The organism is Embleya australiensis, assembly GCF_051903075.1.
Taxonomy (GTDB): Bacteria; Actinomycetota; Actinomycetes; order Streptomycetales; family Streptomycetaceae; genus Embleya.
Genome location: NZ_CP182422.1, coordinates 2,007,367 through 2,065,037, shown reverse-complemented (window position 1 = coordinate 2,065,037; position 57,671 = coordinate 2,007,367). Strand labels below are relative to the sequence as shown.

General features: G+C 70.5%; 52 protein-coding genes and 1 tRNA gene (2 of these 53 only partly in view). 45 read left to right on the top strand and 8 right to left on the bottom strand.

From position 1 onward, the window contains the following. The 20 genes from ACMXN5_RS08565 to pyk all read left to right on the top strand — a co-directional run. Window positions 1–620, top strand: partial view of an alpha/beta hydrolase gene (locus ACMXN5_RS08565; protein WP_395788967.1) — the 3' portion only. Its footprint begins 538 nt before the window's first position; the window shows 620 of its 1,158 coding nt (coding positions 539–1,158); its start codon lies beyond the left edge, outside the window; it ends in the stop codon at window positions 618–620. Window positions 621–680: 60 nt separating this feature from the next. Further along, a complete protein-coding gene (locus tag ACMXN5_RS08560) occupies window positions 681–1,331 on the top strand; it encodes a TIGR03085 family metal-binding protein (RefSeq protein WP_395788965.1) in 651 nt (216 codons plus the stop codon). Window positions 1,332–1,374: 43 nt separating this feature from the next. Next, window positions 1,375–1,752 (top strand): phosphoribosyl-AMP cyclohydrolase, encoded by a 378-nt coding sequence (gene hisI / locus ACMXN5_RS08555; protein WP_439674739.1) that lies wholly within the window; start codon window positions 1,375–1,377, stop codon window positions 1,750–1,752. 103 nt (window positions 1,753–1,855) lie between these two features. Continuing rightward, entirely contained in the window at window positions 1,856–3,409 is a 1,554-nt protein-coding gene (locus ACMXN5_RS08550; protein ID WP_439674738.1) for an anthranilate synthase component I, read from the top strand. A 101-nt stretch (window positions 3,410–3,510) separates the two neighbouring features. After that, entirely contained in the window at window positions 3,511–4,242 is a 732-nt protein-coding gene (locus tag ACMXN5_RS08545) for a TIGR02234 family membrane protein (protein ID WP_439674737.1), read from the top strand. Window positions 4,243–4,336: 94 nt separating this feature from the next. Beyond that, window positions 4,337–4,546, top strand: a complete 210-nt coding sequence (locus ACMXN5_RS08540; RefSeq protein WP_078977628.1) for an HGxxPAAW family protein — start codon at window positions 4,337–4,339, stop codon at window positions 4,544–4,546. A gap of 665 nt (window positions 4,547–5,211) precedes the next feature. Further along, window positions 5,212–5,520 carry a CD225/dispanin family protein gene (locus ACMXN5_RS08535; protein ID WP_439674736.1) on the top strand — a complete coding sequence of 103 codons (309 nt, stop codon included), beginning with the start codon at window positions 5,212–5,214 and terminating at the stop codon, window positions 5,518–5,520. 34 nt (window positions 5,521–5,554) lie between these two features. Then, the gene (locus tag ACMXN5_RS08530) at window positions 5,555–5,980 is read left to right on the top strand and encodes a DUF2752 domain-containing protein (protein WP_439677974.1); all 426 of its coding nucleotides are present in this window, start codon (window positions 5,555–5,557) and stop codon (window positions 5,978–5,980) included. Window positions 5,981–6,156: 176 nt separating this feature from the next. Then, a complete protein-coding gene (gene trpC, locus ACMXN5_RS08525; protein WP_380011426.1) occupies window positions 6,157–6,966 on the top strand; it encodes an indole-3-glycerol phosphate synthase TrpC in 810 nt (269 codons plus the stop codon). A 31-nt stretch (window positions 6,967–6,997) separates the two neighbouring features. Further along, window positions 6,998–7,129, top strand: coding sequence for a tryptophan biosynthesis modulator TrpM (gene trpM, locus ACMXN5_RS08520; protein WP_380011470.1), 132 nt, complete (start codon window positions 6,998–7,000; stop codon window positions 7,127–7,129). Window positions 7,130–7,184: 55 nt separating this feature from the next. After that, complete coding sequence (trpB, locus tag ACMXN5_RS08515) at window positions 7,185–8,405, top strand: tryptophan synthase subunit beta (RefSeq protein WP_380011423.1); 1,221 nt, start codon at window positions 7,185–7,187, stop codon at window positions 8,403–8,405. Continuing rightward, window positions 8,402–9,217, top strand: a complete 816-nt coding sequence (gene trpA / locus ACMXN5_RS08510) for a tryptophan synthase subunit alpha (RefSeq protein WP_380030668.1) — start codon at window positions 8,402–8,404, stop codon at window positions 9,215–9,217. The genes trpB and trpA overlap by 4 nt, the downstream gene beginning before the upstream one ends. Before the next feature lie 139 nt (window positions 9,218–9,356). Then, a complete protein-coding gene (locus ACMXN5_RS08505) occupies window positions 9,357–10,169 on the top strand; it encodes a DsbA family protein (RefSeq protein ID WP_439674735.1) in 813 nt (270 codons plus the stop codon). Between the two features lie 207 nt (window positions 10,170–10,376). Next, the gene (locus tag ACMXN5_RS08500) at window positions 10,377–10,967 is read left to right on the top strand and encodes a MauE/DoxX family redox-associated membrane protein (protein WP_395788953.1); all 591 of its coding nucleotides are present in this window, start codon (window positions 10,377–10,379) and stop codon (window positions 10,965–10,967) included. Further along, on the top strand, window positions 10,964–11,776 hold the full coding sequence (locus tag ACMXN5_RS08495; protein WP_395788951.1) for a DsbA family protein: 813 nt from the start codon (window positions 10,964–10,966) through the stop codon (window positions 11,774–11,776). The genes ACMXN5_RS08500 and ACMXN5_RS08495 overlap by 4 nt, the downstream gene beginning before the upstream one ends. 114 nt (window positions 11,777–11,890) lie before the next feature. Continuing rightward, complete coding sequence (lgt, locus tag ACMXN5_RS08490) at window positions 11,891–12,973, top strand: prolipoprotein diacylglyceryl transferase (RefSeq protein WP_439674734.1); 1,083 nt, start codon at window positions 11,891–11,893, stop codon at window positions 12,971–12,973. 129 nt (window positions 12,974–13,102) lie between these two features. After that, a complete protein-coding gene (locus ACMXN5_RS08485) occupies window positions 13,103–13,852 on the top strand; it encodes a VIT1/CCC1 transporter family protein (protein WP_439674733.1) in 750 nt (249 codons plus the stop codon). 337 nt (window positions 13,853–14,189) lie between these two features. Next, window positions 14,190–18,740 carry a glutamate synthase large subunit gene (gene gltB, locus ACMXN5_RS08480; RefSeq protein WP_439674732.1) on the top strand — a complete coding sequence of 1,517 codons (4,551 nt, stop codon included), beginning with the start codon at window positions 14,190–14,192 and terminating at the stop codon, window positions 18,738–18,740. Then, window positions 18,733–20,193, top strand: coding sequence for a glutamate synthase subunit beta (locus ACMXN5_RS08475; RefSeq protein ID WP_439674731.1), 1,461 nt, complete (start codon window positions 18,733–18,735; stop codon window positions 20,191–20,193). The genes gltB and ACMXN5_RS08475 overlap by 8 nt, the downstream gene beginning before the upstream one ends. Before the next feature lie 158 nt (window positions 20,194–20,351). Further along, window positions 20,352–21,776 (top strand): pyruvate kinase, encoded by a 1,425-nt coding sequence (gene pyk, locus ACMXN5_RS08470; RefSeq protein WP_380011397.1) that lies wholly within the window; start codon window positions 20,352–20,354, stop codon window positions 21,774–21,776. Between the two features lie 60 nt (window positions 21,777–21,836). Here pyk and ACMXN5_RS08465 read toward each other — a convergent pair whose 3' ends face one another. The 3 genes from ACMXN5_RS08465 to ACMXN5_RS08455 all read right to left on the bottom strand — a co-directional run bounded on the left by ACMXN5_RS08465 (window position 21,837) and on the right by ACMXN5_RS08455 (window position 23,522). Further along, window positions 21,837–22,592 carry a transcriptional regulator gene (locus ACMXN5_RS08465; RefSeq protein ID WP_439674730.1) on the bottom strand — a complete coding sequence of 252 codons (756 nt, stop codon included), beginning with the start codon at window positions 22,590–22,592 and terminating at the stop codon, window positions 21,837–21,839. Window positions 22,593–22,604: 12 nt separating this feature from the next. After that, complete coding sequence (locus tag ACMXN5_RS08460; protein WP_439674729.1) at window positions 22,605–23,375, bottom strand: helix-turn-helix domain-containing protein; 771 nt, start codon at window positions 23,373–23,375, stop codon at window positions 22,605–22,607. Window positions 23,376–23,444: 69 nt separating this feature from the next. Next, window positions 23,445–23,522, bottom strand: a tRNA-Leu gene (locus ACMXN5_RS08455). Between the two features lie 112 nt (window positions 23,523–23,634). On the opposite strand from ACMXN5_RS08455, the gene ACMXN5_RS08450 reads away from it, so the two are divergent. From ACMXN5_RS08450 to ACMXN5_RS08425, 6 genes are all read left to right on the top strand, one after another. Then, window positions 23,635–24,255, top strand: coding sequence for an ANTAR domain-containing response regulator (locus ACMXN5_RS08450; protein WP_126641271.1), 621 nt, complete (start codon window positions 23,635–23,637; stop codon window positions 24,253–24,255). A 213-nt stretch (window positions 24,256–24,468) separates the two neighbouring features. After that, window positions 24,469–25,758: a branched-chain amino acid ABC transporter substrate-binding protein gene (locus ACMXN5_RS08445; RefSeq protein WP_439674728.1), complete on the top strand. Its 1,290-nt coding sequence runs from the start codon at window positions 24,469–24,471 to the stop codon at window positions 25,756–25,758. Between the two features lie 101 nt (window positions 25,759–25,859). Beyond that, window positions 25,860–26,783: a branched-chain amino acid ABC transporter permease gene (locus ACMXN5_RS08440; protein ID WP_170222317.1), complete on the top strand. Its 924-nt coding sequence runs from the start codon at window positions 25,860–25,862 to the stop codon at window positions 26,781–26,783. Beyond that, window positions 26,780–28,201 carry a branched-chain amino acid ABC transporter permease gene (locus tag ACMXN5_RS08435; protein WP_439674727.1) on the top strand — a complete coding sequence of 474 codons (1,422 nt, stop codon included), beginning with the start codon at window positions 26,780–26,782 and terminating at the stop codon, window positions 28,199–28,201. The genes ACMXN5_RS08440 and ACMXN5_RS08435 overlap by 4 nt, the downstream gene beginning before the upstream one ends. Continuing rightward, a complete protein-coding gene (locus ACMXN5_RS08430; protein WP_439674726.1) occupies window positions 28,198–29,121 on the top strand; it encodes an ABC transporter ATP-binding protein in 924 nt (307 codons plus the stop codon). Before ACMXN5_RS08435 ends, ACMXN5_RS08430 begins: the two co-directional genes overlap by 4 nt. 80 nt (window positions 29,122–29,201) lie before the next feature. Continuing rightward, the gene (locus ACMXN5_RS08425; RefSeq protein ID WP_439677973.1) at window positions 29,202–29,906 is read left to right on the top strand and encodes an ABC transporter ATP-binding protein; all 705 of its coding nucleotides are present in this window, start codon (window positions 29,202–29,204) and stop codon (window positions 29,904–29,906) included. A 68-nt stretch (window positions 29,907–29,974) separates the two neighbouring features. On the opposite strand, the gene ACMXN5_RS08420 is transcribed toward ACMXN5_RS08425, so the two are convergent. Next, the gene (locus ACMXN5_RS08420; RefSeq protein WP_439674725.1) at window positions 29,975–30,403 is read right to left on the bottom strand and encodes a hotdog fold thioesterase; all 429 of its coding nucleotides are present in this window, start codon (window positions 30,401–30,403) and stop codon (window positions 29,975–29,977) included. Between the two features lie 47 nt (window positions 30,404–30,450). Here ACMXN5_RS08420 and polA point away from each other — a divergent pair, with 47 nt between their 5' ends. The 4 genes from polA to ACMXN5_RS08400 all read left to right on the top strand — a co-directional run bounded on the left by polA (window position 30,451) and on the right by ACMXN5_RS08400 (window position 35,869). After that, window positions 30,451–33,198 carry a DNA polymerase I gene (gene polA / locus ACMXN5_RS08415; RefSeq protein WP_439677972.1) on the top strand — a complete coding sequence of 916 codons (2,748 nt, stop codon included), beginning with the start codon at window positions 30,451–30,453 and terminating at the stop codon, window positions 33,196–33,198. 119 nt (window positions 33,199–33,317) lie between these two features. Next, on the top strand, window positions 33,318–34,556 hold the full coding sequence (locus ACMXN5_RS08410) for a lytic transglycosylase domain-containing protein (RefSeq protein WP_439674724.1): 1,239 nt from the start codon (window positions 33,318–33,320) through the stop codon (window positions 34,554–34,556). A gap of 125 nt (window positions 34,557–34,681) precedes the next feature. Continuing rightward, a complete protein-coding gene (locus ACMXN5_RS08405) occupies window positions 34,682–34,819 on the top strand; it encodes a hypothetical protein (RefSeq protein ID WP_160161682.1) in 138 nt (45 codons plus the stop codon). 51 nt (window positions 34,820–34,870) lie between these two features. Continuing rightward, window positions 34,871–35,869, top strand: a complete 999-nt coding sequence (locus ACMXN5_RS08400; RefSeq protein ID WP_439674723.1) for a DUF3068 domain-containing protein — start codon at window positions 34,871–34,873, stop codon at window positions 35,867–35,869. Between the two features lie 154 nt (window positions 35,870–36,023). On the opposite strand, the gene ACMXN5_RS08395 is transcribed toward ACMXN5_RS08400, so the two are convergent. Beyond that, window positions 36,024–36,941 (bottom strand): class I SAM-dependent methyltransferase, encoded by a 918-nt coding sequence (locus ACMXN5_RS08395; RefSeq protein WP_439674722.1) that lies wholly within the window; start codon window positions 36,939–36,941, stop codon window positions 36,024–36,026. Window positions 36,942–37,194: 253 nt separating this feature from the next. Between ACMXN5_RS08395 and rpsA the strand changes: the two genes are divergently transcribed. The 13 genes from rpsA (at window position 37,195) to ACMXN5_RS08330 (ending at window position 54,531) form a co-directional block, all read left to right on the top strand. Continuing rightward, window positions 37,195–38,685, top strand: coding sequence for a 30S ribosomal protein S1 (gene rpsA / locus ACMXN5_RS08390; protein WP_395788920.1), 1,491 nt, complete (start codon window positions 37,195–37,197; stop codon window positions 38,683–38,685). A 179-nt stretch (window positions 38,686–38,864) separates the two neighbouring features. Then, window positions 38,865–40,130, top strand: coding sequence for an MFS transporter (locus ACMXN5_RS08385; RefSeq protein WP_439674721.1), 1,266 nt, complete (start codon window positions 38,865–38,867; stop codon window positions 40,128–40,130). After that, complete coding sequence (locus ACMXN5_RS08380; RefSeq protein WP_439674720.1) at window positions 40,120–41,193, top strand: hypothetical protein; 1,074 nt, start codon at window positions 40,120–40,122, stop codon at window positions 41,191–41,193. Before ACMXN5_RS08385 ends, ACMXN5_RS08380 begins: the two co-directional genes overlap by 11 nt. A 353-nt stretch (window positions 41,194–41,546) precedes the next feature. Beyond that, window positions 41,547–42,110, top strand: a complete 564-nt coding sequence (locus ACMXN5_RS08375) for a phosphatase PAP2 family protein (protein ID WP_395788914.1) — start codon at window positions 41,547–41,549, stop codon at window positions 42,108–42,110. Window positions 42,111–42,114: 4 nt separating this feature from the next. Next, entirely contained in the window at window positions 42,115–43,110 is a 996-nt protein-coding gene (locus ACMXN5_RS08370) for a decaprenyl-phosphate phosphoribosyltransferase (protein WP_395788912.1), read from the top strand. Then, window positions 43,103–44,488, top strand: a complete 1,386-nt coding sequence (locus ACMXN5_RS08365; RefSeq protein ID WP_439674719.1) for an FAD-binding protein — start codon at window positions 43,103–43,105, stop codon at window positions 44,486–44,488. Before ACMXN5_RS08370 ends, ACMXN5_RS08365 begins: the two co-directional genes overlap by 8 nt. A gap of 63 nt (window positions 44,489–44,551) precedes the next feature. After that, the gene (locus tag ACMXN5_RS08360) at window positions 44,552–45,307 is read left to right on the top strand and encodes a decaprenylphospho-beta-D-erythro-pentofuranosid-2-ulose 2-reductase (protein ID WP_395788908.1); all 756 of its coding nucleotides are present in this window, start codon (window positions 44,552–44,554) and stop codon (window positions 45,305–45,307) included. A gap of 143 nt (window positions 45,308–45,450) precedes the next feature. Beyond that, window positions 45,451–46,050: a dephospho-CoA kinase gene (gene coaE / locus ACMXN5_RS08355; protein ID WP_439674718.1), complete on the top strand. Its 600-nt coding sequence runs from the start codon at window positions 45,451–45,453 to the stop codon at window positions 46,048–46,050. A 157-nt stretch (window positions 46,051–46,207) separates the two neighbouring features. Continuing rightward, window positions 46,208–48,289, top strand: coding sequence for an excinuclease ABC subunit UvrB (gene uvrB / locus ACMXN5_RS08350; RefSeq protein ID WP_395788904.1), 2,082 nt, complete (start codon window positions 46,208–46,210; stop codon window positions 48,287–48,289). Window positions 48,290–48,507: 218 nt separating this feature from the next. Further along, a complete protein-coding gene (locus ACMXN5_RS08345; protein ID WP_078977660.1) occupies window positions 48,508–49,080 on the top strand; it encodes a TerD family protein in 573 nt (190 codons plus the stop codon). Window positions 49,081–49,184: 104 nt separating this feature from the next. Next, window positions 49,185–50,933, top strand: a complete 1,749-nt coding sequence (locus tag ACMXN5_RS08340; protein ID WP_439674717.1) for a TerD family protein — start codon at window positions 49,185–49,187, stop codon at window positions 50,931–50,933. Between the two features lie 1,785 nt (window positions 50,934–52,718). Then, the gene (locus ACMXN5_RS08335; protein WP_439674716.1) at window positions 52,719–53,375 is read left to right on the top strand and encodes a 3'-5' exonuclease; all 657 of its coding nucleotides are present in this window, start codon (window positions 52,719–52,721) and stop codon (window positions 53,373–53,375) included. 166 nt (window positions 53,376–53,541) lie between these two features. Then, on the top strand, window positions 53,542–54,531 hold the full coding sequence (locus tag ACMXN5_RS08330; protein WP_439674715.1) for a TerC family protein: 990 nt from the start codon (window positions 53,542–53,544) through the stop codon (window positions 54,529–54,531). Here ACMXN5_RS08330 and ACMXN5_RS08325 read toward each other — a convergent pair. After that, window positions 54,528–54,692, bottom strand: a complete 165-nt coding sequence (locus ACMXN5_RS08325) for a hypothetical protein (protein ID WP_380011333.1) — start codon at window positions 54,690–54,692, stop codon at window positions 54,528–54,530. The two genes, ACMXN5_RS08330 and ACMXN5_RS08325, sit on opposite strands and share 4 nt — an antisense overlap. Window positions 54,693–54,817: 125 nt before the next feature. Here ACMXN5_RS08325 and ACMXN5_RS08320 point away from each other — a divergent pair, with 125 nt between their 5' ends. Then, a complete protein-coding gene (locus ACMXN5_RS08320; protein ID WP_439674714.1) occupies window positions 54,818–55,372 on the top strand; it encodes a CGNR zinc finger domain-containing protein in 555 nt (184 codons plus the stop codon). A 25-nt stretch (window positions 55,373–55,397) separates the two neighbouring features. Here ACMXN5_RS08320 and ACMXN5_RS08315 read toward each other — a convergent pair whose 3' ends face one another. Together ACMXN5_RS08315 and ACMXN5_RS08310 are read right to left on the bottom strand one after the other, a co-directional pair. Further along, the gene (locus ACMXN5_RS08315; protein ID WP_439674713.1) at window positions 55,398–56,054 is read right to left on the bottom strand and encodes an MBL fold metallo-hydrolase; all 657 of its coding nucleotides are present in this window, start codon (window positions 56,052–56,054) and stop codon (window positions 55,398–55,400) included. A 45-nt stretch (window positions 56,055–56,099) separates the two neighbouring features. Continuing rightward, entirely contained in the window at window positions 56,100–56,834 is a 735-nt protein-coding gene (locus ACMXN5_RS08310; RefSeq protein ID WP_439674712.1) for a maleylpyruvate isomerase family mycothiol-dependent enzyme, read from the bottom strand. Window positions 56,835–57,250: 416 nt separating this feature from the next. Here ACMXN5_RS08310 and uvrA point away from each other — a divergent pair, with 416 nt between their 5' ends. Next, window positions 57,251–57,671 carry the 5' portion of an excinuclease ABC subunit UvrA gene (uvrA, locus tag ACMXN5_RS08305; protein WP_439674711.1) on the top strand. The gene runs 2,426 nt beyond the window's last position, so 421 of the gene's 2,847 nt are visible here — the first part of the coding sequence; it begins with the start codon at window positions 57,251–57,253; its stop codon lies beyond the right edge, outside the window.

Below are 57,671 nucleotides of genomic sequence, written 5' to 3'. Positions count from 1 at the left end.
ACGAGATCGCCGCCGGCCGGGTCCAGCCCACCATCTACGTGATGATGAAGCCCAGCGTCGGCCTCGACCGCGACACCGAGTGCACCGACGTGCCCGGCGGCCCGCAGGTCGGCATGTTCTTCAGCCAGGACCTGCCCGAGGCGATCAGCCAGGCCTACCGCGTCGCCCCGGGACCGCGCGGCTGGGCCATGCTCGGCGACTCCACCGGCGGCTACTGCGCGGCCAAGCTGCCGATGCTCAACTCGGACCGGATCGGCGCGGGCGTCGCGCTCTCCGCCGACTACGGCGCTCCCTCCGACGGCGATACCGGTGACCTGTACGGCGGCAGCAAGGCCTACCGCAACCAGAACGACCTGCTGTGGCGGCTGAAGAACCTGCCCATGCCGCCCGTCAGCCTCCTGCTCACCAGCAGCGAGAGCGGCGAACCCAACCTCGCCGACACCCGGGAGTTCCAGAAGCTGGCCAAGGCGCCGCTCAAGGTGGACACCCTGCTCCTGCCCACCGGCGGGCACAACTTCAAGACCTGGCAGACGGTGCTGCCCGACGCGCTGCGTTGGCTGAGCGCGCAGCAAAAGAGCGACCACCCCAAGGAGCCGGGGCCGGTGGCCGCCTCGCCGTGACCGGCCGTGTCGCGGATCGCGCCCCTTGATTTCATCCGGCGCGGGCCGAAGGATCGGCACATGCCGACTTCCCACGCCCGCGCCGAACGCGCCGCGCTCGCCGAACTGCTGCGCGTCCTCGGACCCGACGCGCCGACCCTGTGCGAGGGCTGGACCACCCGGGACCTCGCGGCCCACCTCGTGGTCCGCGAACACCGCCCGGACTCGGGACCCGGCCTGGTCTTCAAGCCGCTCGCCGGATACACCGAACGGGTACGCCTGCGGCAGGCGGCCAAACCGTACGAGCAGAGCGTGCGCCTGGTCGCCGACGGGCCGCCGACACTGTCCGCGTTCGGCATCCCCGGCGTGGACGCGGCGGCCAACACGATGGAGTACTTCATCCACCTGGAGGACGTCCGGCGCGCCCAACCCGGCGGCGCCGAACCGCGCGAGCTGGACCCCGCGCTCACCGAGATCCTCTGGAAGCGGGCCAAGGGCTCCTCGCGGATCGCGCTGCGCGGGGTACCGGTGGGGGTGGCGCTGCGCCGCACCGACACCGGCGCCGACGAGCCGGCCCAGCCGATCCACAAGGGCACCCCCGTGGTCACGCTGGCCGGACACCCGGCCGAACTGCTGCTGTACCTGTTCGGCCGCAAGGAGCACGCCCGGGTCGAGGTCACCGGCGACCCGGACGCGGTACGGGCGCTGCGCGCGGCCGATACCGGCCTGTGAACGCTCGCGCGGCCGGCCCGCGCGGGTCTGCGACAATGCGCGCATGACCGGTGCCTCCCACCCGCCCGCGCGGCCGTCCGACCTCGATCCGAGCATCGCCGCCCGCCTCAAGCGCGACCCCGACGGCCTGATCGCCGCCGTCGCCCAGGCGAGCGACACGGGCGAGGTGCTGATGGTCGGCTGGATGGACGACGAGGCGCTGCACCGCACGCTGACCACCGGCCGGTGCACCTACTGGAGCCGCAGCCGGCAGGAATACTGGGTCAAGGGCGACACCTCGGGCCACGTGCAGAAGGTGGTCTCGGCCGCCCTCGACTGCGACGGCGACGCGGTGCTCGTGCGGGTCGAGCAGACCGGCGCCGCGTGCCACACCGGCGCGCGCACCTGCTTCGACGCCGACGTCCTGCCGGTTGCCTCCTGACCGTCCGCCTCCCGACCGTCCGCCCCGCCCGTCGCCCTCGCGACCGTCCGGTCGCCGGACCGGTCCCCTCCGCCGACCTGCCGCCCGGGAGATTGCGCTCGCCATGACCACCGGAACCGTCACCCCCGACCCGGACACCTTCCGGGAACTCGCCCGCGACCGGCGCGTCATCCCCGTCACCCGGCGCTTTCTGGCCGACGGCGACACGCCCGTGGGGCTGTACCGCAAGCTCGCCGCCGAGCGGCCCGGCACCTTCCTGCTCGAATCCGCGGAGAACGGCCGCTCCTGGTCCCGCTATTCGTTCGTGGGCGTGCGCAGCGCGGCGATGCTCACCGAAGTGGCCGGGCGGGCCCGCTGGTTGGGCACCCCGCCGGTGGGCGTGCCGGTGGACGGCGACCCGCTGGAGGTGCTGCGGGCCACGATGGAGGCGCTGCACACCCCGCACGGCATCCCGGGCCTGGACCTGCCGCCGCTGACCGGCGGGATGGTCGGCTACCTCGGCTACGACATCGTGCGCCGGTTGGAACGGCTGCCCGAGTCGAGCGTGGACGACCTGCGCATCCCCGAGCTGATGATGTTCCTGGCCACCGACCTCGCGGTGCTCGACCACGTGGACGGCAGCGTGCTGCTGATCGCCAACGCGATCAACCACGACAACCGCGAGTCGGGCGTGGACGAGGCGTATCGGGCGGCGGTGGCCCGGCTGGACGCGATGACCGCGGACCTGGCCCGCCCGACCGGACTGGCCGCCGCGGCGTTCGAGCGGGCGGCGCCGGCCGAGGCGGCCGGCCCCTGGGGCTCGGCCGAGTACCGCAAGGCGGTGTCCGCGGCCAAGGAGGAGATCCGGGCCGGCGAGGCGTTCCAGATCGTGCTCTCCCAGCGCTTCGAGATGCCCACCGAGGCCGGCGCGCTGGACGTGTACCGGATCCTGCGGGCGACCAACCCCAGCCCGTACATGTACCTGTTCCGGATGCCCGGCCCCGACGGCGGCGCCGAGGGCGGATTCGACGTGGTCGGCTCCAGCCCCGAGGCGCTGGTCAAGGTCGAGGAGGGGCGGGCGATGGTGCACCCGATCGCGGGCACCCGCCATCGCGGCGCCACACCCGCCGAGGACGCCGCGCTCGCCGAGGAGTTGCTGGCCGACCCGAAGGAACGCGCCGAACACCTGATGCTCGTCGACCTGGGCCGCAACGACCTGGGCCGGGTCTGCGCGCCCGGCACGGTCGAGGTGGTCGACTTCATGTCGGTCGAGCGCTACAGCCACGTGATGCACATCGTGTCCACGGTGGTGGGCGAGTTGGCGCCGGGGCGCACCGCGCTCGACGTGTTCGCCGCGTGTTTCCCGGCGGGCACCCTGTCCGGCGCGCCCAAGCCGCGGGCGATGGAGATCATCGAGAACTTCGAGCCGACCCGGCGCGGGCTGTACGGCGGCTGTGTGGGCTATGTGGACTTCGCGGGGGACCTGGACACCGCGATCGCGATCCGCACCGCGCTGATCCGCGACGGCGTGGCCTACGTCCAGGCCGGCGCGGGTGTGGTCGCCGACTCGTCGCCGGAGGCCGAGGACGTGGAGTGCCGCAACAAGGCGGCGGCGGTGCTGCGCGCGGTGGCGATCGCGGCCACGCTGGCCCCGGCGCACGAGAGCCCGGCGTCCTGACGGACGCGGGTGCTCCGGTGGGGGCGCTTCGGGAGGCGCTTCGGCGGGGCGTGGACCCGACCCGGGGCAAGGCGCGGTGAGGCGTGGTTCATGCTGGATGCATGACCGACGCGAGGACCGAGGCCGGCGCGGCGCGCCGCGGCACCGAGACGGACGACCGATCGCCGGGCGGGGCGCCGACCGCCGAGGCGGCGGAACCCGAGGCCGGGGCGCAGACCGGGGCGGCCGGGGCGGTGGATGTCGCCGTGCGGGAACGCAAGGCCGCTCGGCGCGAGTTGACCGCCGCGGTGTTGCTGGTTCTGGTCGGCGCGGGTGTGGTGCTCTCGGTGGCGGGACGTACCTGGGCCGAGGGCACGGCGCTGGTGCACGGCTCGCACATCGCGGTGCACGCGAGCGGCAATACGATCAACAAGGCCACCTCGGCGCTCGCGCTGCTCGGCCTGGCGGGCGGCCTCGCGATCCTCGCGACCCGGACCGTCGGCCGCACCCTGATCGGCGCGCTGATCACGCTGGCGGGGGCCGGGGTCACCGTGCTGGCCGTACAGGGCGCGCGCGACACCTCGGCGGTGGACGGCGAGGCGGCGAAGAAGGCGGCCGTCGAGGGGGTACGGGCCGTGGACGTGAGCCACGCGGTCTGGCCGTGGTTCGCGGCCGTGGGCGGTGTGCTGATCGTGCTGGCCGGGCTGTTCGTGGTGATCCGCGGGCGGCGCTGGCCCGGAATGTCCAACCGCTACGAGGCGCCGGCGGGGCGGGGGGCCGCGGCCCGGCGGCGTACCGCGACCAACGCGGACCTGTGGAACGCGTTGGACCGGGGCGAGGACCCCACGCGCTGAGCACTGCTCCCGGCGGGTGACAATAAGAATCGCGCGGGTGCGACCCGCGCGCTTACGCGTGTGCAGTTTGATGTGAAGCCGAAGGAGTCGATCGATGTCGTCGCAAGCCGGAAACCACGGCAGCACCCCCGCGGCCTGGACCGTGACCATACTCGCGCTGATCGGTTGCACCGTCTCGGGTGTCGCGATGATCGCGGCCAACGTGATGCTTTTCTGGGTCGGGGCCGCGGTGGTGTTGGTCGGTTGTATCGCCGGTGCGGGGATGCGGATGGGTGGGCTTGGGGCTGCGCCCGCGCGGCGCTGACGCCTCGGTCTTGGCCTGGAGCGCACCAGGGCCGTGCGGCGGCGGCCTTTGGCCTCAAGCGCACTCGGGCCGTGCGGCGAGCCTTTGGCCTCAAGCGCCGGCCGGGCTTTTTGGGCTCCAGCGCCCGGTGGGTTGCTTGGGCTTGGGTGCCGGCTGGGCTGGGTGGCCTCAGGCGCCGGCCGGGCTAGTTGGGCTCCAGTGCCCGGTGGGTTGCTTGGGCTTGGGTGCCGGCTGGGCTGGGTGGCCTCAGGCGCCGGCCGGGCTAGTTGGGCTCCAGTGCCCGGTGGGTTGCTTGGGCTTGGGTGCCGGCTGGGCTGGGTGGCCTCAAGCGCCGGCCGGGCTTTTTGGGCTCCCGCGCCCGGTGGGTTGCTTGGGCTTGGGTGCCGGGTGGGCTGGGTGGCCTCAGGCGCCGGCCGGGCTGGGTGGGCTCTGGCGCTGCTTGGGCTCACGTGTCGGCGGGGTTGCCTTGGGGTTGGGTGCCGGTCTGACTGGGTGGGCTTGGGCCTGCGTGTTGGTGGGTGGGTTTTCGGGTGGTGGTGGGTGGCTTGTTCTAGGGTTGGCTTGTCGGCCTAGGGGGGAAAGTGGCGTACGGCTACCCGGGGGCTCCCGGTGATGGGGATCGGACGCGGGAGTGGAACGCGCCGCCTCGGCCGTTCGGGCATTCCGTGTCGCCTTATGGGCCGCCCACCACGCCGCCGCCTGCCGGGCCGCCGCCGGGGGCGCCGGACAACTACCTCGCCTGGGCGGTCGTGGCGACCGTGTTCTGTTGTTTTCTGGCCGGGGTTTCGGCGCTGCTCGCGGCGACCAGCGTCAACGAGCGGTGGCAGCGCGGCGACGTGGCGGGGGCCCGGCTCGCCTCGCTGCGGGCGCGCAACTGGACGATCGGGACCGTTCTGCTCGGGGTGATCTTCTGGACCACCTGGATGGTCGGCGTCTTCCTGCTGGGTTGGAAAGACACGCTGGGTGACCTGTGACGGCGCCCGCCGACGGCACAATGAGTCCGTGAGCATGCCCGCCCGCCCCGCGCCGGCCACCGGATTCCGGCTGCGCAACCTGGGGCTTCCGGCCACGAGTCTGGCGGTGCTCACGGCCGCCACCACCTATGTCGGCCTGGTGGATCCGCGCGAGAGCGGCCACTACCCGTCCTGCCCCTACCTGGTGATCACCGGCCTGGCCTGTCCCGGCTGCGGCGGGCTGCGCTGTGTGCACGCGCTCACCCACCTCGACCTGCCGGCGGCGCTGGGCTACAACGCGCTGGCGGTCGCGCTCTTCCCGCTGATCGGGTGGTTGTGGCTGCGCTGGGCGGTGCGTACCGCGCGCGGCGAGCCGCGGCGCACGTTGGCCGATCCTCGGTGGTTGCGGGCGCTGCTGGCCGTCGTACTGGTCTTCTGGATCGTTCGCGACCTGCCGTTCGGCGCCGGGCTCGCCCCCTGACGCACAGTGATCGGCGGCGGTTTCGCGAGCCGGACCGTGCGCACGGGGCGACCGTGCGACGCCGTATGCTGCCCCCACCTCTTCGGCGGTGCGATGTGTCGGGTCTGTTCGAATCGGCCTATACCATCGAAGGGCCGGGGGAGCAGGTTCTCCGGACGAACGAGGGGATGTAGGGCGTGACTGTGCTCGACGAGATCATCGACGGCGTCAACGCCGACCTCGCCGAACGACAGGCCCGCGTATCCCTTGACGAGATCAAGGAACTCGCGGCCCAGGCGCCGGCGCCCCGCGACGCGGAGAGCATCCTGCGCGGCGACGGCATCGCCGTCATCGCCGAGGTCAAGCGCTCCAGCCCCTCCAAGGGCGCGCTCGCCGCGATCGCCGACCCGGCGGGCCTCGCCGCCGACTACGAGTCCGGCGGCGCCTCCGTGATCAGCGTGCTCACCGAGCAGCGCCGCTTCGGCGGCTCGCTCGACGACCTCGACGCGGTTCGCGCCGCGGTCGACATCCCGGTCCTGCGCAAGGACTTCATGGTGACGAGCTATCAGCTGTGGGAGGCCCGCGCGCACGGCGCCGACGTCGCCCTGCTGATCGTCGCGGCCCTGGAGCAGAACGCGCTGATCTCGTTGATCGAGCGCTCCCGCTCGATCGGTCTCACCACCATCGTGGAGGTCCACGACGAGGAGGAGACCGCCCGCGCGCTCGACGCCGGCGCCACCGTGATCGGGGTCAACGCGCGCAACCTCAAGACCCTCGAGGTGGACCGCAACAACTTCGCCCGGATCGCCCCGCTGATCCCGGACACCTGCGTGCGCATCGCCGAGTCCGGCGTGCGCGGCCCGCACGACCTGATCGCCTACGCCAACAACGGCGCCGACGCCGTCCTGGTCGGCGAGTCGCTGGTCACCGGGCGCGACCCGCGCAGCTCGGTCGCCGACCTGGTCGCCGCCGGCGCCCACCCGGCGATCCGGCACGGGCGCGGCTGAGGGCGCGGGCACGATGAGCATGGACCCGCGACTGGCCCGGGGCTGCAAGCCCCGCGGCTGTCGCGCGCCCGCCCGCCGGGTGCGTGGCCGCCGCGTGCGGTACGTGATCGGCTGCGAGCCCGGCCAGGTGCCGGGCAGCCGATGGCGCCGACACGTTTCCTGACCCACCCGTCAGCAACGTGCCGTCCCACGGCATGCCACACCGACAAGGACCCCGCATGTCCAGCACTGCCCAACTGCCGGATCCCTCCGGCCACTTCGGCGTCTTCGGCGGGCGGTTCCTGCCCGAGGCGCTGATCGCCGCCCTCGACGAGCTGACCGCCGCCTACGACAAGGCCAAGGACGACCCGCAGTTCCAGGCCGAGTTCACCGGCCTGCTGCGCGACTACGCCGGTCGCCCGAGCATCATCACCGAGGCGCCCCGCTTCGCCGAGCACGCCGGCGGCGCGCGGATCATCCTCAAGCGCGAGGACCTCAACCACACCGGCTCGCACAAGATCAACAACGTGCTCGGCCAGGCCATCCTGACCAAGCGCATGGGCAAGACCCGGGTGATCGCCGAGACCGGAGCCGGCCAGCACGGCGTGGCCACCGCCACCGCGTGCGCGCTGCTCGGCCTCGAGTGCGTCGTCTACATGGGTGAACTCGACACCCAGCGCCAGGCGCTCAACGTGGCCCGGATGCGGGTGCTCGGCGCCGAGGTGATCCCGGTCGCGATCGGCTCGCGCACCCTCAAGGACGCGATCAACGAGGCGCTGCGCGACTGGGTCGCCAACGTCGACACCACCCACTACCTGCTCGGCACCGCGGCCGGCGCGCACCCCTTCCCGGCCATGGTCCGCGACTTCGTCCGGGTGATCTCGGTCGAGGCCCGGCAGCAGGTGCTCGACCTGACCGGGAAGCTGCCCGACGCGGTCTGCGCGTGTGTGGGCGGCGGCTCCAACGCGATCGGCGCCTTCCACGCCTTCATCCCCGACGAGGGCGTGCGGCTGTACGGCTTCGAGGCGGGCGGCGACGGCGTGGAGACCGGACGGCACGCCGCCTCGATCACCGGCGGCTCGATCGGCGTACTGCACGGCGCGCGCACCTACCTGCTCCAGGACGAGTACGGGCAGACGCAGGAGTCGCACTCGATCTCGGCCGGCCTGGACTACCCGGCCGTCGGGCCCGAGCACGCCTGGCTGCACCAGACCGGCCGGGCGATCTACCGGCCGATCGACGACGCCCCCGCGATGGAGGCGTTCCGGCTGCTGTGCCGCACCGAGGGCATCATCCCGGCGATCGAATCGGCGCACGCCCTCGCCGGCGCGATCGAGGTCGGGCGCGAACTCGGCCCCGACGCGACCATCCTGGTCAACCTCTCCGGGCGCGGTGACAAGGACATGCACACCGCCGCCAAGTACTTCGATCTCCTCGACGCGGAAGCGGAGCAGTCGTGACCGGCACCGGCACCACCACCAGGCTCACCGAGGTGCTGGCCGCGGCCCGCGCGGACAACCGCGCCGCGCTGGTCGGATACCTCCCGGCGGGCTACCCCTCCGTCGAGGGCTCCGCCGCCGCGATGCGCGCGATGGTCGAGGGCGGCTGCGACATCATCGAGGTCGGCCTGCCGTACAGCGACCCGCAGATGGACGGGCCCGTCATCCAGCGCGCCGTCGAACACGCGCTGGCGCACGGCACCAACACCCACCACGTGATCGACAACGTGCGCGCGGTCGCCGAGACCGGCGCCGCCACGCTGGTGATGTCCTACTGGAACCCGATCGAGCGCTACGGCGTCGAGCGGTTCGCGAGCGAGTTGGCCGCGGCCGGCGGCAGCGGGGTGATCACCCCCGACCTGATCCCGGACGAGGCCCACGAGTGGATCGCCGCCACCGACCGCCACCGGCTGGACCGGATCTTCCTGGTCGCGCTGTCCTCATCGGACGAGCGCATCGCCTACACCACCCGACACTGCGGCGGCTTCGTCTACGCCGCCTCCGTGATGGGCGTCACCGGCGCCCGCGCCTCGGTGAGCACACTCGCGGGCGACCTGGTCGCGCGCACCCGCGCCACCACCGATCTGCCGGTGTGCGTGGGCCTGGGCGTCTCCACCGCCGCCCAGGCGGCCGAGGTGGCCGGCTACGCCGACGGCGTCATCGTCGGCTCCGCGTTCGTCCGCGCCCTCCTGGACGCGCCGAACGAACAGGCCGGCCTGGACGCCGTCCGCGCCCTGGCCGGCGAACTCGCCGAGGGCGTCCGCAAGCGCTGACCCGCCCCCGAAGCTCTCATCCCGTGTAAAAACCCAACAAAATGAGCACCGGCTGACCGACGGCCGCCGCAGCACTCCAGCGGCGGCCGTCGGCATGCCGCGTGCCATCCCACCCCAACCCCCATCGGAGGAACCCGCGTTGAGCGCCAAGACCAGGACCAACCGAACGCCCGTCATCCTCGCCGTCGTCGGCGTGTTCGTGGTCGCGGTGCTGGCCGCCGTCCTGGGCGTCGTGCTCACCACGGGCAACGAGAGCAAGAGCGACGACTCCGGCCCCGCGGCACAGCCGACCGGCGCCAAGGCGGCCATCCGCGACGTCGACCTCGCGAGCCTGCCCGCCGCCGTGCGGGCCGACGGCACCATCCGCGTCGGCGGCGACGCGGCCCCGGTCACCGTCACCGTGTACGAGGACTTCCGCTGCCCGTTCTGCAAGCGCTTCGAGGCCAACTTCGGCCCGCTGCTCGCCGACTACGTCCAGGCCGGGAAGATCAAGGTCGACTACCACATCGCGTCCTTCCTGGACGGCAAGCTCGGCGGCACCGGATCGGTCAAGGCCGCCAACGCCGCGCGCTGCTCGGTCGACACCGGCAAGTTCGCCGCGTACCACGCCGTGCTGTTCAAGAACCAGCCCGACGAATCCGAGGACGGCTACACCGCCGGCCGCCTCCTGGACCTGGCCGGCCAGGTCCAGGGCCTGCGCGGCGAGACCTTCGACGCATGCGTGAACACCGACGCCAACGCCGCCTGGGTGAGCGCCTCCGAGAGCACGTTCGAAAGCTCCGGCGTCTCCGCCACGCCCGCGATCGCCGTCGACGGAAAAATTCTGGACTCCGGGAACTCGGCCATGCGTTCGCCCGACAACCTTCGTGAACTGCTCGACCAACGCCTGGGGAACCCCGGGAGTGGTAAGGCGGCGCTCGGACAGGAACCTCAGGCGCCTTCGGCCGGTTAGACAGGACATGTGCCGGTCCGGGTGCGGGGGACCAGTGGACCGGCCGTCCCTGAACCTCACCCGTCGTGACGGAGGTCAGACCGTGGGAAGCAAGACGATCGAGCCGGCGGCCGAGCGATGAGCGCGACGGCCGGCCCGACCGGGGCGAGAGCGGCAGGCCCGACCGGAGCGAGAGGGGCGGGCCCGCTCGCGGGTCTGCGGCCATACGTGCCGTGGATCGGCCTCGCCGCCCGGCTCGGCCTGGCCTTCGTCTGGGCATACGCCGGCTGGGAGAAGGCACTCGACCCCGACCAGGCCGCCTACGCGGTCCGCGGCTACGACGTGCTGCCCGACGGCCTGGTCGACCCCGTCGGCTACGCCCTGCCCTACCTGGAACTGGGCCTGGCCCTGCTCCTGGTGTTCGGCCTGGGCACCCGGCTCGTCGCGTCACTGTCCGCGCTGCTCCTGCTCGTGTTCATCGCGGGCATCGCCCAGGCGTGGGCGCGCGGCCTGGCGATCGACTGCGGCTGCTTCGGCGGCGGCGGTCCGGTCGAGCCGGACAAGACCGCGTATCTCGAGGAGATCCTGCGGGACTGCGGCTTCCTGCTGCTCGCGATCTGGCTGATCGTCTTCCCCCGCACTCGGCTGTCCGCCGACGCCTGGCTGTTCCCGGAGGAACCGCCCTACGACGAGGACTTCGAGGACGAGGACGACGAGGACGCCGACGAGGACGAGGCGCACACGGTGGCGGACGAGCACCGCGGGGACGCGAACCGGAACCCCGGAACCCGGGAACTGAAAGGCCCTGAGATCACGTGAGCTCGAAGAATTCGGCAGGCAAGCGCACCGCGCGCGAGCGGATGGCCCAGGAGCGCGCCCGCCAGGAGGCGGCCGACAAGCGCAAGCGGATGCTGATCATCGCCGGCGCCGTCGTGGCCGTCCTCGCGGTCGTCGCCATCATCGGCGTGGTCGTCGGCACGTCCAAGACCAACAAGAAGAAGGGGCCCTGGAAGGACGCGCTCGCCAAGCCCGCGAGCGCCCCGCCCAACCTGTCCGCGGACGGCCTGGGCATCCCGGTCGGCAGCAACCCCAACGCCCCCTCGCTGATCATGTACGAGGACTTCCGCTGTCCGATCTGCCACGAGGTGGAGAAGGCGCTCGGCCCCACCCTGCGGCAGATGGCCGACGCCGGCACGATCAAGATCGACTACCACATCGCCTCGTTCCTGGACGGCAAGCTCGGCGGCAACGGCTCCAAGTACGCGGCCAACGCGGCCGGGTGCGCGCAGACCGCGGGCAAGTTCGCGCCGTACCACGACACCCTCTACGCGAACCAGCCGGACGAGTTGAACGACAAGTTCGGCAACCGCTCCTATCTGCTCGACCTCGCGAGCAAGGTCGACGGCCTGCGCTCGCCGGCCTTCGACCAGTGCGTGAACGACCTGAGCCACGCCGGGTGGGTGAACCAGGTCGAGGACGCGTTCCAGCACGCCAAGATCGGTGACACCCCCGTCACCGGCACCCCGACCGCTGGCATCAACGGCAAGACCATCGACCTGATCGTCAAGGGCCGCGGCCTGGCCACGCCCGACGAGGTGCGCGCGCAGATCCTGGCGGCGATCAAGTAGTCACCGTCCGTCGCCGCAGCAGCGGGCGCGACCCCGAAATCCCCGGGATCGCGCCCGTTCGCGCGTGCCCGCCAGCACACGTTCGCCCCCGCACCCGGTAGCGTCGTACCCGCCATGGACCTCGCATTCATTCCCAGCCCCTCGCGCGGACAGATCGACCTCGGTCCGATCCCGCTGCGCGGCTACGCGCTGTGCATCATCCTCGGTGTCGTCCTCGCGATCTGGCTCGGCGAGCGCCGCTGGGTCGCCCGCGGCGGTCGCGCCGGCACGGTCGGCGACATCGCCGTGTGGATGGTGCCCTTCGGCCTCGTCGGAGGCCGCCTCTACCACGTCGTCACCACGCCGGAGCCGTACTTCGGCGACGGCGGCGACCCCATGCAGGCGTTCGCCGTCTGGAAGGGCGGCCTCGGCATCTGGGGGGCGATCGCGCTCGGCGCGGTGGGCGCCTGGATCGGCTGCCGGCGCCGGGGCATCCCGCTGCCCGCGCTGGCCGACGCGCTCGCCCCGGGCATCGTGCTCGCCCAGGCGGTGGGCCGCTGGGGCAACTGGTTCAACCAGGAGCTCTACGGCCGCGAGAGCGACGTGCCGTGGGCGGTGAAGATCGACGGCGACCACAACGTGATCGACCCCGGCCAGAACGGCACCTTCCACCCGACGTTCCTGTACGAGTCGTTGTGGTGCATCGGCGTCGCCGCGCTGGTGATCTGGGCCGACCGCCGCTTCAAGCTGGGCCACGGCCGGGCGTTTGCGCTCTACGTCGCGGGCTACACGGTGGGCCGGTTCTGGATCGAATACATGCGCGTCGACGACGCCGAACACGTGCTCGGCATGCGGCTGAACAACTGGACGGCGATCCTCGTCTTCGCCGGCGCCCTCGTCTACATCTGGGTCTCCGCCCGCAAGCACCCCGGCCGCGAGGCCCCGGAGACGCTGCGCGGACACGACCCCGAGCGCGGGGACGACGCGGACACGGTCGGGACGGACGCGGACGCGGACACGGACACGAAGGCGGTCGACGCGGACGCGGAGCAGAGCGACCCGGACGCGACGAAGGCCGCCGTCGACCTCGGGAAGTCCGACCGACCCGTCGACGCCGACGCGGAGCCGGACGCGGCGGCGAGCGACGCCGAGCCCGGCCCGGACGACGCCGGGGAGCACGCCGGCTCCGGCCCGCGCAAGGCCGCCGACAAGGGCTGACCGACCCACGCCGAAGGCCGTCCGAACCCGCGCCCACCTGCGGGTTCGGACAGCCTTTCCTGGCCGGCGGCACCCGGCGGCGAAACGGTAGCGTCGTGGCCCCAGCGTGACGAGAGGGCCGAACGAACCGTGAAGACCAGCGACATAGCCGCCGAGGCGCCCGACCCCGCCCCGGAGCTCGGACACCAGGACGGCATCGACCACACCCACCGCGACATCGGCGGCGGCTGGCTGCGCCCGGCCGTGTTCGGCGCGATGGACGGACTGGTCTCCAACTTCGCGCTCATCTCCGGCATCGTCGGCAGCGACGCGACCCCCAGGACCGTCGTGGTCACCGGCCTTGCCGGCCTGGCCGGCGGCGCCTTCTCGATGGCGGCGGGGGAGTACACCTCGGTCGCCTCGCAGGCCGAACTGGCCCGCGCCGAGGTCGAGGTCGAACGCCGCGAACTGTGCCGCAGCCCCGAGGCCGAACAGCGCGAGCTGGCCGAGCTGTACATCGCCCGCGGCCTGGACGAGGACCTGGCCGTCGAGGTGGCCCGGCAGCTGTCCCGCGACCCCGAGCTGGCCCTGGAGATCCACGCCCGCGAGGAACTGGGCGTCGACCCGCACGACCTGCCGTCGCCATGGCTGGCGGCCGGCTCCTCGTTCGCCTTCTTCGCCATCGGCGCGCTGCTTCCGCTGCTGCCGTACCTACTCGGGGCGACCACCCTCGCGCCCGCGCTGATCCTGACCGCCCTCGGCCTGTTCGGCGCCGGCGCCGTGGTCTCCCGGGTCACCGCCCGGCCGTGGTGGTTCGGCGGAACCCGCCAGTTGGTGCTGGGCGCGGCGGCGGGCGGACTGACCTATCTGCTCGGCCTGCTGATCGGCCGCCAGGTATGAGAGGTGCCCACGACGTGAACGCGGCGTGAGGCGTCCGTAACCTGCGCGTAGCTCGGCGACCCCACCCGGAAACCAACCGCCATACCGGTCCGAGACGTGCGGTTTCGTCGCCCGGATGGTCGGGAATGAGCCACCCGATATACCAAGGCGACCGGCGCGGCGCAGCGCTCGAGGGCCGGGCCGAATCACCCTGGTGACCGCATGGTGAGACGGGTTTGTCCCGGGTTCCGGATAGACGTACTGATCGTGTAACCTGCACGAAATCGCAGAGGGCCAACGTCGTCCCTGTTGCGCACCACACGCCACGACGACGACGGGAGCGCCCATGCCTCCTGCCATGCCCACATCCTCGGGCCCCCTCTTCTCCGCGATTCCCGCGGCCCAGGGGTTGTACGACCCCCGCAACGAGCACGACGCCTGCGGTGTCGGATTCGTGGCCACGCTCACCGGCGAGCCCAGCCACGACATCGTCGACCAGGCGCTGACCGTCCTGCGCAACATGGAACACCGCGGCGCCACCGGCGCCGAGCCCGACACCGGCGACGGCGCGGGCATCCTGATCCAGGTCCCCGACGCCTTCCTGCGCGAGACGGCCGGCTTCGAGCTGCCCGCCGCCGGCGGCTACGCGGTCGGCATCGCCTTCCTGCCCGACGACGACGTGCACGCGGGCCGCGCCAAGTCCTCCATCGAGCGCATCGCCGCCGAGGAGAACCTGCGCGTGCTCGGCTGGCGCGAGGTGCCCACCACGCCCGGCCTCGTCGGCAACGGCGCCCGCGCCACGATGCCGCGCTTCGCCCAACTGTTCGTCGCCGGCGTCGACGACACCGTCACCGGGATCGCCCTCGACCGGCTCGCCTTCGCGCTGCGCAAGCGCGCCGAGCGGGAGGTCGAGGTCTACTTCGCCTCGCTGTCCGCGCGCACCCTGGTCTACAAGGGCATGCTCACCACGGGACAGCTGGAGCCGTTCTTCCCCGACCTGTCGGACCGGCGCCTGGCGTCCGCGATCGGCCTCGTGCACTCGCGGTTCTCCACCAACACCTTCCCGGCCTGGCCGCTCGCCCACCCGTACCGCTTCATCGCGCACAACGGCGAGATCAACACGGTCAAGGGCAACCGCAACTGGATGGCCGCGCGCGAGTCCATGCTCGCCACCGACCTCATCCCCGGCGACCTCAGCCGGCTGTACCCGATCTGCACGCCCGAGGCATCCGACTCGGCGTCCTTCGACGAGGTCCTGGAACTGCTCCACCTCGGCGGCCGGCCGCTGCCGCACGCCGTGCTGATGATGATCCCCGAGGCGTGGGAGAACCACGCCACGATGGACGACGCCCGGCGCGCCTTCTACAAGTTCCACGCCACCGTGATGGAGCCGTGGGACGGCCCCGCCTGCGTCACCTTCACCGACGGCAGCCTCATCGGCGCCGTCCTGGACCGCAACGGCCTGCGGCCCTCGCGCTACTGGGTCACCGACGACGGCCTGGTCGTGCTCTCCTCCGAGGTCGGCGTCCTGGACATCGACCCCGCCCGGATCGTGCGCAAGGGCCGCCTCCAGCCCGGCCGGATGTTCCTGGTCGACACCGAGGCCCGGCGGATCGTCGAGGACGACGAGATCAAGACCGCGCTCGCCGCCGAACACCCCTACCAGGAATGGCTGCACGGCGGCCTGATCAACCTGGAGGACCTGCCCGAGCGCGAACACGTCGTGCACACGCACGCCTCCGTCTCGCGCCGCCAGCAGACCTTCGGCTACACCGAGGAAGAACTCCGCGTCATCCTCGCGCCGATGGCCCGCGCCGGCGGCGAACCCCTCGGCTCGATGGGCACCGACAGCCCCATCGCCGCGCTCTCCGCCAAGCCCCGGCTGCTGTTCGACTACTTCGTGCAGCTCTTCGCCCAGGTCACCAACCCGCCGCTGGACGCGATCCGGGAAGAACTGGTCACCGCGCTCGGCAGCTTCGTCGGCCCCGAGGGCAACCTCCTCGACGCCCAGCCCGCCGACTGCCGCAACGTCGTCCTGCCCTTCCCGGTGCTGGACAACGACGAACTCGCCAAGCTCATCCACATCAACCTCGACGGCGACCAGCCCGGCCTCAAGGCCGTCACCATCTCCGGGCTCTACCCCGTCGACGGCGGCGGCGCCGCGCTGGCCAAGCGGCTCGAGGAGATCCGCGCCGAGGCCACCCGCGCGATCGCCGACGGCGCCCGCATCGTGGTGCTGTCCGACCGCCACTCCGACGCCGAACACGCGCCGATCCCCTCGCTGCTGCTCACCTCCGCCGTCCACCACCACCTGATCCGGACCAAGACCCGGACCCGGGTCGGACTGATCGTCGAAGCCGGCGACGTCCGCGAGGTGCACCACGTCGCGCTGCTCATCGGCTACGGCGCGGCCGCCGTCAACCCCTACCTGGCCATGGAATCCGTCGAGGACCTGGTCCGCGAGGGCGTCTTCCTCAGCGACATCGCCCCCGAACAGGCGATCCGCAACCTGATCAAGGCGCTCGGCAAGGGCGTGCTCAAGGTGATGTCCAAGATGGGCATCTCCACCGTCGCCTCCTACCGCGGCGCCCAGGTGTTCGAAGCCATCGGCCTCGCCGAGGACTTCGTCGCCGAATACTTCACCGGCACCACCAGCAAGCTCGGCGGCATCGGCCTCGACATCGTCGCCGAGGAAGTCGCCCGCCGGCACGCCAAGGCCTACCCGCCCACCGGCATCGCGCCCTCGCACCGCCGGCTGGAGATAGGCGGCGAGTACCAGTGGCGCCGCGAGGGTGAACCGCACCTGTTCGACCCGGAGACCGTCTTCCGGCTCCAACACTCCACCCGCACCCGCCGCTACGACATCTTCAAGAAGTACACCGCGCGCGTGGACGAGCAGTCCAAGCGCCTGATGACGCTGCGCGGCCTGTTCGGCTTCCGCGACGGCGTGCGCGAGCCCGTCCCGATCGACGAGGTCGAACCCGTCTCCGAGATCGTCAAGAGGTTCTCCACCGGCGCGATGTCCTACGGCTCCATCTCGATGGAGGCGCACCAGACACTCGCCATCGCGATGAACCGGCTCGGCGGCAAGTCCAACACCGGCGAAGGCGGCGAGGACCCCGAGCGGCTCCACGACCCCGAGCGGCGCTCGGCGATCAAGCAGGTCGCCTCCGGACGCTTCGGCGTCACCAGCGAATACCTGGTCAACGCCGACGACATCCAGATCAAGATGGCCCAGGGCGCCAAGCCCGGCGAAGGCGGCCAACTCCCCGGGCACAAGGTGTACCCGTGGGTCGCCCGCACCCGGCACTCCACCCCCGGCGTCGGCCTCATCTCCCCGCCGCCGCACCACGACATCTACTCCATCGAAGACCTCGCCCAACTCATCCACGACCTCAAGAACGCCAACCCCGCGGCCCGAGTGCACGTCAAGCTCGTCGCCGAGGTCGGCGTCGGCACGGTCGCGGCGGGCGTGTCCAAGGCGCACGCCGACGTCGTGCTCATCTCCGGGCACGACGGCGGCACCGGCGCCTCGCCGCTCACCTCGCTCAAGCACGCGGGCGGCCCGTGGGAACTCGGCCTCGCCGAGACCCAGCAGACGCTGCTGCTCAACGGCCTGCGCGACCGCATCGTCGTGCAGACCGACGGCCAGCTCAAGACCGGGCGCGACGTGCTCGTCGCGGCACTGCTCGGCGCCGAGGAATACGGCTTCGCCACCGCGCCGCTCGTGGTCTCCGGCTGCGTGATGATGCGCGTGTGCCACCTCGACACCTGCCCCGTCGGCGTCGCCACGCAAAACCCCGTGCTGCGCGAGCGGTACAACGGCCAGGCCGACCACGTGGTCAACTTCTTCGAGTTCATCGCCGAGGAAGTCCGCGAACTGCTCGCCCAACTCGGCTTCCGCACCCTGGAAGAGGCCGTCGGCCACGCCGAACTCCTCGACACCGCCGCGGCGATCGAACACTGGAAGGCCGAAGGGCTCGACCTCACGCCCCTGTTCCACGTGCCCGCCCTCCCCGAAGGCGCCGCACTGCACCGCACCGGCTCCCAGGACCACGGGCTGGCCAAGGCGCTGGACAACCAGCTCATCCAGCTCAGCGCCGACGCGCTGGAACGCGGCGAGAAGGTCGTCATCAACCTGCCGGTGCAAAACACCAACCGCACCGTCGGCACGATGCTCGGCCACCAGGTCACCAAGCGCTACCGCGGCGCCGGACTGCCCGACGACACCATCGACATCACGCTCACCGGCTCCGCCGGCCAGTCGTTCGGCGCGTTCGTGCCCAAGGGCATCACCCTGCGGCTCGAAGGCGACGGCAACGACTACGTCGGCAAGGGCCTGTCCGGAGGCCGGATCATCGTCCGCCCCCACCGCGCCGCGACCTTCGCCGCCGAGGACAACATCATCGCCGGCAACGTGATCGGCTACGGCGCCACCGGCGGCGAGATCTACCTGCGCGGCGTCGTCGGCGAACGCTTCTGCGTACGCAACTCCGGCGCCACCGCAGTCGTCGAGGGCGTCGGCGACCACGGCTGCGAATACATGACCGGCGGCCGCGCCGTCGTCCTCGGCCGCACCGGCCGCAACTTCGCGGCCGGCATGTCGGGCGGCATCGCCTATCTCCTCGACGCCGACCCGAACAACATCAACACCGAACTCGTGGGCGTCGAAGACCTCGACGCCGCCGACCGCGCCGAACTGCACGACGTTGTGCGCCGGCACCACGAGGAGACCGGCTCGGCCGTCGCCGAAGCCCTGCTCTCCGACTGGGACGCCGCCTCCCGGCGCTTCACCAAGATCCTGCCCAGGGACTACAAGGCAGTGCTCGCCGCCAAGGACGCCGCCGAGCGAGCCGGTCTCCCCGAGACCGAGATCGTCCAGAAGATGATGGAGGCGGTTCATGGCTGACCCGAAGGGCTTTTTGACCACGCCCCAACAGCTCGGCACGCGGCGCCCCGTCGACGTGCGCATCCGGGACTGGAAGGAGGTGTACGAGGAGCGCACACTGCTCCCGATCATCACCGAACAGGCCGGCCGCTGCATGGACTGCGGCATCCCGTTCTGCCACAACGGCTGCCCGCTGGGGAACATCATCCCCGAGTGGAACGACCTGGTCTGGCGCGACGACTGGCAGACCGCGAGCGAACGCCTGCACGCCACCAACAACTTCCCGGAGTTCACCGGGCGGTTGTGCCCCGCGCCGTGCGAGGCCGCGTGCGTGCTCGGCATCAACCAGCCGCCGGTCACCATCAAGAACGTCGAGGTCTCGATCATCGACCGGGCATGGGACGACAACAACGTCGCCCCGCAGCCGCCCGACCGGCTCTCCGGCAAGACCGTCGCGGTGATCGGCTCCGGCCCCGCCGGCCTCGCCGTCGCCCAGCAGCTCACCCGGGCCGGGCACACCGTGGCCGTCTACGAGCGGGCCGACCGGATCGGCGGACTGCTGCGCTACGGCATCCCCGAATTCAAGATGGAGAAGCGGCACATCAACCGGCGCATCGAACAGATGCGCGCGGAAGGCACCAAGTTCTACACCGGCATGCAGATCGGCACCGACCTGGACGCGGCCAAGCTGCGCCGGCGCTACGACGCGGTGGTGATCGCGGCCGGCGCCACCGCCGCGCGCGACCTGCCGATCCCCGGACGCGAGTTCGGCGGCGTGCACCAGGCGATGGAATACCTGCCGTTCGCCAACAAGGTGCAGGAGGGCGACCTCGTCGCCTCGCCGATCGACGTCGCCGGGAAGCACGTGGTGATCATCGGCGGCGGGGACACCGGCGCCGACTGCCTGGGCACCGCGCACCGCCAGGGCGCGGCCTCGGTCACCCAGCTGGAGATCATGCCCCGGCCCTCGGAGGAGCGGCCCGCCGCGCAGCCGTGGCCGACCTACCCGATGACCTATCGGGTGGCCAGCGCGCACGAGGAGGGCGGCGAGCGCGTCTACGCCGTCAACACGCAGGAGTTCGTGGGCGGTGCGGACGGGCGGGTCAGGGCGCTCAAGCTGGTCGAGGTGGTGTTCGAGGACGGCCGCTTCGTACCGGTGCCCGGCACCGAACGGGAGATCCCGGCCGACTTCGTCTTCCTGGCGATGGGCTTCACCGGGACGGACCGCTCCAATGGACTGGTCGAGCAGCTGGGCCTGGCCCTGGACGAGCGCGGCAACGTGGCGCGCGACGAGGCGTTCGCGACCAACGTGGACGGCGTGTTCGTGGCCGGCGACGCCGGGCGCGGGCAGTCGCTGATCGTCTGGGCGATCGCCGAGGGCCGCTCGTGCGCGGCAGCGGTGGACGGCTGGCTGACCGGCGGGACCAACCTGCCGGCGCCGATCCGGCCGACCGATCGACCGCTCACGGTGTGACGGAGTGCGACCGCACGGGTCGGGATTGAATATGTGACGAAAGTCGCGTGAACGCGAAAGGGCGCCGCCGTTGCGGCGCCCTTTCCGCATGCCGGAAAAGCGCCATATACCGGACGCGGGTACGGCTTACCCAGCGGTAGGAACTAGGCTTTGGGACCATGCGTCGAGCCAAAATTGTCTGCACCCTGGGTCCTGCCACAAATTCGTATGAACAGATCCGCACGCTGGTCGACGCAGGCATGGATGTAGCCCGCTTCAACCTCAGCCACGGCGCGTACGCCGAGCACGAGGAGCGTTATCACCGCGTCCGTCGGGCATCCGACGAAACCGGTCGCAGCGTCGGCATCCTCGTCGACCTCCAGGGCCCGAAGATCCGCCTGGAGACCTTCGCCGAAGGCCCCGTGCTCCTGGAGCGCGGCGACGAGTTCACGATCACGACCGAGGACGTCCCCGGCGACAAGCACGAGGTCGGCACCACCTACAAGGGGCTGACCGCCGACGTCACCAAGGGCGAGCGGATCCTGATCGACGACGGCCGGGTCACCCTGGAGGTCGTCGACGTCGAGGGCCCGCGCGTGCACACGATCGTCATCGAGGGTGGGATGGTCTCCGACCACAAGGGGCTCAACCTGCCCGGCGTGGCGGTGAGCGTCCCCGCGCTGTCCGAGAAGGACATCGAGGACCTCAAGTGGGGCCTCGCGCTCGGTGCGGACATGATCGCGCTGTCGTTCGTGCGTGCCGCGAGGGACATCGAGGACGTCCACAAGATCATGGACGAGGTCGGTGTCCGGCTGCCGGTGATCGCCAAGATCGAGAAGCCGCAGGCGGTGGACAACCTCGAGGAGATCGTCCACGCCTTCGACGCCATCATGGTCGCCCGCGGCGACCTGGGCGTCGAGATGCCGCTGGAGGCCGTGCCGATCGTGCAAAAGCGCGCGATCACGCTGGCCCGGGCCAACGCCAAGCCCGTCATCGTCGCCACCCAGATGCTCGACTCGATGATCAGCGCCTCGCGCCCCACCCGGGCCGAGGCATCCGACGTCGCCAACGCCGTTCTGGACGGCACCGACGCGGTGATGCTCTCGGGCGAGACCTCGGTGGGCAAGTATCCGATCGAGACCGTCAAGACCATGGCACGGATCGTGGTCGCGGCGGAGGACTCCACCGCGATGCAGGAGGAGATCCGCACCATCGCCGGTCCGCGCACACAGGGCGGGGTGATCGCGAAGGCCGCGATCGAGATCGCCGAGCGGCTCGACGCCAAATACCTGGTCGCGTTCACCCAGAGCGGCGACACGGGTCGGCGGCTGTCGCGCTACCGCTCGATGATCCCGATGCTGGCCTTCACCCCGGAGCCGGCGGTACGCAGCCGGCTGGCTCTCACCTGGGGCCTGGAGACCTTCCTCGGCCCGCTGTGCAGCCACACCGACGAGATGGTCCGCCAGGTGGACGCGGCCCTGCTGGCCATCGGCCGCTGCAAGAAGGGCGACCTGGTCGTCATCACGGCCGGCTCCCCGCCCGGCGTCCCCGGCTCCACCAACCTGATCCGCCTGCACCACATAGGGGATCTCCCGGCCGAGTAGCACTCGTCCGCGATCGCCGGCACCGATGGCTCGTCACCCGCCCCGGCGGATGACGAGCCATCAGTATTTCGGCCCCACGTGCTCATCCATGAGCGCGACGGACGCCCGGCGGGCGACGGAGAGAAGGTTCCGGCGAGCGAATTTCCACTCGACACCGAGTTCGTCCAACGTCGTCGTGAGGATCCGCATGATGTCCGCGGACTCGTTGGTGAAGAGGTAGCGGGGATACTCATAGCGCTTGCGCCCACCCGCGACCACGCGGGTGGTCCAGTTCGTGACCCGACACCCATCGGAGTGAATCAACCCACGCACGAGCGGCCACGGCTCGCCCCGAACGATGTCCCGCTGCCAGGACTCCAACACGATCTCCCGCTCATGCTTCCGCCCGGACCCGTGCTGGGGAAACAGACACGGCCAATGCTTCCAGAGCGACGTGACCATGTGACAGCCCTGACGAGGCGCACGAAAGACGTTGCTCCCGGGGCGAATCGCACGCATCGCCGCCTCGCACTCGTCCATCAGACCGGGCCAGGCGTCTGCACAGGCGATCCGCAGCCCGTACACACCTTTCGCGTAGCGGCTGAGGCAGCCGTCGCCCAGATAGAGGCCGAGCAGATAGGCGTAGTCCCGACCGGGTTCGGGCGCGGTGGGGACTCCGGTGCAGCGAACACAGCCCGTGGGCCGCGCCGGGTCGACGCGGACTCGCCATGACCGCATGGCGGCGCGCGAGATCCCGGTTTCCTTGCTCACCGAGTTCAGACTGCGCCCACCGTCGAGGAGCCGAAGCGCCGCCAGACGCGTCGTCGTGTCGTACATGTGCGTGGCCCGTCAGTATTTGGGGCCGACATGTCGGTCCATGAGCGCGACGGAGGCCCGGCGGGCGACGGAGAGAAGGTTTCGCCTGGGGAATTTCCACTCGACACCGAGTTGGTCCAGTGTCGTGCCGAGGATCCGCATGATGTCGGTGGACTCGTTGGCGAAGAGGTAGCGCGGGTATTCGTAGCGTTTACTCTCGCCGGCCACGACCTTCGTCGTCCAGTTCACGATCCGGCAACCGTCGGAGTGAATCAGGCCACGCACGAGCGACCAGGGTTCGGCGCCGACGATGTCCTGCTGCCAGGCTTCGAGGACGATCGGTCGCTCGTGCTTGCGGCCGGCGCCATGCTGGGGGAACAGACATGGCAAGTGCTGCGAGTAGCGCTTGACGTCCGTACAGCCCGGCCGAGGCACGAAGTTCGGCGCAGGGCCTGGAAGAACCCTGGACATGGCGTTCGCGCACTCTCGGATCAGGCCCGGCCAACTATCGGCGCAGTAGATGGAGATGCTGTAGGTGCGCGGGTGGGCCGCGATATGGCCGTCGCCGAGGTAGAGGCCGAGGAGGTACGCGTACGAGCCGCGATCGATCTCGAGGTCGTCACCGTGACAGCGAAAGCAGGGAGCGAGGCGTCGGCCGGGAAGCTCGCCGTGCCGAAAGCGTTCCATGTGCAGCCAGTAGCCCACGGTCCCATAGGGGACGCATAGCCTACGGGCCACCTCGGCGTTGGTGACACCGGCGTGCAGCAGATTGAGTGCCTGACGGCGAAGATCCGGGTTGCTCATGGGCCCACCGTGGACCGCAGACACCTACTGGATCAGACGTTCGAGTCCGATTCACTCGATCGGACCAGCTGGTGCCCCGGGTCGGACTCGAACCGACACTGTATGGGTTTTGAATCCATTGCCTCATGCCAATTGGGCTACCGGGGCGGCTGAGCTGGGCTTTTCACCGTTCGGCGGGAAACCCAACACCTGCACGCGGAACACCATACCGCGTCTCGGTACCCTCGTGTCCGCACCATTTCTCTGATCGAGGAGCCACGTGACCGCCGCCACGCAGCCGCCCGCCGCAGAGCAGGACAGTCGGCGCGCCCGTGTCGTCATTGCCGAGGACGAGGCGCTGATCCGGCTCGATCTGAAAGAGATGCTGGAGGAAGAGGGGTATCACGTCGTCGGGGAGGCGGGGGACGGGCAGCGGGCCGTGGAGTTGGTGGAGGAGTGTCGGCCCGATCTGGTCATCCTCGATGTGAAGATGCCGATATTGGACGGCATTTCGGCGGCCGAGCGGATCGCCCAGGCGCGGCTCGCGCCGGTGCTCATGCTGACCGCCTTCTCGCAGCGGGAGCTGGTGGAGCGGGCCCGGGACGCGGGGGCGATGGCCTACCTGGTCAAGCCGTTCACCAAGGGCGATCTCGTTCCGGCGATCGAGATGGCCGTCTCGCGTTACACCGAACTGGCCGCCCTGGAGCGTGAGGTGGGCGATCTCACCGCGCGGCTGGAGACCCGCAAGCTCGTGGACCGGGCGAAGAGCGTGTTGCAGGAGAAGTACGGGATGTCGGAGCCGGAGGCGTTCCGGTGGATCCAGAAGGCCTCGATGGACCGTCGGATGTCGATGCGCACCGTGGCCGAGGTGGTCGTGTCCGGGGGCGACGTCGCCGACTGATCCGAGATTGTCGATTCAGCTACGAACCCGTCCGGTTCCCGACAAACCGGACGGGTTCGTCGTTTTTCCGGCAGCTGATGATCATATTTGATCACTTTGGATCGTAAGAATTCGTTTCCAGTTTCTTTTGGATTACATCTGGTTACGGGCGCATCACATCTCCGTCGGCGGACTGCCGCTGCCGTTCCGGCCGGACTACATTCCGGGCACCGCATGTTCATCGCGGTTTGTGAAGGCGCCCCGATGCGGGCTCCGAACTTTTTCTACAAGGGGTTGGGGTTTGCTGTGCTCAAGCGACGCGTGATCAAAATCGCGCTGCCCATCGCGGCAGCGGCACTCGTGCTTTCCGCGTGCGGCAGTGACGATGACGGCGACAAGAAGAAGGACGGGGGCAGCTCCGCTCCCGGCAACTCCGGCGGCGGTAACAAGCCGACCTGGACCATCGGTTTCCAAGCGGGCCTCTCGGGGGAGAATGCTCAGCTTGGCATCAACGAAGAGAACGGCGCTCGGCTCGCCGTCGAGCAGGCCAACGCGAAGGGCGATCTTCCCTTCACGCTCAAGTTCAAGACCTCGGACGACGAGGCATCGGAGACCAAGTCGGTCTCCGCCGCGCAGAAGCTGATCGACGACAGCAATGTTGTTGCCGTTATCGGCCCCGCCTTCTCCGGCCCGACCAAGGCCGCGTCGCCGAACTACGCCAAGGCGAAGCTCGCCACGGTTTCCCCGTCCGCCACGAACCCGTCCCTGACGAACCCGGAGAACAATTTCACCGCGTTCCTGCGGGGTGCGCCGAACGACAACGCCCAGGGCGGCGGGATGGCGAAGTACCTCTCGAAGAAGCTCCAGGCCAAGAAGGTCTTCGTCGTCGACGACAAGACCGAGTACGGCGTGGGCCTGTCGAAGGTCGCCAAGGACGAGCTGACCAAGGCCGGCGTCCAGGTCGTCTCGGACAGCGTGCCGAAGGCCACCCCGGACTACGGTCCGATCTCCACGAAGATCAAGAACTCCGGCGCGGACGCCATGATCTACGCGGGCTACTACCAGGACGGCGCGCCGTTCGCCAAGAAGCTGAAGGAAGCGGGCTTCAACGGCCCGAAGTTCTCCGGTGACGGCACCAACGACGCGCAGTTCGTCTCGCTGGCCGGCGACGCCGCCAACGACTGGTTCCTCACCTGCCCGTGCGCCGACGCCAACGTCGAGGCGGCCACGAAGCAGTTCACCGAGGACTACAAGAAGCGCTTCAACACCAACCCGAGCACCTACTCGGCGGAGTCGTTCGACATCGCCAACCTGGTGATCGACCAGATGAAGTCCTTCGGTGCGGAGAAGATCACCCGCGAGGCGATGCTCAACAAGCTCAAGGGCGCCTCGTACAAGGGTCTGACCAAGACCTTCAAGTTCAAGCAGAACGGTGAATTCGACGGCGCCACGACCTTCATCTACCAGGTCAAGGGCGGCAAGATCGGCTACATGGGCGACATCGACCAGCTCGTGGGCGGCTGACCTCCTCGTCGAGGACGTCGCCACCTGACGATCGGGCCCGGGCCTTCCCGGAGTTTCGGGAGGGTCCGGGCCCGTCCGGTTTTCTTGAGGAAGCTTTCCTTATGCAACCTGATGAAATCCTGGATTACCTTATTCCAGGGATCATGCTCGGTGCGCTGTACGCGGTCATCGCCATCGGCTATACCCTCGTCTATGGTGTGCTACAGCTCATCAACTTCGCACACAGCGAAGTCTTCATGGTGGGCGCCTATTCGGCCCTGCTCGCCTTGACCTGGATCGACCCGAGCACCAACCCGACGGCACTGGTGTCGGTCTTGTTGGTCGCGGCGGGGTTGGCCGTTTCCGGTACCGCCGGAGCGGCCACGGCCTTCGCTCTGGAAAAAGTCGCGTACAGACCGCTCAGACGCAGGAACGCGCCACGTTTGGCGTTTCTGATCAGCGCGATCGGGGCCTCCTACTTCCTGCAGAACCTGGCGGGGAAGTTGTTCGGCCGCGACTCGCGCGCACTGCCGACGCTGTTCGAGAACAAGAAGGTCTTCTCGGTCTTCGGCACCCAGGTGACCATCCTGCAGCTGCTCATCGTGTGCGCGGCCGTGCTGATGATGGTCGGCCTGGACTACCTGGTGAACCGCACCAAGCTGGGCTCGGGCATCCGGGCGGTGGCGCAGGACGCCGAGACGGCGGGCCTGATGGGCGTGGACATCGACAAGGTGATCTCGCGTACGTTCATCATCGGCGGCTTCATGGGCGGCATCGCCGGTTTCCTGTTCGGCCTGCACCTGCAGCTCTCGTTCACGATGGGCTTCCTGCCGGGCATCACCGCGTTCGCCGCGGCGGTCGTCGGCGGGGTCGGCAACATCCGCGGCGCGATGATGGGCGGCATGCTGCTCGGCATCGTGGAGAGCTTCTCCTCGCCGATCTTCGGTGAGTCGTGGCGGTACGTCAGCGCCTTCGCGGTGCTGGTCCTGGTGCTGATGTTCCGGCCGACCGGCATCCTGGGCGAGCGCTTGGGGAGGTCGGCGTGACCACGACCACGACACAGACGGATTTCGCGCCGACGGCGGCGACGCTGGCCAAGTTGCGGCGCAAGCGCTGGTACCAGCACCCGATGTACGGCCGACTCGTCGGCACCGTCGCGGCGGCCGTGCTGCTGGACGTGATGAGCGGCCCGCAGGGCAGCCGCGAGGACGTGTTCTTCTCGCTGGACAAGACCCTCGGCTCGATGCGCGTGGTCTGGTGGATCATCGGCGCGGTCGCGCTGTGGGCGGTGATGGAGTTCGGCAAGCCGCTCTATCAGCGTTTCCTGGGGCCGAAGATGGGCCCGCTGGACCGTTTCACCACTCCCGTGACCGAGCCGGTCAAGGCGGTGGCGGCGCAGGCCAGGGCGAAGACGGCGGATTGGCGCCGGATCATCTGGGTCCGGCTCGGCTTCTCGGCGGTGGTGATCGGCCTGCTGATCCTGCTGCCGAACCTGCTGTCCACCTTCTGGAACCAGGTCCTGGTCAACGAGGTGGCGATCTACGTCCTGCTCGCGATCGGGCTGAACGTGGTGATCGGCTGGGCGGGTCTGCTGGACCTGGGCTTCATCGCGTTCTTCGCGATCGGCGCGTACAGCACGGCGTACTGGACCGGCGCGATGCCGGTGGATCCGCCGTTCAAGCTGAACGCGTTCCTGGTGATCCCGGTGGCGGTGGCCACGTGTCTGCTGGCCGGGCTGCTGCTCGGCGCGCCGACGCTGCGGTTGCGCGGTGACTATCTGGCGATCGTCACGCTCGGCTTCCACGAGATCATCTACCTGATCGCCAAGAACGCGGACGGGTTCACCAACGGCCCGCGCGGGGTCCAGGGCATCTCGAACTTCGGGATCCACATCGGTCCGATCGACTACGACTGGGAACTGGATCCGGTGCCCTACTGGTACCTGCTGATCGGTATCGCCACGATCTTGATCATCGCGTTCCTGCGGCTGGAGCACTCTCGGGTGGGTCGGGCCTGGACGGCGATTCGCGAGGACGAGGTGGCCGCGTCGGCGACGGGCGTGCCGACGGTGAAGTTCAAGCTGATGGCGTTCGCGATCGGCGCGTCGACGTCCGGTATCGCCGGGGTGGCGTACGCGAGCAAGGCGCGCTTCATCAGCCCGGAGAGCTTCCTGCTGCTGTTCTCGGTCCTGGTGGTGGCGTACGTGATCTTCGGCGGCATGGGTTCGCTGTGGGGCGTGATCATCGGTACCGCGTTCCTGGCCTGGCTGCCGCAGTACATGAAGGACTGGGTCGATCCGAACGACCGCTTCATGTATCTGGGCGCGCTGCTGATCATCATGATGATCTACCGGCCGCAGGGTCTGATCCCCTCGGTGCGGCGCAAGCGGGAGTTGAGCATGGCCAAGGCGGGTCTCGGCGACGCGGACGCGATGTCGGAGCCGGCCGGCGGGAGGATGACGTGAGCATCACCACGACGAAGGCGGACGAGCGGCCTCGGGTGGATCCGGGCGACCAGGTGATGCGGGTGCGCGGTCTGACGCTGCGCTTCGGCGGCCTGGTGGGCCTGTCCGATGTGGCGTTGGATCTGCACCGGGGCGAGATCCTGGCGGTGATCGGGCCGAACGGCGCGGGCAAGACGTCGCTGTTCAACTCGCTCACCGGGATGTACGTCCCGCAGGAGGGCACGATCGTGCTGCGCGACCGGTCGGGCGGCGAGCATTCGCTGCTCGGTCGCAAGCCGCATCTGGTCAACCGGCTGGGGGTCGCCCGCACCTTCCAGAACATTCGCCTGTTCGGCGCGTTGACCGCGCTGGAGAACGTCAAGATCGCGGCGGAGACCCGGCAGAAGTCGGGCCCGGTGTCGATCATGCTGGGGTTGCCGAACGCGCGCCGCGAGGATCGGGAGAGCGACCGGCGGGCGCTGGAGTTGTTGCACTTCGTGGGTCTGGACGGGCTGCTCAACGAGTTGGCCGCGTCGTTGTCCTACGGTCAGCAGCGCAGCCTGGAGATCGCCCGGGCGCTGGCCACCGATCCGCAGGTGTTGCTCCTGGACGAGCCGGCGGCGGGCACCAACCCGACGGAGAAGCTCGACCTGGAGGTGTTGATCCGGCGGATCAACCGCGAACTGGGCATCAGCGTGCTGCTGATCGAGCACGACATGCGGCTGGTGATGTCGGTGGCGGACCGGGTCACGGTGCTCAACTTCGGCAAGGTGATCGCCTCCGGTTCGCCCGCCGAGGTGCAGCGCGACCCGGAGGTCGTGGCCGCGTATCTGGGCGCGGAGATGGCCGCCGAGATGACCGGTGCGACGCGGACCGAGGTCGGCGGGGTGCCCGAGGACGGTTCGGTCCCCGCGCAGCGGGACGGGGAGGAGCAGCGATGAGCGCCGCCGACGCCGCGAGCGCGGACGCGGTCGGGTTGGCCGAGTCGGCCGCCGGCACCGCCGTACCGCCCCGGAAGAAGATGCTGGAGCTGGACGATCTGCACGTGTTCTACGGCGCCATCCAGGCGCTGAAGGGTGTGCACATCGAGGTGAACGAGGGCGAGATCGTGGCCCTGTTGGGTGCGAACGGGGCGGGCAAGACGACCACGTTGCGCACCATCTCGGGGTTGTTGACGCCGCGTGAGGGCGAGGTGCGCTGGCGCGGCGAGCGCATCGACGGGGTGCCGGCGCATCACGTGGTGGGGCTCGGCATCGGGCACTCTCCGGAGGGTCGTCGGGTTTTCCCGGCGATGACCGTCACGGAGAACCTGAACATGGGCGCCTACCGGTTCAAGTCGGTGCCCAAGGCCGAGTTGGACCGGGTGTTCGAGCTGTTCCCGCGCCTGGCGGAGCGCCGCGAGCAGTTGGCGGGCACGTTGTCGGGTGGCGAGCAGCAGATGCTGGCGATCGGGCGCGCGTTGATGGGGCAGCCCAAGCTGCTGCTCCTGGACGAGCCGTCGATGGGTCTGGCGCCGCTGATCGTGGCGCAGATCTTCGAGATCATCCGGGAGATCAACGAGCAGGGCACCACGGTGTTGCTGGTCGAGCAGAACGCGGCGCAGGCGTTGCGGCTGGCGCACCGGGGTTATGCCCTGGAGACCGGGTCGGTGGTGTTGTCCGGGCCGGCCGATCAGCTGTTGTCGGATCCGAAGGTGCGCGAGGCGTATCTGGGCGAGGGCGCGTAGCGCGAAGGTGTCCGCGCGGCGGAGGGGGTCGGCCCCTTCGCCGCGCGGTCTCGGCGCCGGTCGGCGGGTCAGGGGCGCTTGATCATGCAGCTGAGCCGTGCGGTGCAGATGCGCCGGTCGTTCTCGTCGGTGATCACGATCTCGTAGGTGGCCAGGGTGCGGCCCAGGTGTACGGGGGTGGCCACGCCGGTGACGACGCCGGCGTCGGCGGAGCGGTGGTGGGTGGCGTTGATCTCGATGCCCAGGGCCATGGCGTCGCGGCCGGCGTGCAGCGCGGAGCCCACCGAGCCGAGGGTTTCGGCGAGGACGCACGACGCGCCGCCGTGCAGCAGCCCGTAGGGCTGGGTGTTGCCCTTGACCGGCATGGTGGCGACCACACGCTGGGCGGATGCCTCGACGAATTCGATCCCCATGCGCTCGGAGAGGGTGTCCCGGCTGCCGAGGTTCATCAGGGCCAGGATCTCTTCGAGGCCGGGCGCGGTGGTCTCGTCGGGCATGGTGCGCTCCTGTCGGATACATGGTTGTGTCGGCCTGACAGCCTAGGATCGCGGTCGTGGCAGCTACTCGGACCCCCCAGACCTCCGTTCCCGCCGGTTCCCGGCCGCGACTCCTGCTCCTCGACGGGCACTCGTTGGCGTACCGGGCCTTCTACGCGCTCAAGGAAGCGTCGATGAGTACCGCGACGGGTCAGCCGACCCAGGCGGTCTACGGGTTCACGTCGATGTTGGTGAACGTGTTGCGCGACGAGGCGCCGACCCATCTGGGTGTGGCGTTCGACGTGTCCCGGCAGTCGTTTCGCACCGAGGAGTTCCCCGACTACAAGGCGAATCGTTCGGAGACTCCGGAGGAGTTCAAGGGCCAGGTCGAGCTGATCGTCGAGGAGCTGACGGCGATGGGCGTGCCGACGATGCGCGTCGCCGGTTTCGAGGCCGACGACGTGATCGCCACGCTGGCGACCCGGGCCGCGGCCGAGGGTTTCGAGGTGCTGATCCTCACCGGCGACCGTGACGCGTTGCAGCTGGTCACGCCGGATGTGACGGTGCTGTATCCGATGATGGGCGTGAGCAAGCTGCACCGGTTCACGCCGGACGCGGTGGAGGAGAAGTACGGGCTGACGCCGGCGCAGTATCCGGACTTCGCGGCGCTGCGCGGCGACCCGAGCGACAATCTGCCGGGCATTCCGAAGGTGGGCGAGAAGACCGCGGCGAAGTGGATCCGCGAGTTCGGCTCGTTCGCCGAGCTGGTGGCGCGTGCCGACGAGGTCAAGGGTCAGGCCGGGCAGAATCTGCGCGACAACCTGGACAACGTGAAGTTGAACCGGCGGCTGACCGAGCTGGTGCGCGATGTCGAGCTGGATGTGACGCCGACGGATCTGGAGCGCAAGCCGTTCGACCGGGAGGCGGTCGAGGTGGTGCTCGACGCGCTGGAGTTTCGCAACGCGAGCTTCCGGGAGCGGCTGTGGGCGGTGGACCCCGGGGCGGTGGTCGCGGTGGCGGAGCCCGAGCCGGGCTTCGAGATGGACACCACGGTGGTCGCGCCGGGCGCGCTGGCCGAGTGGTTGGCCGAGCACGCGGCGGGCGCGGAGCGCACCGGGCTGGCGGTGGACGGTTCGTGGGGGCGCGGCACCGGTGAGGTGAAGGGGTTGGCGTTCGCCGCGGCCGACGGGTCGGCGGCGTTCGTGGATCCGCTGACGATGGACGCGGGCGACGACGCGGCGCTGGCGGCGTGGTTGGCGGATCCGCGGCGGACCAAGGCGGTGCACGACGCGAAGGGGCCGATTCTGGCGCTGGCCGCGCGCGGCTGGGCGTTGTGGGGGATCACCAGCGATACCGCGCTGGGCGCCTACCTGGTGCTGCCCGGGCAGCGCTCGTTCGCGCTCGAGGGCCTGGTGGAGCGGTTCCTGGGGCGCGAGTTGCGGGTGGACGCGGGTGGTTCGGGCGACGGGCAGTTGGCGCTGGACATGTCCGACGAGGCCGACGCGGAGCCGGGCGCGGCGTTGATGCTGGCCGCGCGGGCGGTGGTGGATCTGGCGGCGGCGTTGGATACCGAGCTTGCCGCCAAGGGCGGGTTGGAGCTGCTGCGCGACATGGAGTTGCCGCTGTTGCCGGTGCTCGCGCACATGGAGCAGATGGGTATCGCGGCCGACCTGCCCTATCTGGAGCGGCTGCAGGAGCAGTTCGCGGCGGCGGTCAAGCAGGCCACCGAGGAGGCGCACGCCGCGGTGGGGCACGAGTTCAACCTGGGCTCGCCCAAGCAGTTGCAGGAGATCCTGTTCACCGAACTGGGCCTGCCCAAGACGAAGAAGATCAAGACCGGGTTCACCACCGACGCCGACGCGCTGACCTGGCTGGCCACGCAGACCGACAACGAGTTGCCGGTGATCCTGCTGCGCCACCGCGACCAGACCCGGCTGCGCACCACGGTCGAGGGTCTGATCAAGACGGTCGCCGACGACGCGCGCATCCACACCACGTTCAACCAGACGGTGGCGGCCACGGGCCGGTTGTCCTCGCAGGACCCGAACCTGCAGAACATCCCGATCCGGACCGAGGAGGGCCGGCTGATCCGGCGCGCGTTCGTGGTCGGCGAGGGCTTCGAGGGGCTGCTCACCGCCGACTACAGCCAGATCGAACTGCGGATCATGGCCCACCTGTCGCAGGACACCGCGCTGATCGAGGCGTTCACCTCGGGTGAGGATCTGCACTCGACGATGGCCGCGCAGGTCTTCTCGGTGGCGCCGGAGGCGGTGGACCACGGGCTGCGCAGCAAGATCAAGGCGATGTCCTACGGATTGGCGTACGGGCTCTCCGCGTTCGGCCTGTCCCAGCAGTTGGACATCGAGCCGGCCGAGGCGCGCGGGCTGATGGAGACCTATTTCGAGCGGTTCGGCGGGGTGCGCGACTACCTGCACAAGGTGGTCGAGGAGGCCCGGCAGACCGGCTACACCGAGACCGTGTTCGGCCGCCGGCGCTATCTGCCGGATCTGACCAGCGACAACCGGCAGCGGCGCGAGATGGCCGAGCGCATGGCGCTGAACGCGCCGATCCAGGGGTCGGCGGCGGACATCGTCAAGGTCGCGATGCTCGCGGTGGATCGGGCCATGCGGGAGGAGAAGTTGGCCTCGCGGATACTGCTCCAGGTCCACGACGAACTGGTCCTGGAGGTGGCGCCCGGCGAGCGGGAGCGGTTGGAGGCGCTGGTGCGTCGGGAGATGGCCGGCGCGTATCCGCTGCGCGCGCCGCTGGACGTCTCGGTCGGTTTCGGGGCGAACTGGGAGGACGCCGGTCACTGATCCGGAACGAGTGCGCCGTGGGGGTGGAGAGCCGGCCGAAGCCGGCATAGGTTCGCACGGGCACCGGTGGTCGCCGACGACCGGTGCACCGTCGAACTCGCGCACAGAGGGGGGGCTTCGTGGAAGAGGCCGAATCGGGGCCCGATCCGCGGAAGCCGGGCGAATCGGAGGCGGACACCGGCGAGGTGTCGGCGGAGCGGATATCCGCCGCCGCGCCCGCGGCCGAATCCGAGAGCACGCCCGGACCCGAGAAGCCGCCGACGTCCGGCGCGCCCGAGGAGCCGGCCAAGCGCAGACGGATCCTGAATCCGTGGCTGGGCAGCGCGGCGGCGATCCTCGTGGTGTTGGCGTGCGGCGCGGCGGTGCAGTCCCCGTTCACCATGGTCACCGCGCACCGGGTGCCCACCTCTGACCTGCCGCGCCTGTCGGACGCGGCGCCGGTCGGCGGCGTCTCGGTCAACGGCGGCGGCCCGGCGCACTTCGAGTTGCCGCCGCCGGTGGTGCCGGCCGCGCTGCCGGGGGCCGCCACCACCGCTGCCACCACGCCGCCGGCGACCACGGCGGCCCCGGGCGCGACGTCCTCGGCCGGGCCGCGGGGCACCACCGCGACCGGGACCGGCGGGATACCCCAGACGGTGCTGCTCGCGTATCAGCAGGCAGCGTCGAACCTGGCCCGGATGGATCCCGGCTGCAAACTGCCGTGGACGCTGCTCGCGGGCATCGGCCGGGTGGAGTCGGAGCACGCGTACGGCGGGAACGTGACCGTGGACGGCACGTCGGTGACCCCGATCCTGGGTCCGCGCCTGGACGGCGGGCAGTTCGCCCGGATCCCCGACACCGACGGCGGACGCTACGACTTCGACACCGAGTTCGACCGCGCCGTGGGGCCGATGCAGTTCATCCCGTCCACCTGGAAGGGCTGGGCGATGGACGGCAACCGGGACGGCGTGGCCAACCCGCAGAACATCTTCGACGCGACGCTCACCGCGGGGCGCTACCTGTGCGCGGGCAACCGGGACCTGTCCACCGGGGCCGGGCTGAACGCGGCCATCCTCAGCTACAACCACTCCAACGAATACCTGCGCACGGTCACTTCGTGGATGACCTACTACGCGACGGGCGCGCGTTCGGTGCCCGACGCGCGGCAGCCGGTCAAGCCGACCACCAAGGCGCCGACCACGAAGCCCGCCGACACCAGATCGGCGAACCCGCCGGCAACGGGCGATCCGTCGAAGGGCGCGACGGCGAGCGCGTCGGGGTCGGTGACGCCGCCGATCTCGTCGAGCGCGTCGGGAGCGCCGGAGCAGTCCGCCTCGACGGCGGCGTCGGCCGACACCCCGACGACGGGCAATCGGTAGCCGGCCCGAACCCGAACGGAATCCGATCCGCAAATAACGGGAACCTGTTCTCGTTTCTTGCTACCGTGCCCCATCGCCGACCGTCGCGGCGTCGGCCGGGGCAGCAGGAAAGGTGGGACCGCCGAATGCGTTCCTTCGCAGCGGTCGTGGCCGGGGCGCTCCTCGCGGTCGGGGCCGCGTTCGTGCTGAACGCGTGCGCCGCCGCGGATCCCGGGCCCGTGCACAAGCCGCTCCAGGTCACGAGCCCGCCCGCGCGTCCCTGACCGCGCCGGCGCGAATCCGTACCCGGTTCCATCGTCAAGGGGTCCACCTCGATGCGTCGTAAGTCCGGTCTGATCCTCCTGGTCGCGGCCGTGTTCTGTGTGGCCCTGGCGCCGCTGTTGCGCGAGTTCGTCCTCCCGAGACTGGTGGCCAAGGCGCTCGCGGGCGAGGACGCCTACCGGGTGCTGGTTCTGGACGCGACGAACGCCACGCTCCTGGGCGCGCCCGAGGGCCCGGGCAGGGCCAAGGTCACCGCGATCCAGGCGATCCGGCCCAACGCCAAGGACAGCCACGGCTCGACCGTGGTGTGGGACCTGAACCTGGCCGTGGTGGACGGCACCGGCAAGGTGGTCACCCAACTACCCGAGCGCTACGCGTTCGACGCGGCCGGCCAGATTCCGAAGAACTGCTGCGGCGAATCCGTCGACGGCGCCCCGGCCGCGCACACCGGCCTCGCCTACAAGTGGCCGTTCTTCACCGGCAAACGCGACTACAACTACTACGACTCGCAGGCGCACAGCGCGAACGTGATCTCGTACAAGGGCACCGCCGAGCGCGACGGTCTGCGGACGTACCGCTTCGAGCAGGTCGTGCCGTGGATGAAGATCCCGATGCCCAGGCAACTCCCGGGCGGCCTGGACCCGGTCGCGGTGGAGAAGGAGGGCATGCAGCTCTGGTACACCGCGACCCGGAAGATGTGGGTCGAGCCGGTCACGGGCATCCCGGTGTACATCGAGGAGACCCGCACCGAGGAGCTGCGCACGTCGCCGCCGGCGGACGACCCCAACGCCAAGCCGGTGGTCACCAAGGTCTTCGACGGCACCTTCAAGCTGCGCCCGGAGTGGTCGGCCGCGCTTGTCGCGGACGCGAAGGACTGGAGCGGGACGCTGCGGCTGCTGCACGATACGGCGCCGTTGGGGTTGATCGTGGTGGGCGTGTTGTTCTTTGTGACGGCCGTCGTGTTGCAGTTCGTGGCGGACCGTAAGGCGCCTCGGTCGCGACCTTCGGTCGAGGGGGAGCGGCAGGCGCGCACGTTGGCCGAGGTGCCGTAGCGCGCTTTGCGCGCGAGGTTGGTGTGCGAGAGCGCGCTTCGCGCGAGGTTGGTGTTCCCGCCCGCACCGCCCGTTGCGTGTGGTGTGGATGCCGCGGATTCAGGGCTTCCGGGGCGCCTGGCTCGGCCTGTCGGCCGCCTTCGGGTCTGGTTGCTCAGTCCTTGGTGCAGACGAAGATCGCCGTGCCCGGGAGCAGGCGGCCGCGTAGGGGGCTCCAGCCGCCCCAGGTGGATTCCAGGTCTTCGGGCCATTCCGGTTCGACGATGTCCAGGAGGTGGAAGCCGGCGCCGACGACCTCGCGTACCCGCTCGCCGAGCGTGCGGTGTTGTTCGACGTAGGTGGCCCGGCCGGTGTGGTCCTGCTCGACGTAGGGGGTCGTGTCGAAGTACGAGGCGACCGCGGTCAGCCCCTCCGGCCCCGGCTCGTCCGGGAACGCCCAGCGGATCGGGTGGGTGATCGAGAAGACCCACCGCCCGCCCGGTCGCAGCACCCGGAACACCTCGCGCATGATCCCCGCCCCGTCAGGGCTGAACGGCAGCGCGCCGTACGCGGAGAACGCCAGGTCGAAGCTCGCGTCGGCGAACGGCAGCCGGCCCGCGTCCGCCTGCACCACCGGCACCCGGGTGCCGTGCTCGGCGTCCAGCCGGCGCGAGTGCTGGAGCTGGCGCAGCGACAGGTCGAGCGCGATCGGGAACGCGCCGCGCGCCAGCAGCCGCCGCGAACACTGCGCCGCGCCCGCGCCGACTTCGAGCACGGTGCGCCCCTCGACCGGGCCGAGCAGCTTCACCCGGTCCTCGTCCAGCCCTTCCGGGCACCACGTGAAGCGCGCGTCGCCGAGGAAGTCGCCGTGCTCGACCTGGTACTCGTCGGCGTTCGCGTCCCACCACCGGCGGCCCGCGCGCACGCTCTCGACGAGGCCGACCCGGCGGCGTACCGCGTCGTCGTCGACGCCGTCCGCGTCCTCGGGGTCGACGTAGCGCGCGGCCAGTGACGCGTGGGGGTCGTGGGACGTGGGCCGGTTCACTTGGCTCCCAGGTTGCGGTGAAGCCGCGGTATCGCTGCGGGCGGGCATGGACGCGCGTAGGGTACTCCCTTCGGGACGTCCGGGTTGATCGCATGCATCCGGTGCGCGTTGACCGCACCCGGTCGGCCCCGTATGCTGCAAGTTGCGCCGCGGGCCTGCGTGAACTCAGACGGAGCAGGTCGCGCTCACCTTTGTCGATCCCACGCCATCCTCTTGCATGGACTGCGGTCGTCGGGGGCGAAACCGGGTCCACAAGCGTGTTTGAAAACGACTTCTGTCCGTACCCGGAGCCCTTACCCACATGACGAGCAGCACCGAGGCCACGCCCAGCACCACCCCGCAGGTGGCGGTCAACGACATCGGCTCCGAGGAAGACTTCCTCGCAGCGATCGATGAGACGATCAAGTACTTCAACGACGGCGACATCGTGGATGGCGTGATCGTCAAGGTCGACCGGGACGAGGTCCTGCTCGACATCGGTTACAAGACCGAAGGCGTCATCCCGTCCCGCGAGCTTTCCATCAAGCACGACGTGGACCCCCACGAGGTCGTCACTGTCGGTGACCACATCGAGGCCTTGGTTCTCCAGAAGGAGGACAAGGAAGGCCGCCTGATCCTCTCGAAGAAGCGGGCGCAGTACGAGCGCGCCTGGGGCACGATCGAGAAGATCAAGGAAGAGGACGGCATCGTCACCGGTACCGTCATCGAGGTCGTCAAGGGTGGTCTCATCCTGGACATCGGCCTCCGCGGCTTCCTCCCGGCCTCGCTGGTCGAGATGCGTCGTGTGCGGGACCTCCAGCCGTACGTGGGCAAGGAGCTCGAAGCCAAGATCATCGAGCTGGACAAGAACCGCAACAACGTGGTCCTGTCCCGCCGTGCCTGGCTCGAGCAGACCCAGTCCGAGGTGCGCCAGACGTTCCTCACGACCCTGCAGAAGGGTCAGGTCCGCACGGGCGTCGTCTCCTCGATCGTCAACTTCGGTGCGTTCGTGGACCTCGGCGGCGTCGACGGCCTGGTGCACGTCTCCGAGCTGTCCTGGAAGCACATCGACCACCCGTCCGAGGTTGTCGAGGTCGGCCAGGAAGTCACCGTCGAGGTCCTCGACGTCGACATGGACCGCGAGCGTGTCTCCCTGTCGCTGAAGGCGACCCAGGAAGACCCGTGGCAGCAGTTCGCCCGGACCCACCAGATCGGCCAGGTCGTTCCCGGCAAGGTCACCAAGCTCGTTCCGTTCGGTGCGTTCGTCCGCGTGGACGAGGGCATCGAGGGTCTGGTGCACATCTCCGAGCTGGCCGAGCGCCACGTGGAGATCCCGGAGCAGGTCGTCCAGGTCGGCGACGAGATCTTCGTCAAGGTCATCGACATCGACCTCGAGCGTCGCCGCATCAGCCTCTCGCTGAAGCAGGCCAACGAGGCGTTCGGCGCGGACCCGGCCACGGCCGAGTTCGACCCGACCCTGTACGGCATGGCCGCGACCTACGACGACGCGGGCAACTACATCTACCCGGACGGCTTCGACCCCGAGACCAACGACTGGCTCGAGGGCTTCGACAAGCAGCGCGAGGAGTGGGAGAAGCAGTACGCCGACGCCCAGGCGCGCTTCGAGTCGCACCAGCAGCAGGTCGTCAAGGCCCGCGAGGCCGAGGCGGAGGCCGTGGCCGGCGAGGCCGCGGGCGCGTACTCCTCGGGCGGTGACGACGAGGTCGAGGCCGACAACACCACCGGTGGCGCCCTCGCGTCCGACGAGGCGCTGGCCGCGCTGCGCGAGAAGCTGGCCGGCGGCCAGAGCTGAGCTCGGGCACACGACGCCTGAGGTGAACCTCGGGTAGCCGGATGTATCGCGGGGCCCCATCTCCCTTCGGGGAGGTGGGGCCTTTCGATGTCCCGGGGGCGACGGCGTTTTCCGCGTGCGGGGGCGCGAACGGCACTAGGGTCGGGATCGGTCACACGGCAGCCGGGGGAGGGTGCGGCGTGTACGTCTCGTCCACACGTGCGGATGCGCCGCTCGCGCGGCCCGGGTCGGGGCGCGGTGTGGTGGTCACCGGCAATGTGATCGCCCTGGGCATGGTCAGTCTGGTCACCGACGTCTCCTCCGAGATGGTCACCGCGGTGATGCCGGTGTACCTGGTCACGGGCCTGGGCCTGACGATGCTTCAGTTCGGCTTCCTGGACGGCCTGTACTCCGGTGTCACGGTCTTCCTGCGGTTGATCGGCGGCCACCTCGCGGATCGGTTCGCCGCCCGCAAGCCGGTCGCGGTGGTCGGCTACGGGATGTCCGCCGTGGCCAAGCTCGGCCTGCCGCTGGTGGGCGCCTCGGTGCCGGGGATCGGCGCGGTGCTCGCCGCCGACCGGGCGGGCAAGGGGCTGCGGACGGCCCCGCGCGACGCGCTGATCTCGCTGTCCAGCACGCCCGAGGCGCAGGGGCGCGCGTTCGGCGTGCATCGTGCGCTCGATACGGTCGGGGCGTTCACCGGGCCGCTGGTGGCGTTCACCATCCTGGCGGCGGTGGGCACCGCCTACGACGCGGTGTTCGTGGTGAGCTTCTGCGTCGGCCTGGTGGCGGTGGCGATGCTCGTGTTGTTCGTGCGCGACCACCGCGATCCCCCGGAGCGCCGGCCCGGATGGCGTGACGGGGCGCGGCTGTTGCGGGATCGGCCCTATCGCCGGTTGTGCGTGGTGGCGGCGGTGCTGGGCCTGGTCACGGTCAGCGACGCGTTCGTGTATCTGCTGCTCCAGCACCGGCTGGAGATCCGCCCGCACTGGTTCCCGCTGTTGCCGCTGGGCACCGCCGGGGTCTACCTGGTGCTGGCGCTGCCGCTGGGGCGGCTGGCCGACCGGGTCGGGCGGCGTCGGGTGTTCCTGGCCGGGCACGGCGCGCTGCTCGCGGCGTATGTGTTCTTGGGCGGTCCGCTCGGCGGGGTGCCGCTGCTGCTGACCGTGCTCGCCCTGCACGGGGTGTTCTACGCGGCCACCGACGGCGTGTTGTCGGCCGCGGTGGGCGCGCGGTTGCCGGCGGCGGGTCGGGCGGGCGGGATGGCGGTGGTGCAGACCGGGCAGGCGGTGGGCCGGTTCGCCTCCTCGATGATCTTCGGCGCGTTGTGGACCGTGTGGGGGCCGGCGACGGCGATCCGGGTGCTCGCGGTCGCCCTCGCGGTGGCCCTGTTCGGCTCCACCCTCGCCCTGGCGGGTCGCCGGGTGCGGGCGACGCGACCCACGGAGGTCCACGATGTCCGTTGACATCGACGGCGACGCCGACGCCGACGCGCCGGTGAAGCCGGTGGTCACCCGGCGGCGCGTACTGGTGTTCGCGCTGGTCCTGGTGCTGCTCGCGGGCATCGCGGTCGGCTACACGGTGTACGCGGTGCGGCGCGAGGACGACCGGCTCTACGGCGGCGACGGCACCGCGCCGGGCGGGCCGCCGCTGAGCCTGGTCGGCGCGCCGCGGCTGCTGTTCCGCAGCACCGAGTCGGGCCCGGGGTACGGTCGGTTGGCCACCGTCGCGGCGGCCGATCCGGGCGGGCCGCGCACGGTGGGCGAGCGCTCCTGCGACCGGGTCTACGCGGCCGGCGGCACCGCGGTGTGCCTGGCCACCGAGGGCGGCCTGACCCGGACCCCAGTCGCGCTGGTCCTGGACGCGGACCTGCGTCAGGTGCGCCGGGTCGAGTTGGCCGGCACGCCCAACCGGGCCCGGGTCTCGGCGTCGGGGCGGATGGCCTCGTGGACCGTGTTCGTCTACGGCGACTCGTACGCGTCCATGACCTTCTCCACCCGGACCTCGATCCTGGACACCCGCACGGGCGAGCTGACCGCGAACCTGGAGGACTTCACCACCACCCGCGACGGCAAGGAACTCAAGTCGCCGGACCGCAACTTCTGGGGCGTCACCTTCACCGCCGACGACAACACGTTCTACGCCACCCTGTCGACCAACAGCACCGGCCGCACCTACCTGGTCCGCGGGGACCTCGCGGCGCGCACCATGACGGTGCTGCGGGAGAACGTCGAGTGCCCGTCGTTGTCCCCCGACGGGACCCGGCTGGTGTTCAAGAAGAAGATCTCGCAGAGCACCCGCAACCCGTGGCGGCTGCATGTGCTCGACCTCGCCACGATGCGCGAGACGCCGCTCGCGGAGACCCACAGCGTGGACGACCAGGCGATCTGGATCGACGACCACACGGTGGGGTACGCACTGCCCACCGGCTCCGGCGCGGCCGGCGACGTGTGGTCGGTGCCGGCCGACGGCGGCGGCGCGCCGACCCGGCTCGTGATCGGCGGATTCTCCCCGGCGCCGCTGCGCTGACCCGCGCAAGGACGCGCTTGTGCATCGGCCCGGCCTCGCGCAGGCTGCGGGTCTGCCACAGTTCCGTCACGAAATGCCGGTCGCGGCGCGGCGGTGTCACCCGTTCGGCAGCGTGTGACCTGGAACGAAGCCGCAGGACGGGTGCCCGATCGGTGGCGGTCCCTTCGGGGTGATACCGGGCCGACTCGGCGAAGAGCGCCCGCGAGGTTCGCGTACCCTGACTCATTGGTGCCATGCGCCGGGCTCATCTGGAAGTGGCCCGTGTGGCGGTCGGGACGACCGCCGGAGCACGTAGGCCCCCGGACTTCGGGGCAGGGCGCTCACTCGACGTGCAGTAGGAATTGGGGATTTCGATGGCCTTTGGTGGAGCGTTCGCCACCGGGCAGGTAGTCAAGACCGTCGGCGCGTCCGACGTCGCCCTGTACCGCGGGGTGCGTGGCCGCACCGGGCACCCGGTCGTCCAGCGCACGAGCAAGGCGCTGTCCTTCGCCGGGGAGCACGCGGGTGTCTGGCTCGCCGCGGGCCTGGTCGGCGCCGCGGTGGACCGCGACCGCCGGCCCGAGTGGCTGCGCGCCACCGCGACCGTCGCCGGGGCGCACGTGGCCAGCATGGTGATCAAGCGGGTCGTGCGCCGGCCCCGACCGGCGATAGCGGGTCTGGAGCCGACCGTGCGTACCGCCGGCCGACACAGCTTCCCCTCCTCGCACTCCGTCTCCTCCGCTGCCGCGGCCGTGGCGTTCCACGGTCTGCTGCCCACGGCCGTCACCGGCACGGCAGCCGCCGCGACGTGTTTCTCGCGGCTCGTCGTGGGCGTCCACTATCCGTCCGACGTGGCCGCCGGCGCGACCATGGGTCTCGCCGCGGGTGGCTTGGGTCGTGCCTGGGCTCGCCGCGCAGAGCGTCCGAAGGGGTTCTGAAGTCTTGAGTACATCCGAAGTCGAACCGTCGCTCGAGGCGGAAGAGGACCTGGTCGCCACCGCCGCGGCGGCCACCGCCACCGTCACCGCCCCGACCCCGGTCGAGGCGCCCGCGCCGCCGCGCGGCGGGCTGGCCGGCGGCCTGCTGAAGCTGGCCCGGCCCAAGCAGTGGGTCAAGAACGTGCTCGTGTTCGCCGCGCCGCTGGCGGCCGGGCGACTGGACGAGGGCTACGTCCTGGGCCACAGCGCGATCATGTTCGCGCTGTTCTGCCTCGCCGCCTCGGCGATCTACTACATCAACGACGCGTTCGACGTCGAGGCCGACCGCGAGCACCCCACCAAGCGCAACCGCCCGATCGCCTCCGGCGTGGTGCCGGTCAAGCTCGCCTGGACGCTCGGCCCGATCCTGGGCATCGCCGCGGTGGTGCTCGGGGTGCTGCTGTGCAACCCGGGGACCGCGCTGGTCCTGGGCCTGTACGTGGTGCTCAACGTCGCGTACTGCTTCTCCTTCAAGCACGTGGTCGTGCTCGACCTGGCCATGGTCGCCTCCGGCTTCCTGTTCCGGGCGATGGCCGGCGGCACCGCGTCCGAACTGCCGCTGTCGCGCTGGTTCCTGCTCACCGCGGGCTTCGGGTCGTTGTTCATGGTCGCGGGCAAGCGCTACTCGGAGATGGTGTTGATGGGCGAGGAGGCGGCCAAGACGCGCGCCTCGCTGGCCAACTACTCGATCACCTACCTGCGCTTCGTGTGGCAGATGGCGGTCTCGGTGACGCTACTCACCTACTCGCTGTGGGCGTTCCAGATCCCCGAGGGCGATTCCACCCTGGCCTGGCACCAGTTGTCGCTGATCCCGTTCGGCTTCGCCTTCCTGCGCTACGCCGTGTACGTGGATGCCGGAACCGCGGGGTCCCCGGAGGACGTTCTCCTCAAGGACAAGGTCCTCGTCGGCCTTGGCTTCGCCTGGCTTCTCACCTTTGTTCTGGGAGTGTTCCATGTCTGACGGCCCGTCGGCCGACGTACGACCAACCGCTCAACGGGTCCGGCTGAACGGATGGGGACGCACCGCCCCCACCTTCGCCGACGTCGTGCGGCCCACCACCCGCGAGCAGGTCGCGACCGCCCTGGGGCAGCGCACCTCGCGCGGGGTGATCGCCCGCGGCCTGGGCCGTTCGTACGGCGACCCCGCGCAGAACGGCGGCGGCACCGTCCTGGACATGACCGGCCTGGACCGGATCCTCGCGGTGGACCTGGAACGCGGTCTGGTCACCTGCGAGGCCGGGGTCAGCCTGGACCGGTTGATCGAACTGTTCGTCCCGTTCGGCTTCTTCGTCCCCGTCACCCCCGGCACCCGGCAGGTGACCGTGGGCGGCGCGATCGGCGCCGACGTGCACGGCAAGAACCACCACGCCGACGGCAGCTTCTGCAATCACGTGTTGTCCATGGACCTGCTCCTGGCCGACGGCACCGAGCGCACCGTCACCCCGGAGAACGACCCCGAGCTGTTCTGGGCCACCGCCGGCGGCATGGGCCTGACCGGCCTGGTGTTGTCCGCGACCATCCGCATGACGCCCATCGAGACCTCGCTCGCGTCGGTGGACACCGACCGCACGCGCAACCTCGACGAGGCCATGGCGCTGATGGCCGAGACGGACGAGAAGTACACGTACACCGTCGCCTGGCTCGACTGCCTGGCCAAGGGCGCCAACCTGGGCCGCTGCGTGCTCACCTGCGGCGAGTTCGCGGCGCTGGAGGACCTGCCCGCCAAGCAGCGCCGGGACCCGCTGCGCTTTCGTACCGGCTCGCTGCTGACCGTGCCGGACCTGGTGCCGGGTCGGCTGCCGAACAAGCTCACCATGGGGCTGTTCAACGAGCTGTGGTACCGCAAGGCGCCCAAGCACAAGGTTGGTCAACTCCAGTCGATCACCGCGTTCTTCCACCCGCTCGACCTGGTCCAGGAGTGGAACCGGGTCTACGGGCGGACCGGCTTCCTCCAGTACCAGTTCGTGGTGCCGTTCGGCCGCGAGGACGGGCTGGTCAAGGCGGTCGAGACGATCAGCCGGCACGGCGCGCCCTCCTCGCTCACCGTGCTCAAGCGCTTCGGTCCGGGCAACGCGGGCTTCCTGTCCTTCCCCAAGCCGGGCTGGACGCTGACCCTCGACTTCCCGACCAACACCCCCGGCCTGGCCCGGCTGCTGCGCGAGCTCGACGAGATCGTGCTGACCAACGAGGGCCGCTTCTACCTCGCCAAGGACTCGCGGATGGACCCGGCCCACCTGGCCCGGATGTACCCGCGGCTGGAGCAGTTCCGCGAGGTGCGCGCCAAGGTCGACCCGGACGGGGTGTTCGTCTCCGACCAGGCGCGCCGGCTCGGGATCTGACCGGCCGGCCCCGCAGCACCCCCTCCTCCGTCTCGTGAACCACGCTTTTGTGAAGGACGCACCGTGAAAGACGCCTTGGGCGCACCGCAGTCCCTGCTCGTTCTCGGCGGTACCTCCGAGATCGCGCTGACCACGGCCCGCGCGATGGTCGCCGAGCGCGTGCGGCGGGTCGTGCTCGCCGGACGCCCCTCCGCCGGGCTTGACGCGGCCGCCGACGACCTGCGCGGTCGCGGCGCCACGGTCGAGGTGGTCGCGTTCGACGCGGCCGAGCCCGACGACCACGAGAAGACCATCGACGAGGTCTTCGCGGCGGGCGACATCGACGTCGTGCTGCTCGCCTTCGGGGTGCTCGGCGACCAGGACGCGGACGCGAAGGACCCGGCCGCCGCCGCGCGCGTCGCGCAGGTGAACTACGTGGGGGGCGTGTCGGCCGGGCTCGCGGCGGCGAACGCGCTGTCGCGGCAGGGGCACGGGGCGCTCGCGGTGATCTCGTCGGTGGCCGGCGAGCGGGCCCGCAAGTCGAACTTCATCTACGGCTCGACCAAGGCCGGCCTGGACGCGTTCGCGCAGGGCCTGGGCGACAAGCTGCACGGTACCGGCGTGCACGTGATGGTGGTCCGGCCCGGGTTCGTCCGGACCAAGATGACCGAGGGCCTGCCGGACGTGCCGCTGGCCACCACGCCCGAGGTGGTCGCCGAGGCGATCGTCAAGGGCCTGCGGCGCAAGTCGTCGGTGGTGTGGGTGCCCGGCCAGTTCCGCTTCGTGATGTCGGCGCTGCGGCACGTGCCGCGCCCGATCTTCCGCAAGCTCAACATCTGACGCCCCATGCCGCGCGCAGGCCCGTCCCGGTGGTCCGGGGCGGGCCTTCGGGTGTCCGGCGCCGGGGCCTTCGGGGCGGGCGCCGCCCGGCCGCTACGGTGGCCCGGTCGTGGTTGACCCGGGTACGGACGAGGGGCGCGGGCATGGGCAGCAGGGGAAACGTCGGCCTGACCGGTGGCATCGGGGCGGGCAAGAGCGAGGTGGCGCGGCTGCTCGCGGAGCTGGGCGCGGTGGTGATCGACTCGGACCGGATCGCGCGCGAGGTGGTGGCGCCCGGGACGCCCGGCCTGGCGGCGGTGGTCGCCGAATTCGGCGAGTCGGTGCTGCTGCCCGACGGCTCGCTCGATCGACCGGGGCTGGGCCGGATCGTCTTCGGCGCGCCGGAGCGGCTGGCCGCGCTGAACGCGATCGTGCATCCGCTGGTCGGGGCGCGCGCGGCGGAGCTGACGGCGGCGGCCGGGGAGGACGCGGTGCTGGTCAACGACGTGCCGCTGCTCGTGGAGAACGACCTGGCCGGGCTGTACGACCTGGTGGTGGTCGTGGACGCGGCCCCCGAGACGCAGCTGGACCGGCTGGTGCGGCTGCGGGGCATGCCGGAGGCCGACGCGCGGGCCCGGATGGCCGCGCAGGCGTCGCGGGAGCAGCGGCTGGCGGTCGCGGACGTGGTGATCGACAACGACGGGCCGTTGGCGGCGCTGGAGCCGCAGGTGCGCTCGTTGTGGGAGCGGTTGACGGGCGCCTGAGGCGTTCGGTCGCGCGTCGGCCCGGGTCGGTGGGGTTTACCCGCCCGCTCCACCCGTAGCGTTTGGTGCGAAGGCTGGGGTTTTCGGGCGTTCGGGTCGGCCCATCCGGCCTCGGGGGATCCGTCGTTTGTCGGTGTGGGGTCGTAACGTAGATGCGGTGCGACCCATTACCGATCTCGAACGCAAAGTGGCGCCTTTCGAGGTCGTCAGTCCCTTTCAACCGTCCGGCGACCAGCCGCAGGCGATCGATCTGCTCGAGGAGCGGATCAACGCCGGCGACCGCAACGTGGTGCTGCTCGGTGCCACCGGCACGGGGAAGTCGGCGACGACCGCGTGGATGATCGAGCGACTGCAGCGACCGACGCTCGTCATGGCGCCCAACAAGACTCTCGCCGCGCAGCTCGCCAACGAATTCCGAGAGCTGCTGCCCAACAACGCCGTCGAATACTTCGTCTCGTACTACGACTACTACCAGCCCGAGGCGTACGTCCCGACCACCGACACCTACATCGAGAAGGACTCCTCGATCAACGAGGAGGTCGAGCGGCTGCGGCACTCGACCACCAACTCGCTGCTGACCCGTCGTGACGTGGTCGTGGTCGCCTCGGTGTCCTGCATCTACGGCCTGGGCACCCCGCAGGAATACGTGGACCGCATGGTCCGGCTGCGGGTCGGCGAGGAGATCGAGCGGGACGACCTGCTGCGCCGCTTCGTGGGCAACCAGTACACCCGCAACGACGTCGCGTTCACGCGCGGCACCTTCCGGGTGCGCGGTGACACGATCGAGATCTTCCCGGTCTACGAAGAGCTGGCCGTGCGGATCGAGATGTTCGGCGACGAGATCGAGTCGCTGATGACGCTGCACCCGCTCACCGGCGAGGTGGTCAGCGAGGACGACGAGCTGTACGTCTTCCCCGCCACCCACTACGTGGCCGGTCCCGAGCGCATGGAGCGCGCGGTCGTCGGGATCGAGCGCGAGCTGGAGGAGTCGCTGGCGCTGCTGGAGAAGCAGGGCAAGGTGCTGGAGGCGCAACGACTGCGCATGCGCACCACCTACGACATCGAGATGCTCCGCCAGATCGGCACCTGCTCCGGCGTGGAGAACTACTCGCGGCACATGGACGGCCGCGAGGCCGGCAGCGCGCCGAACACGCTCCTCGACTACTTCCCCGAGGACTTCGTCCTGGTGCTGGACGAGTCGCATGTGACGGTGCCGCAGATCGGCGCGATGTACGAGGGCGACGCGTCGCGCAAGCGCACGCTGGTCGAGCACGGCTTCCGGCTGCCGTCCGCGATGGACAACCGCCCGCTGAAGTGGGAGGAGTTCCTGGAGCGGGTCGGCCAGACGGTGTACCTGTCGGCGACGCCCGGCAAGTACGAGCTGGCCAAGGCCGACAAGGTGGTCGAGCAGATCATCCGGCCGACCGGTCTGGTCGACCCCGAGGTGGTGGTCAAGCCGACCGAGGGCCAGATCGACGACCTGCTGCACGAGATCAGGATCCGGGCCGAGAAGGACGAGCGGGTGCTGGTCACCACGCTCACCAAGAAGATGTCCGAGGACCTGACCGACTACTTCCTGGAGCAGGGTGTGCGGGTGCGCTACCTGCACAGCGACATCGACACGCTGCGCCGGGTGGAGCTGCTGCGCGAGCTGCGGCTGGGCGAGTTCGACGTGCTGGTCGGCATCAACCTGCTCCGCGAGGGCCTGGACCTGCCCGAGGTCTCGCTCGTGTCCATCCTGGACGCGGACAAGGAGGGCTTCCTGCGCTCGGGCACCTCGCTGATCCAGACCATCGGCCGCGCCGCGCGCAACGTGTCCGGCCAGGTGCACATGTACGCGGACCGGATCACCCCGTCGATGGAGAAGGCGATCGACGAGACGAATCGCCGGCGCGAGAAGCAGGTCGCGTACAACGCCGAGCGCGGCATCGACCCGCAACCGCTGCGCAAGAAGATCGTGGACATCCTCGACTCGATCTCGCGCGAGGACGCGGACACCGCCGACCTGCTGTCCGGCGGGGGCCGGGGCCGGCAGAAGGCACCGGTGCCGGCGCTCGGCCGCAAGGGCGGGGCGAGCGACATGCCCGCGACCGACCTGGCCGACATGATCCGGGTGATGACGGACCAGATGCACGCCGCCGCCTCCGAACTGCAATTCGAGCTGGCCGCGCGGTTGCGCGACGAGGTCGGGGAGCTGAAGAAGGAGCTGCGCGGGATGAAGGCCGCGGGCATCGCGTAGCAGGATGACGGGACGGCGCGCCGGATCCGAGGGAACGGCCTGCCGAGTCCGTACGTCATGACCGGTAGGTTCGTGACCCTGAATGTGTCCGAGGGGGCTCGCCGGGACACCGGCGACCCCCGAGGACTACTCTGCGGCCAGTACGGGCCCGCCTGCCCCGTTCCGGGGCGGGGCCCACGAGCCGCGTGACCGAAAATCTGTGAGGGGAGACGTCGCCAGTGGCCGTCAACATGTCCAAGGGCCAGAGGATTTCACTCGACAAGCCGGGTGGTGGCGAGCTGACCATGGTCCGGATGGGCCTGGGCTGGGACGCCATCAAGCGCCGCGGCCTGTTCGGCAGCCGGGAGAAGGAGGTCGACCTCGACGCGTCGTGCGTGCTCTTCGCGGAGAACCAGCCGGTCGACGTCTGCTACTTCGGCCAGCTCACCAGCAAGGACGGGTCCGTGCGCCACACCGGCGACAACCTGACCGGGCACGGTGACGGCGACGACGAGTCGATCCTGGTGGACCTGGGTCGCGTGCCGGTGCACGTGGACCAGATCATCTTCACGGTCAGCTCCTTCCAGGGGCAGACCTTCCAGGAGATCGAGAACGCGTTCTGCCGGATCGTGGACGAGACCACGAACACCGAGCTGGCCCGCTACACGCTCTCCGGCGGTGGCAACTACACCGGCCAGATCATGGCCAAGCTGTACCGGCACGGCACCGGCTGGAAGATGGCCGCGATCGGCGAGCCCGCCCACGGGCAGACCCTGCGCGACCTCCTGCCGGCTCTGATGGCGCACCTGTAGGACGCACAACCACACATGGCGAGCGGGCCGGGACGGGCGGACGACGCCTCCCGGCCCGCTCGCGCGGGGTCCGTCCCGGCGGGGCGGGGAGGGGACGAACGCACGTGAGCACCGAACTGGTACGGGGTCAGAATCTGGCACTGCCCGACACCCGGGTGGAGGTCGAGGTCGCGGCGCAGTGTCCGGTCGAGCTGGTGGTGGCCCTGGTGGGGGCCGACGATCGGGTCCGCGGCGACGACGACGTGGTCCAGCGCGGCGGTGGCGACACCGCCGGGGTGACGATCCGTCAGGCCGGTGCGACCTTCGAGTTGGACAAACTGCCCGCCGAGGTCGAGCGGGTGCTGGTCGGCGCCTCCCTCGAGGGCGGCGGCGTGGACCGCTTCGGCGTGGTCGCGGCGCCCGTGGTCACCGTGCGCGCGGGGGGTGAGGACCTGGCCTCCTTCCGGGTCACCGACCTCGGCAACGAGCGGGCACTGCACACGGTGGAGCTGTACCGGCGCCAGGGGGCGTGGAAGGTGCGCGCCGTGGGGCAGGGCTACGACGCGGGCCTGGAGGCGCTGCTCAAGGACGTCGGGGTACAGAACCGGGCCCGGGTGGTGGACCGCGCGCGGACCGCGCTCGGCGGGCCGGCCGCCGCGCCGTTCAGCGCCGCGAACGCGCCCACGGAGCCGCGCGAGCCGGGCACCGTGCCGCGCGTGGACGCCAACGGCGGGATGGCCTGGGCCGCGCCGCCGCCGGACGTCGAGCAGGAGGCGAGCCGGCGGGCCGCGCGGCGCGAGGTGGAGAAGCTGTACGAACAGGTCTGGGGCGTGTTCGAGGACGCGGCGCGGTCGGCTGCGGCCTATCGCTCGGCGATCGAGTACGCGGACGGCCGGCTGGACAAGGAGCTGGAGGGGGTCCTGAACGACCCCGCCGCGCGCTTTTCGCCTGCGGGGCTGGCCGCGCAGGACACGGCGCGGGATCGGCATCGGGCGCTGGCCGAGCAGGCCAAGGCGGTGCTGGATCGCGACACCGCGCAACTGGTCGGCGAGGTCGAGCAGTTGGAGCCGAACCTGCCGCCGGTGATGGCGCGTTGGGACAGCACCTCGTGGGCCGGGTGGCAGGCGCCGGAGGACGGGGCGCCGGCGATTCGGCTCGGCGACCTGTATCTGCCGGAGCGGCCCGAGTTGCGGGTGCCGATGGTGTTGCGGCTGCCGATGGATCGCGGGTTGTGGGTGGACACCGGCGCCACCGGTCTGGAGGGAGACCGGGGCGACGGCGCGGAGCGGGCGAACGAGCTGGCGGTGTCGTTGACCGCGCGGATGTTCGCGGCCTTCCCGGTGGGCGAGTTCAAGGTGCACGTGATCGACCCGGCGGGCAAGGGCACGGCGGCGGCGCCGTTGCAGCCGCTGGCGGCCTCACGGTTGCTGGTGGGGCCGGTGGCCACCGACGCGGCCGACATCTCGGCGCTGCTGGGTCGGATCATCGACCGCATCGAGCTGGTGCGGATGGCGGTGGCCAACGACGCGGTGGACTCGCTGCCGGACGGGCTGGATCTGGCACGGCAGTTGTTGCTGGTGCACGATTTCCCGTTCGGGTTCGACGATCGCAGTGCGGCGCAGTTGCGGCACATCGTCGAGGAGGGGCCGCGGGTCGGGGTGCATGTGATCGTGGTCGGGTCGCGGGTGGACGCCGAGTCGTTCGGGCCGCTGTTGGAGCCGTTGTGGCGGTCGTTGTTGCGGCTGACGGCGATTCCGGAGGACCACATCATGGATCCGTGGATCGGCCTGCCGTGGGTGTACACCCCGGACCTGCCCTCCGGCGGCGCCGAGGCCGCACGCCAACTCCTGTCCTGGGTGGCGGGCGCGCGCTAGGCCGGGGGCGGCCGGGTCGGGGTCTTCCGGGCCCGGCCGGGCCGCCGGGTCGCGTGCCGCGCGGCGTCCTCAAGCGCCGGACGGGCTGGGCGGTTCGGTGCCCCGAGCGCCGGGGGCTGCGGTTGGTGGTGGCCTCCGGCCGGGTGTCCTCAGGCGCCGGACGGGCTGGGTGGTTTGGTGCCCCGGGTGCCGGGGCTGCGTTTGCTGGTGGCCTCCTTCCGGGTTGTCCTCAAGCGCCGGACGGGCTGGGTGGCTTGGGTGCCCCGAGTGTCGGGGGCTGCGGTTGGTGGTGGCCTCCGGCCGGGTGTCCTCAAGCGCCGGACGGGCTGGGTGGTTTGGTGCCCCGGGTGCCGGGGCTGCGTTTGCTGGTGGCCTCCTTCCGGGTTGTCCTCAAGCGCCGGACGGGCTGGGTGGTGCGGGTGCCCCGAGCGTCGGGGGCTGCGGTTGGTGGTGGCCTCCGGCGGTGTCCTCAAGCGCCGGACGGGCTGATTGTTCGCTGCCCCGAGCGCCGAGGCTGCGGTTTGCTGGTGGCCTCCTTCCGGGTTGTGCTCAAACGCCGGACGGGCTGGGTGGTGCGGGTGCCCCGAGTGTCGGCGGTTGCGTGATGGTCTCCGGCCGGGTGTTCTCAGGCGCCGGACGGGCTGATTGTTCGGTGCCCCGAGTGTTGGAGCTGCGGTTTGCTGTTCGCCTCCTTCCGGGTTGTCTTCAAGCGCCGGACGGGGGCTGCGGTTGCGTGGTGGCCTCCGGCCCGGTGTCCTCCAGCGCCGGACGGGCTGATTGTGTTGGGTGCCCCAAGTGTTGGGGCTGCGGTGGCTGTTGGTCTCCGGCCGGGTGTGCTCAAGCGCCGGGCGGTGCGCTGATTCTTCGGCGCCCCGAGCGTTGGGGGCTGCGGCCCGCTGTCCTCGAGTGGCGGGCGGACGGGCTGATTGACGGCGCTCGGCCCAATGTCATTGCCCGACCTCAGCCGCCGGTGCTCGCGGTGCTCGAATCATCGGCGCGCCTCCCGGGGTGGAGGCACGGAGCCGTGGGCCTCGGCGCTCCCGAACCAGCCGGCCGTTCGGCGTAAGGGGATACCGGGCCGGCGGTCATCACTATGCCGCAGCCTCCGGGACTCGGGGTACCCGAAGTAGACAGCCCGTCCGGCGTTTGAGGACGAACCCGGGTGAGCCACCGACCAACCACAGCCTTCGGCAGTGGCCGTCCGGCGCTTGAGGACGATCTCGGGTGAGCTATTACCAAGCCGCAGCCCCCGGCGCTTTGGGGTGCCGATCCCACCCAGTCGGTCCGGCGTTTGAGGACGGCCCGGGTGGGTCGCCGTCCAGCTGCGGCATCCGGTGGTTGGGGTATTCGGCAACCGGCCGGGCCGTTCGGGGCTTGAGGGCACCCGGCTGCAGGGCGTCAGCACGCCGCAGCCTTCGTTGGTCGGGTACCCGAATGACCCAGCCTGTCCGGCGTTTGAGGACCGGCCCCGCGTGGATCGCGGAGGCGGCTACCAGGCCGCCGGGGCGCGGGGCTTGGGTGGCTGAAAAGGCGTAGCCGGTCCGGTGGTTGGGGTGATTCGGGTGGGTGACCGCCAAGCTGCGGCTTCTGGCGGTTGGGATATCCGGAATCGGTGGGGGCGTTGGGGGACTTGGGGGTCTGGTGGGTTGGTTGCCCGGGGTGGGGGGTGGAGGGGTCGTCGGTTTGGGGGAGTTGGGGGGAAAGGGGCGGGAAGCGGGGGCCCGGGGTCGTAGACTCTCGGGCCGTCGGTCGTGATCGAGGCGGCCTGGGGAAAGGGATGTCGCCTTGTTCGCCTATGTCGATCCGGTGCGGATGCTCGGGGTGGCCGCCGAGGTCGCGCGGACCGAGTTCGCGGTTGTCGATCTGGAGACGACCGGGTTCTCGCCCGCGCGTGGGGACCGAATCGTGGAGATCGGCGTAGTGCGGATGCGCGGTACCGGTGAGGTGTTGCGGGAGTGGACCACGCTGCTCGATCCGGGGCGGTCGGTGGGCGCGAGCCACGTGCACCGGATCACCGCCGCCGACGTGGTGGGCGCGCCCCGTTTCGCTCAGATCGCCACCGAGTTGGCCGGCCTGCTCGCGGGCGCGGTCGTCGTCGCCCACAACGCCTCCTTCGAGCAGCGTTTCCTGGAGGCCGAGTTCGTCGCCGCCGGCCTGGCCCCGCCCACCCTGCCCGCACTGTGCACGATGCGGCTGGCCAAGGCGTCCGGCCTGCCGCTGGCCGACCACAAGCTCGGCACCTGCTGCGCCCACTTCGGGCTGACCTTCCCCGACGCGCACGCGGCCCTGGCCGACGCCCGGGTCACCGCCCGCCTGCTGCCGCTGCTCCTCGCCGGCCTCGGCACCCGCAGCCTGGGCCTGCCGGTGCCGCCGGCCCGCGCCCCCGAGACCCTGCCCGCGCCCCCGCTCAAGCCGCGCCGGGGGTTCGCGCCCGCCCGGTGACGGGTATCCGGGCAGCCCGACGCAAGGGTCGCCGGGCACCGTGTCACCAGGATTTGGCAAAGGATCGCTTGGTGTTTCCTTTACCTTCTGGCATCCTGGAGGCAATCGGAGGGGTACAGACCCCCCTCCGGCGATGACGCGACCCCCCACGTCTGCCGGAGGCGCAGTGGACGTTTCACCCGTTGCCTGGATCCTGACCATCGTCGTGCTGCTGGCACTGGTGGCCGTCGATCTGTTCATCAACCGCAAACCCCACGAGGTGACCCTCAAGGAGGCGTCCCTGTGGGGCGTCTTCTGGGTCGGCCTCGCCGTCCTGTTCGGCATCGGCCTGACGGTCTTCGCCGGCGCCGAGCCCGGTGGCGAGTTCTTCGCGGGCTTCATCACCGAGAAGTCGCTGAGCGTCGACAACCTGTTCGTGTTCGTGCTGATCATGGGCAAGTTCGCGGTGCCGCCGCAGTACCAGCAGCGGGTGCTGCTCGTGGGTGTGCTGCTCGCGCTCGTGTTGCGCGGCGCCTTCATCGCCGCCGGCGCCGCCGTGGTCGCCGCGTTCTCGTGGGTCTTCTTCATCTTCGGCGCGTTCCTGATCTGGACCGCGTGGAAGCTGATCAAGGAGGCGCAGTCGGACGAGGACGAGGAGTTCGAGGAGAACGCCCTCCTGCGCAAGGTCGAGAAGGTGCTGCCGACCACCGACGGCTACCGCGACATGAAGCTGGTGGTCCGCGAGAACGGCAAGCGGCTGGTCACGCCGATGCTGATCGTGATGATCGCCGTCGGTACCACCGACGTGCTGTTCGCGCTCGACTCGATCCCGGCGATCTTCGGCCTCACCAAGGAGCCGTACATCGTCTTCACGGCGAACGCGTTCGCCCTGATGGGGCTGCGCCAGCTCTACTTCCTGATCGGCGGACTGCTGAAGAAGCTGGTCTACCTGTCGTACGGCCTGTCGGTGATCCTGGGCTTCATCGGGGTCAAGCTGATCTTCGAGGCGCTGCACGGCGAGGGCGTGCACGTGCCGGAGATCGGCATCCCGCTCTCGCTCGGCGTGATCGTGGCGACCCTGGCGGTGACCACGGTGCTGAGTCTGCGCAAGACGAAGAAGGACGAGCGGGCGGCGGCCGAGGCGGCCGCGAAGGCGGACCGGGACGCGAGCGTCTAACCCGGAAGCGGTACGGCCGGCGGCCCCTGTGCGAGGACGATCTCGTGCGGGGGCCGTCGTGCGTCCGGGCCCGGCCGCAGTCGAACCCCGACGCTGCCGCACAGGCAGCGGGTGTAGACGACTTCGCCCTGGGATGTGAGGTGCCGGGACAGTACGGTCATACGCGGATCCTCGATCCGTCCGCAGGCGTCGCACCGGGAAGACATCGCGTTGCCCCCATGTTGGCTAGGGTAATGGGTGTGCTGGTGTAGCTCCTTACATAGTTCGCAGCCTAGGTAAGGGTTCAATGGAAGTCAACGGTTACCGCAGTGACGGGGTCGGCGCTGCCGTCGCGATGGTCAACGCGTGGACCGGCGAGGAGGGCTCGGCGCCGGACGTGGAGTCCGCGCGCGATGTGCTGAGGCCGTTCTCGTACCTGGTCGCCGACCTCGATGACAGCGCGCTCGAACCGTTGCTCGCCTGGGCCGAGGAGTTGCGCGCGTTCTTCGTGCTCGGCGATCTGGAGGCCGCCGTGGCGCACGTGAACGGCCTGCTGGAGCGGGTCGAGTCGCGACCTCGGCTGGTGGATCACGGGTATGGGCTGCACCTGCACCACGCGCCGTCGGGGGTGCCGTTCGTCCAGCGCATCCGGATCAGCACCGCACTGGGGCTGGCCAACCTGGTGGCCGACTACGGGCTCGGCCGCTCCGGGGTGTGCGCGGCGGCGGCCTGCGACCACGTGTTCGCGGACACCTCGCGCAACGGCCGCAAGCGCTACTGCTCGGACACCTGCGCCAACCGGGCGAACGTGGCGGCGCACCGGGCCAGGCGCCGGGCCGCCGAGGGCGCCGGGCGGGCCTGAACCGGCCCGGCGCCCCGCGGATCCGCTACCAGCGGCGGGCGCGCCATTCGGCGAGGTTGGGGCGCTCCGCGCCCAGCGTGGTGTCGTTGCCGTGGCCCGGGTAGACCCAGGTCTCGTCGGGGAGCACGTCGAACAACTTGTGCTCGACGTCGTCGATCAGGTGGTCGAAGGCGGCGGGATCGCCGAAGGTGTTGCCCACCCCGCCCGGGAACAGGCAGTCGCCGGTGAACAGGTGCGGGTGCCCCTTGGGGTCGTCGTACAGCAGCGCCACGCTGCCCTCGGTGTGCCCCACCAGGTGGATGGCCCGCAGTTCGATCGCCCCGAACGCGACCGTGTCGCCGTCGTCCAGGAGCACGTCGCTGGGCACCGGGATGGCCTCGGCGTCGGCGCGCCCCGCGAGCGTGGTGGCCCCGGTGTGCGCGACCACCTCGGCCAGCGCCTGCCAGTGGTCCTGGTGCCGATGGGTGGTGACCACCTTGGCCAGGCCGCCGTCGCCCACCAGGGTGATCAGCGTGCCCGCGTCGTTGGCCGCGTCGATCAGCAACTGCTCATCGGTGGCGCGACAGCGCAGCAGGTAGGCGTCGTTGTCGTAGGGCCCGACGGCCACCTTGGTGATCATCAGCTCGGCCAGCTCGCGCCCGGCCGGGGCGCCGCCGACCTTCACGGATCCGTGATACGTCATGCGGGCCATCCTCCCCGGCCGCGCGCCCTCTCGGCTACCGGCCGGCTACATCCAGGCGGGCGGTGTCGGCAGGGGGCCGGCCGGCTCGACGCTCAATCCGTCGCCGTTGGCGCGGCCGATCAGCCAGGCGAGCAGCGACTGGCGGCGGCCCGAGACGACCGCGGCGGGGGCCACGCCCTCCGGGCCGATCAGCAGCTCGCGGTGGGTGATGTCGTCGCGCAGCAGCAGCGGCGGGCAGTCCGGCCGGCCGCGGAAGGACGCCGCCACCTCGTTCAGCTCACGGTCGGCGTACTCGGTCGGCCAGTGCGCCGGCGTCCAGCCCGCGTCCAGGTCGACGTGGTGGATGTACAACTCGCGCAGCCGCTTGGCGGGCAGCGTCGTCGCGGCGATCTCGCCGGCATTGCGCGCGGTCACCTTGGCGCCCCACGCGGTCGGCGTCATCGCCGTGAACGCCTGGGCGAACCGGCCCGAGGCGTCGTACAGGTCGGTGAGCTGCTCCTGCGGCGGCCGGCCGGCGCCCTCCTCGATGGCCCGGTCGCGGGCGTCGCCCGGCGGGTACATCGGGGTGGGTATCCCGGTCCGGGCCCAGTTCAGCAGGTTGGTCAGGGCGTCCGCGTTGCGGGCCAGGTGGGTCAGCACATGGCCTCGGCTCCATCCGGGCAGCAGCGACGGGCCGGCCAGGTGATCGGCCGACAGTCGTTCCGCGCTCGCCAGGACCTGAGCGGTCGCCTCGTTGATCTCCGCGAGCATCGCGGCCGGCTCGAACCCGTCCGTGGTCACGTCTACCTCCCCCGGATCGCCCTCCGCCGCGGCTTCGCGGAACGAGACGGGTCCCGATGCGACGGAGGTCTGTGGTGTTGCAGCTTAGTGCGGCGGGCAGGCCCGAGTGCCCGGCCCGGGGCTTCACACGATCGGGTGAAGAACGACCCGAAGAAGTTTTGTTCGAATGAATGTGCGATAGCCTGGCGCCTCAAAGGGGAACAAACACCTGCCCGCGGCTGCTTACGATGGCGCGAGGACATAACGACCCGGGGCCGCAGAACGTCACCATCGGCGTGACCTCGGCTGCGACCACCCCCCGGGTCCGCATCCTCGATCCGCACTGTCGACGCGTACCGATCAGCCTTGATCGGCTTCCGTTCAGCTCGACACCATTCAGCCGCAGCGGCATGTCGTCGAAGGGTTTCGATTCTCAAGTGGCCGACCGTCTCATCGTCCGTGGCGCGCGCGAGCACAACCTCAAGGACGTCTCCCTCGACCTTCCGCGCGACTCACTCATCGTCTTCACCGGCCTGTCCGGTTCCGGCAAGTCCTCCCTCGCCTTCGACACGATCTTCGCGGAGGGACAGCGCCGCTACGTCGAGTCGCTCTCGTCCTACGCGCGCCAGTTCCTCGGGCAGATGGACAAGCCCGACGTCGACTTCATCGAGGGCCTGTCGCCCGCGGTCTCGATCGACCAGAAGTCGACGAACCGCAACCCCCGCTCCACGGTCGGCACCATCACCGAGGTCTACGACTACCTGCGCCTGCTCTACGCCCGGATCGGCCACCCGCACTGTCCCCAGTGCTCCCGGCCGATCGCCCGGCAGAGCCCGCAGCAGGTGGTCGACCGGGTCC

What these genes read in the sequence shown, in the direction of transcription:
- ACMXN5_RS08560 (WP_395788965.1), top strand. Translation starts at nt 681, where the DNA reads ATGCCGACTTCCCACGCCCGCGCCGAACGCGCCGCGCTCGCCGAACTG.
- hisI (WP_439674739.1), top strand. Translation starts at nt 1,375, where the DNA reads ATGACCGGTGCCTCCCACCCGCCCGCGCGGCCGTCCGACCTCGATCCG.
- ACMXN5_RS08550 (WP_439674738.1), top strand. Translation starts at nt 1,856, where the DNA reads ATGACCACCGGAACCGTCACCCCCGACCCGGACACCTTCCGGGAACTC.
- ACMXN5_RS08545 (WP_439674737.1), top strand. Translation starts at nt 3,511, where the DNA reads ATGACCGACGCGAGGACCGAGGCCGGCGCGGCGCGCCGCGGCACCGAG.
- ACMXN5_RS08540 (WP_078977628.1), top strand. Translation starts at nt 4,337, where the DNA reads ATGTCGTCGCAAGCCGGAAACCACGGCAGCACCCCCGCGGCCTGGACC.
- ACMXN5_RS08530 (WP_439677974.1), top strand. Translation starts at nt 5,555, where the DNA reads ATGCCCGCCCGCCCCGCGCCGGCCACCGGATTCCGGCTGCGCAACCTG.
- trpB (WP_380011423.1), top strand. Translation starts at nt 7,185, where the DNA reads ATGTCCAGCACTGCCCAACTGCCGGATCCCTCCGGCCACTTCGGCGTC.
- lgt (WP_439674734.1), top strand. Translation starts at nt 11,891, where the DNA reads ATGGACCTCGCATTCATTCCCAGCCCCTCGCGCGGACAGATCGACCTC.
- gltB (WP_439674732.1), top strand. Translation starts at nt 14,190, where the DNA reads ATGCCCACATCCTCGGGCCCCCTCTTCTCCGCGATTCCCGCGGCCCAG.
- ACMXN5_RS08475 (WP_439674731.1), top strand. Translation starts at nt 18,733, where the DNA reads ATGGCTGACCCGAAGGGCTTTTTGACCACGCCCCAACAGCTCGGCACG.
- pyk (WP_380011397.1), top strand. Translation starts at nt 20,352, where the DNA reads ATGCGTCGAGCCAAAATTGTCTGCACCCTGGGTCCTGCCACAAATTCG.
- ACMXN5_RS08465 (WP_439674730.1), bottom strand. Translation starts at nt 22,592, where the DNA reads ATGTACGACACGACGACGCGTCTGGCGGCGCTTCGGCTCCTCGACGGT.
- ACMXN5_RS08460 (WP_439674729.1), bottom strand. Translation starts at nt 23,375, where the DNA reads ATGAGCAACCCGGATCTTCGCCGTCAGGCACTCAATCTGCTGCACGCC.
- ACMXN5_RS08445 (WP_439674728.1), top strand. Translation starts at nt 24,469, where the DNA reads ATGTTCATCGCGGTTTGTGAAGGCGCCCCGATGCGGGCTCCGAACTTT.
- ACMXN5_RS08440 (WP_170222317.1), top strand. Translation starts at nt 25,860, where the DNA reads ATGCAACCTGATGAAATCCTGGATTACCTTATTCCAGGGATCATGCTC.
- ACMXN5_RS08425 (WP_439677973.1), top strand. Translation starts at nt 29,202, where the DNA reads ATGCTGGAGCTGGACGATCTGCACGTGTTCTACGGCGCCATCCAGGCG.
- ACMXN5_RS08420 (WP_439674725.1), bottom strand. Translation starts at nt 30,403, where the DNA reads ATGCCCGACGAGACCACCGCGCCCGGCCTCGAAGAGATCCTGGCCCTG.
- ACMXN5_RS08405 (WP_160161682.1), top strand. Translation starts at nt 34,682, where the DNA reads ATGCGTTCCTTCGCAGCGGTCGTGGCCGGGGCGCTCCTCGCGGTCGGG.
- ACMXN5_RS08400 (WP_439674723.1), top strand. Translation starts at nt 34,871, where the DNA reads ATGCGTCGTAAGTCCGGTCTGATCCTCCTGGTCGCGGCCGTGTTCTGT.
- ACMXN5_RS08395 (WP_439674722.1), bottom strand. Translation starts at nt 36,941, where the DNA reads ATGCCCGCCCGCAGCGATACCGCGGCTTCACCGCAACCTGGGAGCCAA.
- rpsA (WP_395788920.1), top strand. Translation starts at nt 37,195, where the DNA reads ATGACGAGCAGCACCGAGGCCACGCCCAGCACCACCCCGCAGGTGGCG.
- ACMXN5_RS08380 (WP_439674720.1), top strand. Translation starts at nt 40,120, where the DNA reads ATGTCCGTTGACATCGACGGCGACGCCGACGCCGACGCGCCGGTGAAG.
- ACMXN5_RS08375 (WP_395788914.1), top strand. Translation starts at nt 41,547, where the DNA reads ATGGCCTTTGGTGGAGCGTTCGCCACCGGGCAGGTAGTCAAGACCGTC.
- ACMXN5_RS08365 (WP_439674719.1), top strand. Translation starts at nt 43,103, where the DNA reads ATGTCTGACGGCCCGTCGGCCGACGTACGACCAACCGCTCAACGGGTC.
- coaE (WP_439674718.1), top strand. Translation starts at nt 45,451, where the DNA reads ATGGGCAGCAGGGGAAACGTCGGCCTGACCGGTGGCATCGGGGCGGGC.
- ACMXN5_RS08325 (WP_380011333.1), bottom strand. Translation starts at nt 54,692, where the DNA reads ATGACCGTACTGTCCCGGCACCTCACATCCCAGGGCGAAGTCGTCTAC.
- ACMXN5_RS08320 (WP_439674714.1), top strand. Translation starts at nt 54,818, where the DNA reads ATGGAAGTCAACGGTTACCGCAGTGACGGGGTCGGCGCTGCCGTCGCG.
- ACMXN5_RS08315 (WP_439674713.1), bottom strand. Translation starts at nt 56,054, where the DNA reads ATGACGTATCACGGATCCGTGAAGGTCGGCGGCGCCCCGGCCGGGCGC.